The sequence below is a fragment of the Nocardioides alkalitolerans DSM 16699 genome (assembly GCF_000426525.1).
GTDB classification, from domain to species: Bacteria; Actinomycetota; Actinomycetes; order Propionibacteriales; family Nocardioidaceae; genus Nocardioides; species Nocardioides alkalitolerans.
In genome coordinates, this window is record NZ_AUFN01000013.1 from 228,905 (window position 1) to 284,018 (window position 55,114).

60 protein-coding genes and 1 riboswitch (2 of these 61 cut by a window edge) are annotated in these 55,114 nt (G+C 73.4%); of the genes, 30 read left to right on the top strand and 30 right to left on the bottom strand.

Annotated elements, in window-relative coordinates; all coding sequences use genetic code 11:
- From glpX to K329_RS0113040, 6 genes are all read left to right on the top strand, one after another.
- Window positions 1-787 carry the 3' portion of a class II fructose-bisphosphatase gene (glpX, locus tag K329_RS0113015; RefSeq protein WP_211225848.1) on the top strand. The gene continues 260 nt to the left of window position 1, outside the view, so only the last 787 of its 1,047 coding nucleotides appear in the window; its start codon lies beyond the left edge, outside the window; the stop codon is at window positions 785-787.
- Window positions 788-842: 55 nt separating this feature from the next.
- Complete coding sequence (locus K329_RS0113020) at window positions 843-1,856, top strand: alpha/beta hydrolase (RefSeq protein ID WP_245596549.1); 1,014 nt, start codon at window positions 843-845, stop codon at window positions 1,854-1,856.
- Window positions 1,857-2,136: 280 nt separating this feature from the next.
- Window positions 2,137-3,396, top strand: a complete 1,260-nt coding sequence (locus tag K329_RS0113025) for an extracellular solute-binding protein (protein WP_052336838.1) — start codon at window positions 2,137-2,139, stop codon at window positions 3,394-3,396.
- Window positions 3,393-4,340 carry a carbohydrate ABC transporter permease gene (locus K329_RS0113030; protein ID WP_028473386.1) on the top strand — a complete coding sequence of 316 codons (948 nt, stop codon included), beginning with the start codon at window positions 3,393-3,395 and terminating at the stop codon, window positions 4,338-4,340. The genes K329_RS0113025 and K329_RS0113030 overlap by 4 nt, the downstream gene beginning before the upstream one ends.
- A 3-nt stretch (window positions 4,341-4,343) precedes the next feature.
- Window positions 4,344-5,189, top strand: coding sequence for a carbohydrate ABC transporter permease (locus tag K329_RS0113035; protein WP_052336839.1), 846 nt, complete (start codon window positions 4,344-4,346; stop codon window positions 5,187-5,189).
- 4 nt (window positions 5,190-5,193) lie between these two features.
- Complete coding sequence (locus K329_RS0113040) at window positions 5,194-6,387, top strand: ABC transporter ATP-binding protein (RefSeq protein WP_028473388.1); 1,194 nt, start codon at window positions 5,194-5,196, stop codon at window positions 6,385-6,387.
- Between the two features lie 91 nt (window positions 6,388-6,478).
- Here K329_RS0113040 and K329_RS0113045 read toward each other — a convergent pair whose 3' ends face one another.
- Entirely contained in the window at window positions 6,479-7,150 is a 672-nt protein-coding gene (locus K329_RS0113045) for a DUF1707 SHOCT-like domain-containing protein (protein WP_028473389.1), read from the bottom strand.
- 145 nt (window positions 7,151-7,295) lie between these two features.
- Between K329_RS0113045 and K329_RS0113050 the strand changes: the two genes are divergently transcribed.
- A complete protein-coding gene (locus tag K329_RS0113050; RefSeq protein ID WP_028473390.1) occupies window positions 7,296-7,679 on the top strand; it encodes a hypothetical protein in 384 nt (127 codons plus the stop codon).
- A gap of 21 nt (window positions 7,680-7,700) precedes the next feature.
- On the opposite strand, the gene thiC is transcribed toward K329_RS0113050, so the two are convergent.
- The 7 genes from thiC to K329_RS0113085 all read right to left on the bottom strand — a co-directional run bounded on the left by thiC (window position 7,701) and on the right by K329_RS0113085 (window position 13,590).
- The gene (gene thiC, locus K329_RS0113055) at window positions 7,701-9,422 is read right to left on the bottom strand and encodes a phosphomethylpyrimidine synthase ThiC (protein WP_028473391.1); all 1,722 of its coding nucleotides are present in this window, start codon (window positions 9,420-9,422) and stop codon (window positions 7,701-7,703) included.
- A complete protein-coding gene (thiD, locus tag K329_RS0113060) occupies window positions 9,419-10,255 on the bottom strand; it encodes a bifunctional hydroxymethylpyrimidine kinase/phosphomethylpyrimidine kinase (RefSeq protein ID WP_028473392.1) in 837 nt (278 codons plus the stop codon). The genes thiC and thiD overlap by 4 nt, the downstream gene beginning before the upstream one ends.
- Window positions 10,252-10,866 (bottom strand): thiamine phosphate synthase, encoded by a 615-nt coding sequence (locus tag K329_RS26680; protein WP_052336840.1) that lies wholly within the window; start codon window positions 10,864-10,866, stop codon window positions 10,252-10,254. The genes thiD and K329_RS26680 overlap by 4 nt, the downstream gene beginning before the upstream one ends.
- Window positions 10,863-11,642 carry a thiazole synthase gene (locus K329_RS0113070; RefSeq protein ID WP_028473393.1) on the bottom strand — a complete coding sequence of 260 codons (780 nt, stop codon included), beginning with the start codon at window positions 11,640-11,642 and terminating at the stop codon, window positions 10,863-10,865. Before K329_RS0113070 ends, K329_RS26680 begins: the two co-directional genes overlap by 4 nt.
- Window positions 11,639-11,872, bottom strand: a complete 234-nt coding sequence (thiS, locus tag K329_RS0113075; protein ID WP_043643419.1) for a sulfur carrier protein ThiS — start codon at window positions 11,870-11,872, stop codon at window positions 11,639-11,641. The genes K329_RS0113070 and thiS overlap by 4 nt, the downstream gene beginning before the upstream one ends.
- Entirely contained in the window at window positions 11,869-12,960 is a 1,092-nt protein-coding gene (locus K329_RS26685; RefSeq protein ID WP_084541268.1) for an FAD-dependent oxidoreductase, read from the bottom strand. The genes thiS and K329_RS26685 overlap by 4 nt, the downstream gene beginning before the upstream one ends.
- 3 nt (window positions 12,961-12,963) lie before the next feature.
- Window positions 12,964-13,590: a thiamine phosphate synthase gene (locus K329_RS0113085; protein ID WP_052336842.1), complete on the bottom strand. Its 627-nt coding sequence runs from the start codon at window positions 13,588-13,590 to the stop codon at window positions 12,964-12,966.
- Window positions 13,589-13,699, bottom strand: a riboswitch (TPP riboswitch). It overlaps the preceding gene by 2 nt.
- Window positions 13,700-13,799: 100 nt before the next feature.
- On the opposite strand from K329_RS0113085, the gene K329_RS0113090 reads away from it, so the two are divergent.
- Window positions 13,800-15,491: a fumarate hydratase gene (locus K329_RS0113090; protein WP_028473396.1), complete on the top strand. Its 1,692-nt coding sequence runs from the start codon at window positions 13,800-13,802 to the stop codon at window positions 15,489-15,491.
- Here the strand turns inward: K329_RS0113090 and K329_RS0113095 are convergent.
- Both K329_RS0113095 and K329_RS0113100 read right to left on the bottom strand, forming a co-directional pair.
- Complete coding sequence (locus K329_RS0113095; protein ID WP_084541269.1) at window positions 15,469-16,056, bottom strand: DUF1990 domain-containing protein; 588 nt, start codon at window positions 16,054-16,056, stop codon at window positions 15,469-15,471. The two genes, K329_RS0113090 and K329_RS0113095, sit on opposite strands and share 23 nt — an antisense overlap.
- A gap of 12 nt (window positions 16,057-16,068) precedes the next feature.
- Complete coding sequence (locus tag K329_RS0113100; protein WP_028473398.1) at window positions 16,069-16,536, bottom strand: DoxX family protein; 468 nt, start codon at window positions 16,534-16,536, stop codon at window positions 16,069-16,071.
- A gap of 192 nt (window positions 16,537-16,728) precedes the next feature.
- On the opposite strand from K329_RS0113100, the gene K329_RS0113105 reads away from it, so the two are divergent.
- From K329_RS0113105 to K329_RS0113125, 5 genes are read left to right on the top strand one after another with little or no spacing between them, the layout of a single operon-like run.
- A complete protein-coding gene (locus tag K329_RS0113105) occupies window positions 16,729-17,409 on the top strand; it encodes a spermine/spermidine synthase domain-containing protein (protein WP_043643425.1) in 681 nt (226 codons plus the stop codon).
- 32 nt (window positions 17,410-17,441) lie between these two features.
- On the top strand, window positions 17,442-17,936 hold the full coding sequence (locus tag K329_RS0113110) for a hypothetical protein (RefSeq protein ID WP_028473400.1): 495 nt from the start codon (window positions 17,442-17,444) through the stop codon (window positions 17,934-17,936).
- Between the two features lie 25 nt (window positions 17,937-17,961).
- Complete coding sequence (locus K329_RS0113115; protein WP_028473401.1) at window positions 17,962-19,353, top strand: class II fumarate hydratase; 1,392 nt, start codon at window positions 17,962-17,964, stop codon at window positions 19,351-19,353.
- Window positions 19,354-19,411: 58 nt separating this feature from the next.
- On the top strand, window positions 19,412-20,857 hold the full coding sequence (locus tag K329_RS0113120; RefSeq protein ID WP_043643430.1) for an AMP-binding protein: 1,446 nt from the start codon (window positions 19,412-19,414) through the stop codon (window positions 20,855-20,857).
- Complete coding sequence (locus K329_RS0113125) at window positions 20,854-21,714, top strand: SDR family oxidoreductase (RefSeq protein WP_028473403.1); 861 nt, start codon at window positions 20,854-20,856, stop codon at window positions 21,712-21,714. Before K329_RS0113120 ends, K329_RS0113125 begins: the two co-directional genes overlap by 4 nt.
- A gap of 10 nt (window positions 21,715-21,724) precedes the next feature.
- Here K329_RS0113125 and K329_RS30920 read toward each other — a convergent pair whose 3' ends face one another.
- Complete coding sequence (locus K329_RS30920) at window positions 21,725-22,450, bottom strand: aggregation-promoting factor C-terminal-like domain-containing protein (protein WP_028473404.1); 726 nt, start codon at window positions 22,448-22,450, stop codon at window positions 21,725-21,727.
- Between the two features lie 173 nt (window positions 22,451-22,623).
- On the opposite strand from K329_RS30920, the gene K329_RS0113135 reads away from it, so the two are divergent.
- From K329_RS0113135 to K329_RS0113145, 3 genes are all read left to right on the top strand, one after another.
- Window positions 22,624-23,631: an alpha/beta hydrolase gene (locus K329_RS0113135; protein WP_211225849.1), complete on the top strand. Its 1,008-nt coding sequence runs from the start codon at window positions 22,624-22,626 to the stop codon at window positions 23,629-23,631.
- A 61-nt stretch (window positions 23,632-23,692) separates the two neighbouring features.
- A complete protein-coding gene (locus tag K329_RS0113140) occupies window positions 23,693-25,336 on the top strand; it encodes a flavin-containing monooxygenase (protein ID WP_052336844.1) in 1,644 nt (547 codons plus the stop codon).
- On the top strand, window positions 25,336-25,641 hold the full coding sequence (locus K329_RS0113145) for an EthD family reductase (protein WP_028473407.1): 306 nt from the start codon (window positions 25,336-25,338) through the stop codon (window positions 25,639-25,641). The genes K329_RS0113140 and K329_RS0113145 overlap by 1 nt, the downstream gene beginning before the upstream one ends.
- Before the next feature lie 77 nt (window positions 25,642-25,718).
- Here the strand turns inward: K329_RS0113145 and phoH2 are convergent, their stop codons facing one another.
- Window positions 25,719-27,044, bottom strand: a complete 1,326-nt coding sequence (gene phoH2, locus K329_RS0113150; protein ID WP_028473408.1) for an RNA 5'-3' helicase PhoH2 — start codon at window positions 27,042-27,044, stop codon at window positions 25,719-25,721.
- Between the two features lie 265 nt (window positions 27,045-27,309).
- Entirely contained in the window at window positions 27,310-28,089 is a 780-nt protein-coding gene (locus tag K329_RS0113155; protein WP_028473409.1) for an isoprenyl transferase, read from the bottom strand.
- Between the two features lie 120 nt (window positions 28,090-28,209).
- On the opposite strand from K329_RS0113155, the gene trhA reads away from it, so the two are divergent.
- The 5 genes from trhA to K329_RS0113180 all read left to right on the top strand — a co-directional run bounded on the left by trhA (window position 28,210) and on the right by K329_RS0113180 (window position 32,671).
- Window positions 28,210-28,974 (top strand): PAQR family membrane homeostasis protein TrhA, encoded by a 765-nt coding sequence (gene trhA, locus K329_RS0113160; protein WP_245596550.1) that lies wholly within the window; start codon window positions 28,210-28,212, stop codon window positions 28,972-28,974.
- Window positions 28,975-29,041: 67 nt separating this feature from the next.
- Window positions 29,042-29,824 (top strand): serine hydrolase, encoded by a 783-nt coding sequence (locus K329_RS0113165; RefSeq protein WP_157571718.1) that lies wholly within the window; start codon window positions 29,042-29,044, stop codon window positions 29,822-29,824.
- A gap of 84 nt (window positions 29,825-29,908) precedes the next feature.
- Complete coding sequence (locus K329_RS0113170; protein ID WP_028473412.1) at window positions 29,909-31,195, top strand: TetR/AcrR family transcriptional regulator; 1,287 nt, start codon at window positions 29,909-29,911, stop codon at window positions 31,193-31,195.
- Between the two features lie 21 nt (window positions 31,196-31,216).
- On the top strand, window positions 31,217-31,672 hold the full coding sequence (locus K329_RS0113175) for a PaaI family thioesterase (protein ID WP_028473413.1): 456 nt from the start codon (window positions 31,217-31,219) through the stop codon (window positions 31,670-31,672).
- Window positions 31,673-31,729: 57 nt separating this feature from the next.
- Window positions 31,730-32,671 carry an NADP-dependent oxidoreductase gene (locus K329_RS0113180; protein WP_028473414.1) on the top strand — a complete coding sequence of 314 codons (942 nt, stop codon included), beginning with the start codon at window positions 31,730-31,732 and terminating at the stop codon, window positions 32,669-32,671.
- 3 nt (window positions 32,672-32,674) lie between these two features.
- On the opposite strand, the gene K329_RS0113185 is transcribed toward K329_RS0113180, so the two are convergent.
- A complete protein-coding gene (locus tag K329_RS0113185; protein ID WP_028473415.1) occupies window positions 32,675-33,877 on the bottom strand; it encodes a homogentisate 1,2-dioxygenase in 1,203 nt (400 codons plus the stop codon).
- Between the two features lie 70 nt (window positions 33,878-33,947).
- Here K329_RS0113185 and K329_RS26690 point away from each other — a divergent pair, with 70 nt between their 5' ends.
- Genes K329_RS26690 through K329_RS0113200 form a run of 3 tightly spaced genes read left to right on the top strand, consistent with a single transcriptional unit; the run spans window position 33,948 to window position 36,771 of the window.
- Entirely contained in the window at window positions 33,948-34,883 is a 936-nt protein-coding gene (locus tag K329_RS26690; RefSeq protein ID WP_211225850.1) for a serine/threonine-protein kinase, read from the top strand.
- The gene (gene fahA, locus K329_RS0113195; RefSeq protein ID WP_028473416.1) at window positions 34,880-36,082 is read left to right on the top strand and encodes a fumarylacetoacetase; all 1,203 of its coding nucleotides are present in this window, start codon (window positions 34,880-34,882) and stop codon (window positions 36,080-36,082) included. Before K329_RS26690 ends, fahA begins: the two co-directional genes overlap by 4 nt.
- Complete coding sequence (locus tag K329_RS0113200; protein ID WP_028473417.1) at window positions 36,079-36,771, top strand: IclR family transcriptional regulator; 693 nt, start codon at window positions 36,079-36,081, stop codon at window positions 36,769-36,771. The genes fahA and K329_RS0113200 overlap by 4 nt, the downstream gene beginning before the upstream one ends.
- A gap of 15 nt (window positions 36,772-36,786) precedes the next feature.
- Here the strand turns inward: K329_RS0113200 and hppD are convergent, their stop codons facing one another.
- From hppD to K329_RS26695, 6 genes are all read right to left on the bottom strand, one after another.
- The gene (hppD, locus tag K329_RS0113205; protein WP_028473418.1) at window positions 36,787-37,992 is read right to left on the bottom strand and encodes a 4-hydroxyphenylpyruvate dioxygenase; all 1,206 of its coding nucleotides are present in this window, start codon (window positions 37,990-37,992) and stop codon (window positions 36,787-36,789) included.
- A gap of 144 nt (window positions 37,993-38,136) precedes the next feature.
- The gene (locus tag K329_RS0113210) at window positions 38,137-39,459 is read right to left on the bottom strand and encodes an MFS transporter (protein ID WP_028473419.1); all 1,323 of its coding nucleotides are present in this window, start codon (window positions 39,457-39,459) and stop codon (window positions 38,137-38,139) included.
- Between the two features lie 48 nt (window positions 39,460-39,507).
- Window positions 39,508-40,965 (bottom strand): FAD-dependent oxidoreductase, encoded by a 1,458-nt coding sequence (locus K329_RS0113215; RefSeq protein WP_028473420.1) that lies wholly within the window; start codon window positions 40,963-40,965, stop codon window positions 39,508-39,510.
- Entirely contained in the window at window positions 40,965-41,744 is a 780-nt protein-coding gene (locus K329_RS0113220; RefSeq protein ID WP_028473421.1) for an SDR family NAD(P)-dependent oxidoreductase, read from the bottom strand. The genes K329_RS0113215 and K329_RS0113220 overlap by 1 nt, the downstream gene beginning before the upstream one ends.
- Entirely contained in the window at window positions 41,737-42,564 is an 828-nt protein-coding gene (locus K329_RS0113225; protein ID WP_028473422.1) for an SDR family NAD(P)-dependent oxidoreductase, read from the bottom strand. The genes K329_RS0113220 and K329_RS0113225 overlap by 8 nt, the downstream gene beginning before the upstream one ends.
- Window positions 42,561-43,031: a nuclear transport factor 2 family protein gene (locus K329_RS26695; protein ID WP_052336845.1), complete on the bottom strand. Its 471-nt coding sequence runs from the start codon at window positions 43,029-43,031 to the stop codon at window positions 42,561-42,563. Before K329_RS26695 ends, K329_RS0113225 begins: the two co-directional genes overlap by 4 nt.
- 141 nt (window positions 43,032-43,172) lie before the next feature.
- Between K329_RS26695 and K329_RS0113235 the strand changes: the two genes are divergently transcribed.
- Complete coding sequence (locus K329_RS0113235; RefSeq protein ID WP_028473423.1) at window positions 43,173-43,865, top strand: IclR family transcriptional regulator; 693 nt, start codon at window positions 43,173-43,175, stop codon at window positions 43,863-43,865.
- Here the strand turns inward: K329_RS0113235 and K329_RS26700 are convergent.
- Window positions 43,825-44,670: an IclR family transcriptional regulator gene (locus K329_RS26700; RefSeq protein WP_245596551.1), complete on the bottom strand. Its 846-nt coding sequence runs from the start codon at window positions 44,668-44,670 to the stop codon at window positions 43,825-43,827. The two genes, K329_RS0113235 and K329_RS26700, sit on opposite strands and share 41 nt — an antisense overlap.
- Window positions 44,671-44,809: 139 nt before the next feature.
- On the opposite strand from K329_RS26700, the gene K329_RS0113245 reads away from it, so the two are divergent.
- Both K329_RS0113245 and K329_RS0113250 read left to right on the top strand, forming a co-directional pair.
- Window positions 44,810-45,616 carry a CoA transferase subunit A gene (locus K329_RS0113245; protein ID WP_028473424.1) on the top strand — a complete coding sequence of 269 codons (807 nt, stop codon included), beginning with the start codon at window positions 44,810-44,812 and terminating at the stop codon, window positions 45,614-45,616.
- 1 nt (window position 45,617) lies between these two features.
- A complete protein-coding gene (locus K329_RS0113250) occupies window positions 45,618-46,250 on the top strand; it encodes a 3-oxoacid CoA-transferase subunit B (RefSeq protein WP_028473425.1) in 633 nt (210 codons plus the stop codon).
- Here the strand turns inward: K329_RS0113250 and K329_RS29615 are convergent.
- A complete protein-coding gene (locus K329_RS29615; protein WP_157571719.1) occupies window positions 46,198-46,908 on the bottom strand; it encodes a helix-hairpin-helix domain-containing protein in 711 nt (236 codons plus the stop codon). The two genes, K329_RS0113250 and K329_RS29615, sit on opposite strands and share 53 nt — an antisense overlap.
- A gap of 65 nt (window positions 46,909-46,973) precedes the next feature.
- On the opposite strand from K329_RS29615, the gene arr reads away from it, so the two are divergent.
- Window positions 46,974-47,396 carry an NAD(+)--rifampin ADP-ribosyltransferase gene (gene arr, locus K329_RS0113260; protein ID WP_028473426.1) on the top strand — a complete coding sequence of 141 codons (423 nt, stop codon included), beginning with the start codon at window positions 46,974-46,976 and terminating at the stop codon, window positions 47,394-47,396.
- Here the strand turns inward: arr and K329_RS0113265 are convergent.
- Both K329_RS0113265 and K329_RS0113270 read right to left on the bottom strand, forming a co-directional pair.
- Window positions 47,389-48,777, bottom strand: coding sequence for an HNH endonuclease signature motif containing protein (locus tag K329_RS0113265; protein ID WP_028473427.1), 1,389 nt, complete (start codon window positions 48,775-48,777; stop codon window positions 47,389-47,391). The two genes, arr and K329_RS0113265, sit on opposite strands and share 8 nt — an antisense overlap.
- A 72-nt stretch (window positions 48,778-48,849) precedes the next feature.
- Window positions 48,850-49,347 (bottom strand): VOC family protein, encoded by a 498-nt coding sequence (locus tag K329_RS0113270; RefSeq protein WP_245596553.1) that lies wholly within the window; start codon window positions 49,345-49,347, stop codon window positions 48,850-48,852.
- 35 nt (window positions 49,348-49,382) lie between these two features.
- Here K329_RS0113270 and K329_RS0113275 point away from each other — a divergent pair, with 35 nt between their 5' ends.
- Window positions 49,383-50,174, top strand: coding sequence for a hypothetical protein (locus K329_RS0113275; RefSeq protein WP_028473429.1), 792 nt, complete (start codon window positions 49,383-49,385; stop codon window positions 50,172-50,174).
- Between the two features lie 19 nt (window positions 50,175-50,193).
- Here K329_RS0113275 and K329_RS0113280 read toward each other — a convergent pair whose 3' ends face one another.
- Both K329_RS0113280 and K329_RS0113285 read right to left on the bottom strand, forming a co-directional pair.
- Window positions 50,194-50,715 (bottom strand): hypothetical protein, encoded by a 522-nt coding sequence (locus K329_RS0113280; RefSeq protein WP_028473430.1) that lies wholly within the window; start codon window positions 50,713-50,715, stop codon window positions 50,194-50,196.
- A 39-nt stretch (window positions 50,716-50,754) separates the two neighbouring features.
- Window positions 50,755-51,978, bottom strand: coding sequence for an MFS transporter (locus K329_RS0113285; RefSeq protein ID WP_028473431.1), 1,224 nt, complete (start codon window positions 51,976-51,978; stop codon window positions 50,755-50,757).
- 29 nt (window positions 51,979-52,007) lie between these two features.
- On the opposite strand from K329_RS0113285, the gene K329_RS0113290 reads away from it, so the two are divergent.
- Window positions 52,008-52,784, top strand: coding sequence for a DeoR/GlpR family DNA-binding transcription regulator (locus K329_RS0113290; RefSeq protein ID WP_028473432.1), 777 nt, complete (start codon window positions 52,008-52,010; stop codon window positions 52,782-52,784).
- A gap of 27 nt (window positions 52,785-52,811) precedes the next feature.
- On the opposite strand, the gene K329_RS0113295 is transcribed toward K329_RS0113290, so the two are convergent.
- The 4 genes from K329_RS0113295 to K329_RS0113310 form a co-directional block, all read right to left on the bottom strand.
- Complete coding sequence (locus K329_RS0113295) at window positions 52,812-53,258, bottom strand: hypothetical protein (protein WP_028473433.1); 447 nt, start codon at window positions 53,256-53,258, stop codon at window positions 52,812-52,814.
- Window positions 53,255-53,704, bottom strand: coding sequence for a hypothetical protein (locus tag K329_RS0113300; RefSeq protein WP_028473434.1), 450 nt, complete (start codon window positions 53,702-53,704; stop codon window positions 53,255-53,257). The genes K329_RS0113295 and K329_RS0113300 overlap by 4 nt, the downstream gene beginning before the upstream one ends.
- A gap of 86 nt (window positions 53,705-53,790) precedes the next feature.
- Window positions 53,791-54,702 (bottom strand): serine hydrolase, encoded by a 912-nt coding sequence (locus K329_RS0113305; RefSeq protein WP_028473435.1) that lies wholly within the window; start codon window positions 54,700-54,702, stop codon window positions 53,791-53,793.
- Window positions 54,699-55,114, bottom strand: partial view of a LysR family transcriptional regulator gene (locus K329_RS0113310; RefSeq protein WP_028473436.1) — the final stretch only. It continues 457 nt past the right edge of the window; the window shows 416 of its 873 coding nt (coding positions 458-873); its start codon lies beyond the right edge, outside the window; it ends in the stop codon at window positions 54,699-54,701. Before K329_RS0113310 ends, K329_RS0113305 begins: the two co-directional genes overlap by 4 nt.

The following is a 55,114-nucleotide window of genomic DNA, read 5'->3' on the forward strand; positions in this document are numbered from 1 at the left end:
CTACAACGGCGAGCGCGTCGGCAACGGCACCGGACCCGAGTGCGACGTCGCGGTCGACCCGATCGACGGCACGACGCTGACCGCCAAGGGCATGTCGAACGCGGTCGCCGTGCTCGCCGTCTCCCCGCGCGGCTCGATGTACGACCCCTCGGCCGTCTTCTACATGGACAAGCTCGTCACCGGTCCCGAGGCCGCCGACGTCGTCGACATCCGCCTCCCGGTCGCCGAGAACATCGCGCGGGTCGCCAAGGCGAAGGGCTCCGCGGCCGAGGACGTCACCGTCGTGCTGCTCGACCGTCCGCGCCACGAGAAGCTCGCCGACGAGATCCGCGCCGCCGGCGCCCGCATCAAGTTCATCGTCGACGGCGACGTGGCCGGCGCGATCGCCGCCGCGCGACCCGGTTCCGGGGTCGACCTGCTCCTCGGCGTCGGCGGCACGCCGGAGGGCATCATCACCGCCTGCGCGATGAAGTGCCTCGGCGGCACCATCCAGGGCCGCCTGTGGCCGACGGACGACGAGGAGCGCCAGCGGGCCCTCGACGCGGGCCACAACCTGGACCCCGACTTCGTGCTGCACACCGATGACCTCGTCACCGGCGACGACTGCTTCTTCGTGGCCACCGGCATCACCGACGGCGACCTGATGAAGGGCGTCCGCTACCGCGCCGGCGGCGCCACGACCGACTCGCTGGTCATGCGCTCGCGCAGCGGCACGATCCGCCAGGTGACCTCCGAGCACCAGCTCGGCAAGCTGCGGGCCTACTCCGCCGTCGACTTCGAGCACTGAGGCGGCGGACCAGACCGCGCTGCGGGGCTTCCGGCCGGTAGGCATACTGGCCGGTATGTCCACGTCTGACGACGCCCTCCCGCCCACTGCGACCGGGCCCGAGGCCTCCCTCGGCATGGACGCCGGCCTCGCCCCGAGCGGGCCCCCACCCGACCTCGAGCCCGAGCTGGCCGCCGTGCCCCGCAGCGAGGAGCTCTTCGCGCCGGTGCGCGGCGACATCGAGCTCTGCTACCAGACGTACGGCGACCCCGGCGACCCACCGCTGCTGCTCGTCATGGGCCTCGGCGGCCACATGACGTGGTGGCCCGACGAGCTGTGCCGGATGCTGGCGCTCGAGGGCCTCCGCGTCATCCGCTACGACAACCGCGACGTCGGCCGCTCCTCCCGGGTGCCGGAGCGCGTCTCGAAGGCCACGGTCGCGCAGGCGTTCCTCGGCCGGAAGGTGCGCACGCCGTACACGATGAGCGACCTGGCCGGCGACGCCGTCCTCCTGCTCGACCACCTCGGGATACCCGCGGCCCACCTCGCCGGGGTGTCGATGGGCGGCATGATCGTGCAGACCGTGGCCGTCGAGCACCCGGACCGGGTGCTGTCGATGACCTCGATCATGTCGACCACGGGCCGCCGTCGCGTCGGCTGGCAGCACCCGCGCCTCCTGCCCACGCTGGTGGCGCCCAACAAGCCCGACCTCGAGTCGTACGTCGCGGGCACCCAGGTGATGTCCGGCCTCATCGGGTCGCCGGAGTACCGAGAGGCCGAGGACGCCCTGCGCTCCCGGGCCGAGGAGACGCACGGCCGGGGCGTGAGCCGCTCGGGCATCCTGCGTCAGATGGCCGCGATCCTCACCCAGCCCGACCGCACCCGTGCCCTGGGCGAGGTCACCGTCCCCGTGACGGTGCTGCACGGCAAGGCCGACCGGATGGTGCACGTCTCGGGCGGTCGCGCGACCGCGGCCGCCGTGCCGGGGGCCGAGCTGGTGCTCGTCGACGGCATGGGCCACGACCTGCCGCGGGCGCTGTTCGACCGGTTCGTCGGCGCCATCACGGGCTCCGTGCGCCGCGCCGGCTGACCCGCTCCGACCCCCTCCCCGACACCGGTCCCGCACCGGTCCCGCACCGGTCGCGCACCGGCCTGCGTGGCACTCCCCATCCGGTCCGCCGTACACGGTGTCCACCACGCCGGACCTCACCCCAAAGTGCCCCCGACCTGCGGGTTTAACTTTCCTCGACCGGCGCGATGCTGGACAAACGAGCCTCGCGGGGTCTAGACCTGTCGAGCACACAACTCAATGGAGAGGGAGGTGGCACATGCGCGGGCCTGGGCGAAGAATCGGCGTCGCCGCCACACTCGTGCTTGCCGCGAGCACGCTGTCGGCGTGCAGCAGCTCCGACAAGCCGACACTGAACTGGTACATCAACCCCGACGGGCAGGACACCCTCAACGCACTGGCTGAGCGCTGCAGCACGGACGAGTACGACATCGCGATCCAGCTGCTGCCCACGGGCGCCACCGACCAGCGCACCCAGCTGGCACGACGGCTCGCCGCGAACGACTCGACGACGGACCTCATGAGCCTCGACCCCGTCTTCGTGCCCGAGTTCGCCAACGCGGGGTGGCTCCTGGAGCTGCCCGAGGAGGTCGCGAGCGCGGTCGTCGACGACGACGTGCTCGCCGGCCCGACCGACACGGTCACCTGGGACGACAAGATCTACGCGGCGCCGCAGTGGGCGAACACGCAGGTGCTCTGGTACCGCACGTCGCTCGCCGAGGCCGCCGGCATCGACGACGCCCTCCAGGAGGGCACCGCCACCTGGGAGCAGGTCATCGACGCGGCCGCGCAGAACGACGCGACCGTCGGCGTGCAGGCCGACCGCTACGAGGCCTACATGGTCTGGATCAACGCGCTCATCCAGGGCGCGGGCGGCGACATCGTGAGCGACACCGAAGCCGGCGTCGACGCACAGGTCGACATCGACTCCGAGGCCGGTCGCGCCGCCGCCGCCGTCATCCAGCAGCTCGCCGACTCCGGCGCCGCCCAGTCCGACCTCTCGGTCTCCCGCGAGGGCACCTCGCTGGGCGCGATGTTCGGACCGGGCAGCCCGGGCGAGTTCATGACGAACTGGACGTTCGTCTACAAGAACTACGAGCCGAGCGACACCAACACGGTCGTCGACGCCGAGCAGTTCGAGGACCTGTCGTGGGCGCGCTACCCGCGCACCGTGGCCGACGAGGAGTCGAAGCCCCCGGTCGGTGGCATCAACATCGGCGTCGGCGCCTACACGGAGAACCCCGAGTTCGCGCTCGAGGCCGCCCAGTGCGTGACGGACGAGGACGCCCAGCGCGACCTCGCCGTCAACGAGGGCCTCATGCCGGCCCGGGCCTCGGTGTACGACGACCCCGCGCTCACGGAGGCGTACGACGCCTCCCTGCTCGAGCTCTTCCGTGAGAGCGTCGAGGAGGGCGGTCCCCGCCCGAAGAGCGCGTTCTACAACCAGATCTCGGGCGCCGTCCAGAGCGTCTGGCACTCGCCGTTCGACGTGAACCAGGACACTCCCGCGGAGTCGGCCCAGTTCCTCGAGGACGTCCTGCAGGGGAGGGCACTGCTGTGAGCACCGCCACCGCACCGGCCCCCGCGCCGGCCGAGAAGAAGAAGGACAAGCCGCACCAGAGCGACCGGGCGGTCGCCGAGAACAAGCTCGGCATGAAGCTCGTGGCCCCGGCGCTCATCGTCATGCTCTTCGTGACGGCGTTCCCGATGCTGCAGGCCCTCTGGCTGTCGCTGTCGAACTACGCGCTCACGGCACCGGACGACCGGTCGTTCGTCGGGGCGCAGAACTACGTGACGGCGCTCAGCGACCCGCTGTTCTGGCGCACGATGCTCGTGACGGTCGGGATCATGGTCGTCACCGTGTTCTTCGAGCTCGTCATCGGCTTCGTGTTCGCGATCGTGATGCACCGCGTGGTCTTCGCGCGCGGCATCATCCGCACCTCGATCCTCATCCCGTACGGCATCATCACCGTCGTCTCGGGCTTCGCCTGGCAGTTCGCCTTCAGCGGCACGAACGGCTTCGTCAACTACTGGCTGCCGTTCGTCGAGGACAACTTCAACTGGTTCGGCGAGCAGTTCCCGGCCCTCTTCGCGATCTGCGTCTCGGAGATCTGGAAGACGACCCCGTTCATGTCGCTGCTCCTGCTCGCCGGTCTGGCGCAGGTGTCGGAGGACATGGTCGAGGCCGCGAAGGTCGACGGCGCCACGTGGTGGCAGCGGCTGTGGAAGGTGATCCTGCCGAACATGCGGGCCGCCATCATGGTCGCGATCCTCTTCCGCGCCCTCGACGCCTTCCGCATCTTCGACAACATCTTCGTGATGACGGCGGGCGCCGTGAACACCGAGTCGGTCTCGTTCCTGACCTACCGGCAGGTCATCGAGCAGTTCCAGATCGGCATGGGCTCGGCGCTGTCGGTGCTCCTGTTCCTCTCGGTGCTGGTCATCGCCTTCCTCATCGTCAAGCTCTTCCGCGTCGATCTCGCCGCGGCACGGCAGGAGGGTTGATCCATGGGTAACTCCCCGCTCCGCAAGGCAGGCATCGCCGTCGGTGCCCTGCTGATCCTCACCTGGTGCCTGCTGCCGGTCGCCTGGATCATCTCGCTCTCCTTCAAGTCGCAGGAGTCGATCACCAACGGCAACCCCGGGTTCCTCCCGGGCGACGGCACGTTCGCCGGCTGGGACAACTACGTCGCGGCCTGGGACAACGAGCAGTTCCGTCGGGCGATCTTCAACTCGATCGGCATCTCGCTCATCGCGACGGTGCTGTCGGTGATCATCGCGACGCTCGCGGCGTACGCGATCGCCCGGCTCGAGTTCAAGGGCAAGAAGCTCGTGCTCACCACGGCACTGGCGATCGCCATGTTCCCCGTGGTCTCGCTCGTCGGTCCGCTCTTCGACATGTGGCGGGCCATCGGCCTCTACGACACGTGGGCCGGCCTCGTGATCCCGTACATGTCCTTCACGCTCCCCCTCGCGATCTGGACGCTCTCGGCGTTCTTCCGCGAGATCCCGTGGGAGATGGAGCAGGCGGCCCAGGTGGACGGCGCCACGTCGTGGCAGGCGTTCCGCAAGGTGATCGTGCCGCTGGCCGCACCGGGTGTGTTCACCGCCGCGATCCTCACGTTCTTCTTCGCCTGGAACGACTTCGTGTTCGGCATCTCGCTGACCTCCACCGAGGCAGCGCGACCGATCCCGGCGTCGCTCTCGTTCTTCGTCGGAGCAGATCCGTTCAACCGGCCGGCATCGCTGCTGGCCGCGGGAGCCGTCATCGCGACGATCCCGATCATCGTCATCGTGCTGGTCTTCCAGCGCAAGATCGTCGCCGGACTGACCTCCGGCGCAGTGAAGGGATGATTCCGTGGCCGCCATCGAGATGAAGAACATCGTCAAGAAGTACGGCGACGGGTTCCCGGCCGTGAACGACGTGTCGATCGACATCGCGGACGGTGAGTTCGTGATCCTGGTCGGCCCGTCGGGCTGCGGGAAGTCGACGCTGCTGCGCATGATCGTGGGGCTGGAGGACATCACCTCCGGCGACATGATGATCGGCGGCAAGCGCGTGAACGACCTGGCGCCCCGTGACCGCAACCTGGCCATGGTGTTCCAGAACTACGCGCTCTACCCCCACCTCACCGTCTTCGAGAACATCGCGTTCCCGCTGCGGCTGGCGGGCGCCTCCGACGCCGAGATCCAGGAGAAGGTGCGCGCGGCGTCGAAGACGCTCGAGCTCGACGAGCACCTGGAGCGCAAGCCGGGCAACCTCTCCGGTGGTCAGCGCCAGCGGGTCGCGATGGGCCGCGCCATCGTGCGCGACGCCGACGCGTTCCTCTTCGACGAGCCGCTGTCGAACCTCGACGCCAAGCTCCGTGGCCAGATGCGCACGGAGATCGCCCGCCTGCAGAAGAAGCTGGGCATCACCACGGTCTATGTCACCCACGACCAGACCGAGGCGATGACGCTGGGCGACCGCGTCGCCGTGCTGAAGCGGGGGCTGCTCCAGCAGCTCGCGTCGCCGCGCGAGCTGTACGAGAACCCGGGCAACCTCTTCGTCGCGGGCTTCATCGGCTCCCCGCCGATGAACTTCCTGCCGGCGAAGGTCGACGGCACGAAGGTCGAGCTGCCCTTCGGCACGGTCGAGATCCCGGCCGACAAGGCGGAGCGCGTCGCCGGCAAGGGCCTGCTCATCGCGGGCATCCGCCCGGGGGCGTTCGAGGACGCGTCGCTCATCGACACGTCCCACGCGAACCTCGGCTCGACCTTCCGCGCGAAGGTCGACGTGGTGGAGTGGCTCGGCAACGAGACCTACGCCTACCTGCCGTTCGAGGCGCCGCCGGAGGTCCAGGAGCAGCTGCTGCAGCTCGAGAAGGACCTCGACGGCGACTCGCTGCGCACGCAGCTGGTCATCAGCCTCGACGGGGCGAGCCGCGTGAAGGAGGGCGACGAGGCCGAGATCTGGGTCGACACGACGCAGATGCACCTCTTCGACCCGGCGTCGGGCGACAACCTGACGGTCGACCACGAGAACGCCGGCCAGATCCCGGTCTACGCCTGACCGCACCACCCGCGTACGACGACCGCCCGGCCCCCGCGAGGGGTGCCGGGCGGTCGTGCGTCGTCATGAGGACCTCCGTGGGAGGGGCGGGTCAGCCGCCGAGCAGCTTCCGCTTCTTGCGCTCCCCCGGCATCGGCTTGCGCGTCACGGTCACGCCGCCCATCAGCGCGACGCCCTTGACCCGGACGACGGGCGAGCTGGCGTCGTACTGCGGGTCGACCTTGTCGCGGCTCTGCTCGAAGCCGCCCATGATGCCCATGCCCTCGACGACGACGTGCGTCCACGCGTTCACCGTGATGTCGACGCCGCCCATGATCGCGCTGGCGTTGATGACGACCTCGTGGGTGGTGAACTGCGCCTCGCGGAGGTCGATCTCGACGCCGCCCATCATCGCGAAGGCGTTGTGGGTCGGACCGACCTGCCAGACGCCCTTGCGCTGGACGCCGCTCATGACGGCGTAGCTCGACTCGTACGGCGTGGCGGGCACGACGTGGCCCGACGCCGGCTTGTGGAGCGGCACCCGGGGCGCCGACGCCATGCCGGACGGGCCGGGCACGGCCAGACCGCCCGGGGTCGGCGCCTCGCCGGGGATGTCGGCCACGAGCGGCACGAGGTCGGCGTAGATCTTGGCGGAGTAGGTGGCCTCGATGCGCTCGTCGAGCTCGTCCATGTCGAGCCGGCCCTCGCCGGCGGCGTCGCGGAGCAGCTCGGTGACCCGGTGGCGGTCGGCGTCGGAGATGCGCAGCTGCGACGGATCGGTCATGGCCCCCAGCCTAGAGCGCCCGACCGACCCGCCCCACCGACGAAAGTCGCGAACGACGCCCGATGGTGGCCCCGCGTCGCCGGCTCCGGCCCTAGGCTGGCCGCTCGACGACCACCGCGGCGCGCGGGCGGCGGAAGGGGCACGCATGGCACCGGACACCTCGACCGCGCCCCCGGCGCCCCCGGGGCGGGCACGCGCCGTGCCGGTCCGGCTCGCCGGCCTCGGCGTCGCGGCCGCGGTGAACGTGGTCGCGGGCGTGGCGTGCGCCGTTCCCGTCTCCCTCGGCCTCGGCACGGCGGTCGACCACCTCACCGGCCGGACGGCGGGGTCGACGAGCCCGGGCGACGAGATCCTCGCCGGCTACGTCGTCGGTCTCCTCGCCCTCGTCGTGGGCGCCGTCGTCAACGGCGCCCTCGCCCTGGCGCTCTGGGACGCCCGGCTCGGCCGCTGGTGGCTCGTCGCCGCCGCCGTCTTCCTGGCCCCGGGCACGCTCCTCGTCCTGGCGTACCCGGGGCCGGTCGACTGGTGACGGCGTCGGCGTCGGCGGGCCTCAGCCGGCTCGCCGGTCCTCACCCGTGACGTCGGCCGGGTCGACGTACACCGTGCCGCCCAGCTCGAGGAACTCCGCCGACTTCTCCTCCATCCCCCGAGAGACGTCCCGCTCGACCTCCAGGTCGGCGCCGAAGCGGTCCCGCACGTCCTGGCTGATGCGCATCGAGCAGAACTTCGGCCCGCACATCGAGCAGAAGTGCGCGGTCTTGGCGCCCTCGGCGGGCAGCGTCTCGTCGTGGAACGACTCCGCGGTGTGGGGGTCCAGCGAGAGGGCGAACTGGTCGCGCCACCGGAACTCGAAGCGCGCCCGCGAGAGCGCGTCGTCCCACTCGCGGGCGAACGGGTGGCCCTTGGCGACGTCGGCGGCGTGCGCCGAGAGCTTGTAGGTGATGACGCCGGTCTTGACGTCGTCGCGGTCCGGCAGCCCGAGGTGCTCCTTGGGCGTGACGTAGCAGAGCATCGCCGTGCCGTGCATCGCGATCGTGGCGGCACCGATCGCCGAGGTGATGTGGTCGTAGCCGGGCGCCACGTCGGTGGCGAGCGGGCCGAGCGTGTAGAACGGCGCACCGTGGCACCAGTCCTGCTGGAGCCGCACGTTCTCCTCGACCAGGTCCAGCGGCACGTGGCCGGGCCCCTCCACCATCACCTGTACGTCGTGCTCCCACGCGCGGGTGGTCAGCTCGGCCAGCGTGCGCAGCTCGGCGAGCTGCGCCTCGTCGTTCGCGTCGGCGACCGAGCCGGGCCGCAGGCCGTCGCCCAGGCTGACGCTGACGTCGTACGCCGCGAAGATCTCGCACAGCTCGTCGAAGTGCGTGTAGAGGAAGTTCTCCTCGTGGTGGGCCAGGCACCAGCCTGCCATGATCGAGCCGCCCCGCGAGACGATGCCGGTCACCCGGCGGGCGGTGAGCGGCACGTGGCGCAGCAGCACACCGGCGTGCACCGTCATGTAGTCGACGCCCTGCTCGCACTGCTCGACGACGGTGTCGCGGTAGACCTCCCAGGTCAGCCGGTCGGCCTGGCCGTCGACCTTCTCCAGCGCCTGGTAGATCGGCACGGTGCCGATGGGCACGGGCGAGTTGCGCACGATCCACTCGCGGGTGGTGTGGATGTCGTCGCCCGTCGAGAGGTCCATGACCGTGTCGGCGCCCCACGTGACGGCCCACGTCAGCTTGTCGACCTCCTCGGCGATCGACGACGTCACGGCGGAGTTGCCGATGTTGGCGTTGACCTTCACGAGGAAGCGGCGGCCGATGATCATCGGCTCGACCTCCGGGTGGTTCACGTTGACCGGGATGATCGCGCGGCCGGCGGCGACCTCGCTGCGCACCAGCTCGACGTCGCACCGCTCCCGCGCGGCGACGAACCGCATCTCGGGCGTCACGACGCCCTGGCGCGCGTAGTGCAGCTGCGTCACCGTGCGTCCCTCGACCGCCCGGCGCGGCGGTCGCTGCTCCCCGCGCCACTCCCCCGCGGCGGCGCCGCGCCGGACGGCCGAGCGGCCGTTGTCGAGCAGCTGGACCTCGCGGCCGTCGTACGTCGTCGTGTCGCCCCGCTCGGCCACCCACCCCGCGCGCAGCGGCGGCAGGCCGACCTCGGGGTCGCTGCCGGGACCCTCGGTGCAGTAGCGGTCGAAGGTCTCGCCGTTGGTGAGCGCGACGCGGGTGACCGGCACGTCGTGGGGCGCGAGCAGCACCCGGGAGTGGGCGGGGTGGACGGTCATGGGGTTCCTCCGGTGGTGGCTGGCGTGGATGCGGTGGGGATCGTGTGGGCGACGGGGCCCCGGCCGCGGCCGAGGGTCCAGGAGCGGGAACGGCGGAGCTGGCCCGTGGTCCAGCACGCCGCGTCGGCTGCGGCCCGCTCGAGGTCGACGCCGTGGGCGAGGCGCGCGGCGAGGGCGGCGGCGTGGGTGCAGCCGGTGCCGTGGTCGTTGGCGGTGTCGACGGCCGGGTGCGGCAGGGCGACCGGCTCCTCACCGGGCCGGGCGAGCCAGTCGACGCAGGTGCGGGGGCTCTCCCCCGGCGCGGGTCCCCCGGTCAGGAGCACCGCGCACCCGTACGACGCGAGCCTCCCCGCGAGCTCCCGGGCCGGCGTCGGGTCGTCGGCCGCGCGGTGCAGCAGCGCGCGGGCCTCGTCACCGTTGGGCGTGACGACGGTGGCCCGCGGCAGCAGGCACTCGACGTACGCCGCCACGACGTCGGCGCCGCCGAGCACCGAGCCGCTCGTGGCGACGAGCACGGGGTCGACCACGAGCGGGCGACCCGGCCGGGCGGCGAGACGCTCGGCGACCAGCTCGGCGGCGGCGCGCGACCCGAGCATGCCGGTCTTCACCGCGGCGAGCGGCAGGTCGTCGAGCACCGCGTCGACCTGGGCGGCGAGCACGTCGGGCGGCACGGCGTGCACGAGGCGCACGCCCGTCGTGTCCTGGGCGGTGACCGCGGTGACGACGCAGGCACCGTGCACGTCGTGGGCCGCGAGGGTGGTGAGGTCGGCGGCGACGCCGGCCGCTCCCCCGGAGTCCGTGCCCGCGACGGTGAGCACGACCGGCGGGTTCACGCGGCACCACCGGTGGCGCACGGGCCGGCGGCGAGGGCGTCCAGCAGGCGTCGTACTACGTCGGCCGGGTCGGCCGCACGCATGACGGCACCCATGACGGCCACGCCGTGCGCACCCGCCGCGAGGGCGGGGCCGACCTCGGTCGGCCCGACGCCGCCGAGGGCCAGGACGCGCGTGCCGGAGCCGGCGGTGGCCCTGCGGGCGGCGGCGTACGTCGCGGGCGGCAGGGCCGGCCCGTGGCCGGGCTTGCTCGCGGTGGCGGCGAAGGGCGACAGCGTCACGTACGACGCACGCTCGGCCACGGCGGCCACCACCTCGGCGACGTCGTGGCACGACCGTCCCGCCGGCGGTCGACCCTCGGGGGCCGGCTGGTGGGCCGCCAGGTGCACGCCGTGCGCGGCGAGGGACGGGAGCCGCGAGGAGAGCACCGTGAGCCCGTCGACCCGGGCCAGCCGAGCGACCAGCGCCTCCCGGGCGACGGGCCCGAGGTCGTGCTCGCGCACCACCACCGTCGTCAGGCCCGCCGCGGCGCACTCGGCCACGGTGCGCACCAGCCCCCGGCCCAGCCGCAGCTGCGACCGGTCGGTCAGCAGCACCAGCGGCCCGCTCACGGGACCCGCACCCGTCCGGCGAGCGGGCTGGACGCGCGCGCCGTCGTGCGGCGCGGGATCCGACCCGCGTGCCGGGCGGCGTGCCCGGCCTCGACGCCCAGACGCAGGGCCGTCGCCATCGCGACCGGGTCCGCGGCGCGGGTGACGGCGGTCGCGGCCAGCACGGCGTCGCAGCCGAGCTCGAGCGCCAGCGCGGCGTCGCTCGCCGTACCGACCCCGGCGTCGAGCACCACCGGCACCACGCCGTCGACCGCGGCGACGAGCTGCTCGACCGCGTGCGGGTCGAGCACCCCGAGACCCGAGCCGATGGGCGACCCCAGCGGCATCACGGCGGCGCAGCCGACGTCGACGAGCCGCCGGGCGACGACGGGGTCCGCCGTCGTGTAGGGCAGCACGACGAAGCCCCGCCCCACCAGCCGCTCGGCCGCCTCGACCAGCTCGACGACGTCGGGCAGCAGCGAGCTCTCGTCGCCGACCACCTCGAGCTTCACCCAGTCGGTGGCGAGCGCCTCCCGGGCGAGCTCGGCGGTGAGCACCGCCTCCCGCGCCGAGAGGCAGCCGGCCGTGTTGGGCAGGACCCGCTCGCCGCGGCGCCGCAGGGTGGCGAGCAGCCCGCTCGCGCCGCTGCCCGACGTACGGCGCACGCTCACCGTCACCAGGCCGGGTCGCGCCGCGTCGAGCACCGGCTCGAGCAGGGCGGGGCTGGGCAGCCCGCCGGTGCCGAGCAGCAGCCGCGAGGCGAGAGCGGTGCCGGCGATCGTGAGAGGAGTGCTCATCCGCCCTGCACCGCCGTCACGATCTCGACCTCGTCGCCGTCGGCGAGCGGGGTGGTGGCGAGCGCGGAACGGCGCACGACGGTGCCGTTCAGCGCCACCGCATGGCCCTCGACCGCGCCCACGCGCGCGGAGACGAGGTCGGCCAGGGTCGGCGGGCCGGTGCGGGCGTCGGCGTCGACCCGGGCGGGCTCGCCGTTCACGGTCAGCCGCAGGACGGGCGGTGCGCTCATCGGTGGGTCTCCTCGTCGGTCGGGTCGGGGGTCGGGTCGGGGGTCGGGGCGGGGCCGCGCAGGGCGGCACGTCGGGGGTCGAGTGCCGGGTCGACCGCGCCGGAGGCGAGGTGCGCGACGACGAGCGCCGCGGTGAGCGGCGCGAGCAGGACGCCGTGGCGGAAGTGGCCGGCGGCGAGCACGACCGGCCGGGTGTTGTCGTCAACGGGTGCGGGGCCGACGATCGGCAGGTGGTCGGCGGTCGCCGGGCGGTCCCGGGCGGTCACCTCGACGAGCTCGGCGCGGTCGAGGCCGGGCAGGAGCGTGCGGGCCGCCTCGAGCAGCCGGGCGACGCCGCCGACGGTCGCCACGGGCGGGCCGTCGTGCTCCTCGCTGGTCGCCCCGACGACGACCTCGACGGGGCCGCCCCCACCGGGCGTGCGGGGCACGACGTACGCCGGGTCGCCCCGCACCCAGCCCCGCACCACGTGCGCCGGCGGGTCGTCGGTGCGCACGCGCAGGATCTCGCCGCGCACGCCACGCACGAGGTGGGCCCACGGCGCGGGCAGCCGCGACCCGGTCGCGACGACCTCGACGTCGGCGGGTCCGTCCAGCACCCGTGGGACCACCCGGCTGCCGAGGCGCTCGCGCAGCGCGGACACGACGGCCCGGGGGTCGACCGCCTGGTCGTCGGGCAGCACGGCGCCGCCGGACACCCGGCCGAGCGTGGGCTCGCACCGGCGCACCTCGTGCGACGTCAGGAGGTCCACCGCGCGACCGCGGCCGGCCAGCAGCTCCACCTGCCGCTCGACCTGCTGGAGGTCACCCCGGTCGTGCCCGACGAGCAGCGTGCCGCGGGTGTGCAGCGGCACGCCGAGCCCGGCGGCGAACGCGGGCCACAGCGCCAGGCTCCGCAGGCCGAGGTCGAGGAGGGCCTCCTCGCCGTACCAGACCTCGCTGCTCGGGCTCAGCATCCCGGCGGCGGCGTACGACGCCCCGCTCCCCGGCGCGCGGTCGACGACGGTGACGTCGTGGCCGGCCGACACGAGGGCGTCGGCGACGGCGAGCCCGACGATCCCGGCGCCGCGGACGAGCACCCGTGCTCCCACGGCTCACACCGCCCGGACGAGCGCCTCCGCTGCGGCCAGGGGGTCCGGTGGTCGCCAGATGGCGCCGATCACCGCGACCCCGTGCGCCCCGGCGGCGCGCACCGCGGGCACCGTCGTCACGTCGAGGCCACCGATCGCCACGAGGGGCAGCACCCCGGCGGCGCGGGCGACCGCCTCGACGCCGAGGGGGTCCGGTAGCCCCGTCTTCGAGGTCGTCGCGCGCACGGGGCCGAACCCGACGTAGTCGGCGCCGGCGTCGCGGGCGGCCTCCACCTGGGCGCGGTCGCGGCAGGTGCCACCGACGAGGAACCGGGTGCCGTCGGCCGCCGAGGCCCCGGACGCGTCGGCCAGGGCGCGCGCGTCGTGAACGGGCAGGTCGTCGGCCCCGAGGTGGACGCCGTCGGCCCCCGCCGCCAGCGCGACGTCGAGCCGGTCGTCCACCACGACCCGGGCGCCGCACGGACGCACGGACGCGAGCACGACGCGGGTGAGCCGCAGCAGCTCGGCGGTGGTGGCGCGCTTGGCGCGCACCTGGAAGCCGCCGACGCCGACCTCGGCGAGGCGGGTCAGCAGGGTGAGGTCGTCGGTGGCGTCGACCAGGCACCAGAGCCGTGGGACAACAGCAGACATGAAGCACGCTCCTCGCTTCCTGCGCCGGCATGATCCGGATCAGGTTCGACGGTCGGGGCGGCTACAGCCCCATCTCAGCCCATTGCCATGGACTCCCGTGGTGGATGCGGGGACCGTAGCGCGGCCGGGCCGACGAGGACAACCCGCCCCGCGAGGAAGGCTTGCCTAAGCGAGTCGTGCGTCACAGCGGGGGTCTAGCGTGCGTGGTCGTGAGCACGCCAGCCGACGACTTCCGCTACTCCGACCTGCTCCCGATCGGGCCCGACACCACGCCGTACCGCATGGTGACGACCGAGGGCGTCTCGACCTTCGAGGTCGACGGGCAGCAGTTCCTCAAGGTCACGCCCGAGGCCATCCGGACCCTCACGGCGGAGGCGATGCACGACATCGCCCACTACCTGCGGCCCGCCCACCTCGCGCAGCTGCGCAAGATCATCGACGACCCCGAGGCCAGCGGCAACGACCGCTTCGTGGCGCTCGACCTGCTGAAGAACGTCAACATCTCGGCCGGCGGCGTGCTGCCGATGTGCCAGGACACGGGCACGGCGATCGTCATGGGCAAGAAGTCCGAGGGCGTCCTGACCGGCATCGACGACGGCGAGGCGATCAGTGCGGGCGTGTACGACGCCTACGCCAGGCTCAACCTGCGCTACAGCCAGCTGGCGCCGCTCACGACGTACGAGGAGAAGAACACCGGCACCAACCTGCCGGCGCAGATCGAGCTCTACTCGACGCCGCAGACGTCGGGGAAGCCGGAGTACAAGTTCCTCTTCATGGCCAAGGGCGGCGGCTCGGCCAACAAGTCCTTCCTCTTCCAGGAGACGAAGGCGATCCTCAACCCGAAGCGCCTGCTCGAGTTCCTCGACGAGAAGATCCGCTCGCTCGGCACGGCGGCCTGCCCGCCGTACCACCTCGCGGTCGTCATCGGCGGCACGAGCGCGGAGTTCGCTCTCAAGACGGCCAAGTACGCGAGCGCGCACTACCTCGACGACCTGCCCACCGAGGGCTCGATGAGCGCGCACGGCTTCCGCGACCTCGAGCTCGAGGAGGACGTCTTCAAGCTGACGCAGGAGTTCGGCATCGGCGCGCAGTTCGGCGGCAAGTACTTCTGCCACGACGTGCGCGTCGTGCGCCTGCCGCGCCACGGTGCCTCCTGCCCCGTGGCGATCGCGGTCTCGTGCTCCGCCGACCGCCAGGCGCTCGGCAAGATCACGCCCGAGGGTGTCTTCCTCGAGCAGCTCGAGACGGACCCCGCCCGCTACCTGCCCGACACCGAGGTCGAGCACCTCATCCAGGGCGGCGAGGTCGTGAACGTCGACCTCAACCAGCCGATGGCCGACATCCTCGCCGAGCTGCGCCAGCACCCCGTGAAGACGCGGCTCTCGCTCACCGGCCCGCTCGTGGTCGCGCGCGACATCGCGCACGCGAAGATCCAGGAGCGGCTCGACGCCGGCGAGGAGATGCCGGACTACCTGAAGAACCACCCGGTCTACTACGCCGGCCCCGCCAAGACGCCCGAGGGCATGGCGTCGGGCTCGTTCGGGCCCACCACGGCCGGGCGGATGGACTCCTACGTCAAGGCGTTCCAGGCCGCCGGCGGCTCGATGGTGATGCTCGCGAAGGGCAACCGCAGCAAGCAGGTGACCGAGGCGTGCCAGACGTACGGCGGGTTCTACCTCGGCTCGATCGGCGGCCCCGCGGCCCGGCTGGCGCAGGACTGCATCAAGAGCCAGGAGGTGCTCGAGTACGCCGAGCTCGGCATGGAGGCGGTCTGGAAGATCGAGGTCGAGGACTTCCCCGCGTTCATCGTGGTCGACGACCAGGGCAACGACTTCTTCACCGACCCCTCGGGCACCGTCACGGTGCCGCTGACCGGGATCAGGGTGCGGTCGAAGGAGTGACCGGCGTGACCAGCGCCGCCAGGTAGCGGTCGGTGGTGCGCTTCTGCACGTACGACGCGACCGGCGCCCCGAGGCGCGCCCACCAGGGTCCGCCGCGGGAGAAGGCGGTGACGGTGAGGCGCACGGCGCCCGCGTCGTCGATCGAGACCACGAACGACTCCTCGCCACGCTCCGGGTGGCCGGGCAGCGTGCCGTAGGAGAACCCCGCGCGGGTCGGCTCGGCGAGCACGTCGACGACCCGTACCGGCGCCCGGACGACGAACGGCCACGGGCCGATGGTCAGGAGCGCGACCGCCCCCGGCTCGTCGGCCCGGGCGTCCGCGCGGACGTCGAGCCCCGCGCGGCGCTGCACCTGCCAGGTGAAGAGGTCCTCGACGGCCCGCCCGTACGTCGCCGCGCCGTACCCGAGCGGGCGGCTGCGGTCGAGCTGGTGGTGCCGCTCCGGGAGCGGTGCGCCGTCGCGCAGGTGGGCCAGGGTGAGGCCCACCTGCGCGTAGGTCCACGGCGCCGCGCGGAGGGCGGCGGCGCGGGCGGCGGGAAGTGGAGCGGGGAGCGACGGGGGCACTCCCCGATCGTGTCAGACGCCCGTGGAGGCGGGCGTCCGCGCGGCGGTGCGCGAGCGCGACCCGAGGGCCGCGTCGGCGGAGAGGCGGCCGGGGCCGACGGCCGTGAGCGCGAGGGCCAGGAGCCCGATGACGCCCACCAGCTCCCAGCCGCCCTCGGCGGCGAAGAGACCGGCCCCGCGGTGCGTGAACCAGTAGGCGCCGAGCATCACGAGGGCGACGAGCACGCCGACCACCGGGGTGAGCAGACCGACCACGAGGAGCGCGCCGCCGACGAGCTCGATACCGGCGGTGAGGGGGGCCGCGACGTCGGCGAACGGCACGCCCATGCCGTCGAAGCCGGCGCGCGTGGCCTCGAGACCGTTGGTGTGGACCTTCTGCCAGCCGTGGGCGACGAGCACGACGCCGAGACCGACACGGACGACGAGCAGCACGACGTCGGTGACGGCGGCGGGGAGCGGGGAGACGAGACGGTGGAGCACGGGAACCTCCGAGATAGGTTGACGTTTCAACCGCCGAGCGTAGCGGGGCTCGGGCTGGAGCCAAGGTGAGCCGCCCCACGTGTGACGCGGTGTCCGAGCTGCTGCACACGGGTCAGGACACGCACCCGGACGCAACAGCACCGCAGGAGTCGTCGCGAGGGACACGACGGGCGATGCCCTAGCCTCCTGCGGGTGGACATCCCCGTCGAGGTCGCCCGCGCCGTCTCCCCCCGCGGCGAGGTGGTGCTCCAGTCCCGGCCGGCCGCCGACCCGACACGGGCGCCGAGCCTCGAGCTCCGCGTCAACGGCGTCTTCGTGATGGACACCGTCGAGACCACCAGCGAGCGGCTCCTGGCGCAGGCCGCGCTCGAGGTGGTCGACACCCCCGGACGCGTGCTGGTCGGCGGATTGGGTCTCGGCTTCACCGCCCGGGAGGTCCTGGCCGACCCCCGGGTCGAGCGGCTCGACGTCGTCGAGATCGAGCCCGCCCTCGTCGCCTGGATGGGCGACGGCACCGTCCCGCACGGTCCGGCGCTCCTCGCCGATCCGCGCCTGGCCGTGGTCGAGGCCGACGTGGCCGTGGCGCTCGCCGAGGCGCCCGACGCGTCGTACGACCTCGTGCTCCTCGACGTCGACAACGGCCCCGACAACCTCGTGCTCGACATCAACGCGCCGCTCTACGCGGCGCCGGCCCTGAGCGACGTACGACGGACGCTCGCCCCCGGCGGCGTCGTGGTCGTCTGGTCGGCCACCCGCTCCCCCGCGCTGGAGGACGCCCTGCGCTCGGTCTTCGGCGACGCCGAGGCCCGCGCGGTGGCGGCGCCCGGGCACGGGCGCGTCGGCGACTACTGGCTGCACCTGGCCCACCGATGAGCCCACCGATGAGCCCACCGGTGAGTCCGCCGGTGAGCGAGCCACCGGCGACGACCCCACCGATCCGGCTGCGCCACCTGCTCACGGACTTCGTGCTGTTCGCCGCCGGCACCCTCGTGCTCGTCGTGCTGATCGGGCTCCTCGGCCTGGCCGTCAACGCCGACAACCGCGCCCACACCCTCGGAGGCTCCGAGCGCGTCACGGCGACGGTCGTCGAGCGCACGGACGCCCCGACGCGCCGCTGCGGGCGACGCCAACCGGCCCCGCGGTGGGAGTACCTCGTGACCTGGCAGGAGGACGGCGAGCCCCGTGACGGCCTGCTGCGCGCCTGCGAGGTCTACCTCCCCGAGCGTGTCATCGACGTCTGGGTCGCCGAGGGCGCCTCGACGGTCGACGGGCTCCCGCTCGTCCGGGGCAGCGCACCCGGCCAGCCGCTGCCGTGGGCCCTCGGCCTCGTCGTAGCCGTCGGTCTCCTGGGCGCCGGCGCCCGCGCCCTGCCCGACCACCGGAGGCTCCGGGGCGCCTGACCGAGGTGAGGGTAGCCTCACCAGCATGGTCAACGAGGACGACTTCCGCATCGAGCACGACTCCATGGGCGAGGTCCAGGTGCCTCGCGAGGCACTCTGGCGGGCGCAGACGCAGCGCGCGATCGAGAACTTCCCGATCTCCGGCGGCACGCTCGAGCGCCGTCACATCCAGGCGCTGGCGCTCGTGAAGTCGGCCGCCGCCACCGTGAACGCCGACCTCGAGGTGCTGAGCGCCGAGCGCGCCGACGCGATCCGCGCCGCGTGCGCCACGATCGCCGCCGGCGAGGTCGACGAGCACTTCCCGCTCGACGTCTTCCAGACGGGGTCGGGCACCAGCTCGAACATGAACACCAACGAGGTCGTCGCCTCGCTGGCCGCCGCGGCCGGCACCGAGGTGCACCCCAACGACCACGTCAACGCCAGCCAGTCGAGCAACGACGTCTTCCCCACGTCGATCCACGTCGCCGCCACCCTCGCAGTCGTCGACGACCTGCTCCCCGCGCTCGACGTGCTCGCCACCTCGCTCGAGGGCAAGGCCGAGGAGTTCGCCGGCCTCGTGAAGTCGGGCCGCACGCACCTCATGGACGCCACCCCCGTGATGCTCGGCCAGGAGTTCGGCGGCTACGCCGCGACGATCCGGTACGGCGCGGAGCGCCTCGAGGCCGTGCTGCCCCGCGTCCGGGAGCTGCCGCTCGGCGGCACCGCCGTCGGCACCGGTATCAACACCCCGCCCGGGTTCGCGGCCGCGGCGATCGAGGTGCTGGCCGAGACCACCGGCCAGCCGTTCACCGAGGCCCGCAACCACTTCGAGGCACAGGGCTCGCGCGACTCCCTCGTCGAGCTGTCGGGCGTGCTCCGCACGATCGCCGTCGGCCTCACGAAGATCTGCAACGACCTGCGCTGGATGAGCTCGGGCCCCACGACCGGCCTCGCCGAGATCCACCTCCCCGACCTGCAGCCGGGCAGCTCGATCATGCCGGGCAAGGTGAACCCCGTGCTCCCCGAGGCCACCCTCATGGTGAGCGCCCAGGTGATCGGCAACGACGCCGCGATGACGGTGGCCGGGCTCTCCGGCAACTTCGAGCTCAACGTGATGCTGCCGGTGATGGCGCGCAACGTGCTGGAGTCGATCCGTCTGCTCTCGACCTCCACGGTCCTGCTCGCGCAGCGCTGCGTCGACGGCATCACCGCCGACGCCGACCGCATGCGCCGCTACGCCGAGTCGTCGCCGTCGGTGGTCACCCCGCTCAACAAGTACGTCGGCTACGAGGCCGCCGCGAAGATCGCGAAGAAGGCGCTCGCCGAGGGCGCGACCATCCGCGAGACGGTGGTGGCGCTGGGGTACGTCGAGCGCGGCGAGGTCACCGAGGAGCAGCTCGACGCCGCCCTCGACGTGGAGTCGATGACCCACCCGTGAGCAGTTCGTCAGGATCTGGGGTGCCGCGGTCCGGCACGGGACCGATAGCGTCTCCCGGGTGACTGAGCTGCTTCTCGGCCTGACCCGCGGTGGACCGACCCGCGTCACCGTCGCCGGCACCACCTGGACGTACGACGACCTGCTGGGCGCCGCGAGCGCCGCGGCGGCCGACCTCGCGCCGTACCGGCGGGTGGCCGTGCACGCGACCCCCGAGCCCTCGACGGTGCTCGCGGTTGTCGCCGCGCTGCTGGCCGGTGTGGTCGTCGTGCCCGTGCCGCCCGACTCGGGGGCGCGGGAGCGCGCCCACGTGCTCGGCGACTCCGCCGTCGAGGCATGGGTGGGCACGGCGCCGCCCGACCAGTCCGGCGGTCTGCCCGTCGTGCCCCTCGACCTCGGGGCCCGGGCTCCGTACACGCCCCCGACGGACCCGCTGCCCGACGACGCGACGGCCTTCCTGCTCTACACCTCGGGCACCACGGGCCTGCCGAAGGGGGTCCTGCTCTCGCGGGCTGCCGTCGCCGCGGGGCTCGACGGCCTCGCCGACGCCTGGGGGTGGACGGACGCCGACGTCCTGGCCCACGGCCTCCCGCTCTTCCACGTGCACGGCCTGCTGCTCGGCGTGCTCGGTCCGCTGCGGCTCGGCGGCGGCGTCGTGCACGTCGGCCGCCCGACCCCCGAGGCGTACGCCGCGGCCGCCCGCGACGGCGCCACCATGTTCTTCGGCGTGCCGACCATCTGGTCGCGCATCGCGGAGGCCCCCGAGCACGCGAAGGACCTCGCGAGCGCCCGGCTGCTGGTCTCCGGCAGCGCCGCGCTCCCCGTGCCCGTCTTCGAGCGCCTCCGGGCGCTGACGGGGCACGACGCCGTCGAGCGCTACGGCATGTCGGAGACCCTCATCACCGTCGCCACCCGCGCCGACGCCGCCCCCCGGGCCGGCTGGGTGGGCGTGCCCGTCGCCGGCGTCGAGACGCGCCTGCAGGACGAGCACGGCGCCGCCGTGCCGCACGACGGCGAGTCGGTCGGCAACCTCCAGGTGCGGGGGGCCACGCTCTTCGGCGGCTACCTCAACCGCCCCGACGCCGACGCCGAGGTGTGGACCGACGACGGCTGGTTCCGCACCGGCGACGTCGCCGTGGTCGACCCCGCGGGCTGGCACCGCATCGTGGGCCGCGAGTCGATCGACCTCATCAAGTCGGGCGGCTACCGCGTCGGCGCCGGCGAGATCGAGACCGTGCTGCTCGGGCACCCGGCCGTGGCCGAGACGGCGGTCGTGGGCGAGCCCGACGCCGACCTGGGCCAGCGCATCGTGGCGCACGTGGTGCTCCGCCCCGAGGCCGTGCCCGGGCCCGACGACCTCGGCGGGGCCGCCCTGGCGACCGCGCTGACGGCGTACGTCGGGGAGCAGCTCAACGCCCACAAGCGGCCCCGCGAGGTCCGCTTCACCACCGCGCTGCCCCGCAACGCCATGGGCAAGGTCCAGAAGAAGCAGCTGGTCCAGGGATGACGACGCAGGCGCCGACCCTCGCCGTCACCGGCTCCACGGGCGCCCTCGGCGGCCTCGTCGCCCGCGGGCTCGCCGCGCAGGGCGTGGAGCAGCGCCTGCTCGTGCGGTCGGCAGGCCGGGCCCCGGACCTCGCCGGCGCCCACGTCGTCGAGTTCCCCGGGTACGGCGACCGCGCCGCCGCCGTGGCCGCCCTCGCCGGCGTGCGCACGCTGCTCATGGTGTCGGGGGCCGAGTCGGCCGAGCGGCTGGAGCAGCACCGCACCTTCGTGGACGCCGCGGCCGAGGCCGGGGTCGGCCACGTCGTCTACACCTCGTTCCAGGGCGCGGCGCCCGACTGCACCTTCACGCTGGGCCGCGACCACCACGCGACCGAGGCCCACCTGCGCGCCTCGGGCCTCACCACGACGTTCCTGCGCGACAGCTTCTACCTCGACTTCCTGCCCGACATGGCCGGGGAGGACGGCGTGATCCGCGGGCCGGCCGGCGACGGTCGCGTCGCCGCCGTGGCGCGGGCGGACGTCGCCCGGTCGGCGGTCGAGGTGCTGCTCGACCCGGCGGCGCACGCGGGCGCCACCTACGACCTGACCGGTCCCGAGGCGCTCACGATGACGGAGGTCGCCGAGACGATCACGAACGCCACGGGGCGGACGGTGACGTTCCACGACGAGACGCTCGAGGAGGCCTACGCCTCACGACGTCGGTGGGAGGCACCTCAGTGGCAGTACGACGCGTGGGTCTCCACGTACGTCGCCATGGCGCGCGGCGAGGTGGCGGCGGTCAGCGGCGACGTCGCCCGGCTGACCGGGCGGGAGCCGACGAGCCTCGCGGGGCTGCTCGCGGAGCGGGCGGCGGGCTGAGCCGACCGGCTCAGTACCAGTTGTTCGCCTGGCTGTGCGCCCAGGCGGAGCAGGGCGTGCCGTAGCGGTCCTCGATGTAGCCGAGGCCCCAGCGGATCTGCGTCGCGGGGTTGGTCTCCCAGTCGTCGCCGGCCGAGGCCATCTTGCTGCCGGGCAGCGACTGCGGGATGCCGTAGGCCGACGACGTCGGGTTGTCGGCGTCGACCTGCCAGCCGGACTCCTTGGTCCACAGCGAGTCGAGGCAGCTCCACTGGCCCTCGCCGAAGCCCTGCTCGGCGAGCAGCAGACGGCCCACCTCGCGCGGGTCGCGGTCGGAGGCGTCCTCCGCCTGCGTCATGGCGGGGCCGGCCTCGGCCGAGAGCGCCACGAGCTTGGTGGGGTCGGCGGCGCTGCGCGTGTCGGAGCGCGAGACGCCCTCCGCGGCACGGTCGGCGAGGAGCTCGTCGGCGTCGGGCGCGGCGGCGTCGGAGGCCTGGTCCGCTGCGCCCGGGGCGGTCTCGGCGGTCTCGAGCACCGAGCTCAGGGAGGCCGAGGCGAGCTGGCCGTCGGCGGCGTCGGCCGGGCCGTTCGTCGTCAGGACTCCCCCGCCGACCGCGACTCCGGTGGCGGCCGCGGCGACCGAGGTGAGGACCAGGGACGAGCGCAGGGCCTTGACCGGGGAGACGGGGAGCACGGCGCGCCCGGGGGCGCGGTGCGTGGCCTGGCGGTGCTTCGGTGTGTGCTTCTGCTTCGACAAGATTCAGGGGCTCACGGGTAGACGGCAGCGGATCCGAGACGGCCCGGTACACCCAGGCCAGCGGCCACCATGCCCGAGGGGCAGGCCCCACGCAAACCGTCGTCCCCATGGGTGGGACAGCCCACACCGCTGACGTCAAACCTTGCGCATCATTGCCATCAAATGTCAGTGTGATGGGCGTCACCTACTCGGAGGTCGACGCCGACCTCCCACCCCAGGGAGCCCCGATGCCGCTCGACGCTGCCACCAGCGCCTTCCTCGCCCAGGCCGCCGCGGCCGGCGGACCCGCCCTCCACGAGATCTCGCCGGACGAGGCCCGCGCCCTCAGCAAGGGATTCGTCGACCTCTACGGCCCCGGCCCGGACGTCGCGGCGGTGGAGGAGATCACCCTCACCGCCGAGGACGGGGCCGAGCGGCGCGGCCGCCTGCTGACGCCCCACGGCGACGTGCGCGGCGTGGTCGTCTACCTCCACGGCGGCGGGTGGGTCGTCGACGACATCGACGGCTACGACTGCCTCGGTCGCACCCTCGCCACCCGCTCGCAGCACGCGGTGCTGCTCGTCGACTACCGCAAGGCGCCGGAGGACCCCTTCCCAGCCGCGACCCACGACGCCTGGGCCGGCGTGCTGGAGGGGGCCCGTCGCCGGGACGCGCTCGGCGCCGACCTGCCGCTCGTCGTCGCCGGCGACAGCGCCGGCGGCAACCTCGCCGCCGTCGTCGCCCAGCGCAGCGCCCGCGACGGCGGCCCCGCGATCGACCTCCAGGTGCTCGTCTACCCGGTCACCGACCACGACACGGCCACCGCGTCGTACCGCGACCCGGCCAACGCCCTGATGCTCACCCGCGAGGCCATGGAGCACTTCTGGGGCCTGTACGCGCCCGACGCCGCCGACCGTGCCCGACCCGACGCCTCGCCGCTGCGCGCCGGGGACCTGGCCGCGCTCGGCGCCGGCGGCCGGTTGGCCCCCGCACTGGTGCTGCTCCCGGAGCACGACGTGCTCCGCGACGAGGGCGCCGCGTACGCCGCGGCCCTGCGCGAGGCCGGCGTGCGCGTCGACGAGCACGTCGCCCCCGGCCAGATGCACGGCTTCTTCCAGTTCGTGAACGTGCTGCCCGGCGCCGAGGCCGGCATGACCGTCGTGGTGGAGGCGCTCGGCCGTCCCTCCGACGGCACCGCCTGAACCGCCTCGTCCCGCGCCACCCCGACCGACCGCATCCCACCCGCCCACCAGGAGGCGACGCATGCCCGACACCACCGCACCCACCCACACCGACGCCACCCACACCGACGCCACCCACACCGACGCCGTCGTCATCGGCGCCGGGTTCTCCGGCATCTACATGGTCCGCCAGCTCGCCCGGCTCGGCCTCGACGTCCGGGCGTTCGAGGCCGCCGAGACCGTCGGCGGCACGTGGTACTGGAACACCTATCCCGGTGCCCGCTGCGACTGCCTCAGCATGGAGTACTCGTTCAGCTTCGACCGCGAGCTCGTCGAGGCCTGGGACTGGACCGAGCGCTACCCCGCGCAGCCGGAGATCCTCCGCTACCTCGAGTTCGCGGCGGACAAGCTCGACGTGAGGCGTCACTTCACCTTCTCGACGCGGGTCGAGTCGGCGGTCTGGGACGACGAGACCTCGCTGTGGACCGTCGTCACCGACGCCGGCGAGCAGGTCACCGCGCGGTACGTCGTGACCGCGGTCGGCTGCCTCTCGACCGGCCAGACGCCCGACTTCGCCGGGCTCGACGCCTTCACCGGCGAGACCTACCACACCAGCACCTGGCCGAAGGAGGGCGTGGACTTCACCGGCAAGCGCGTCGGGGTCATCGGCACGGGCTCGTCGGGCATCCAGGTGATCCCCCTCGTCGCGGAGGAGGCGGAGCACCTCACCGTCTTCCAGCGGACGCCGGCGTTCAGCCTCGACTGCGGCAACCGCGCCCTGACGGAGGAGGAGAAGGCCGACTTCAAGGCGAACCTGGAGGAGTACCGCAAGGAGACGCGCAAGTTCCCCGCCGGGCTCATCACGGACATCCTCGAGGTGAACGCGATGGACATCAGCGAGGAGGAGCGCACCGCGATCTACGAGGAGCGCTGGCAGCGCCACCGCGCACCCGACCTGCTCATGTCGTTCCCCGACCTGTTCGTCGACCGGGCCGCCAACGAGACGATCGCCGAGTTCTTCCGCGGCAAGATCCGCGCCGCGGTCGACGACCCCGAGACGGCCGAGACCCTGACCCCGCGCACCTACCCCCTCGGGGCGAAGCGCATCACCCTCGACACCGACTACTTCGCGACCTACAACCGCGACGACGTGACGCTCGTGAGCGTCAAGGACGACCCGATCGTCGGCCTGACGCCGACCGGGCTGGCGACGCAGGACAACGAGTACGAGCTCGACGCGGTCGTGTTCGCGACCGGCTTCGACGCCGTCACCGGCCCCCTGCTGGGCATCGACATCCGCGGCCGGGAGGGCCAGACGCTCCGCGACCGCTGGGCGGACGGGCCCACGACGTACCTCGGGATCGGCGTCGACGGCTTCCCGAACCTGTTCATGCTGACCGGCCCCCAGAGCCCCAACGTGCTCACCAACGTCGTGGTCGCCATCGAGCAGCACGTGGAGTGGACCACCGACCTCATCGCCCACATGGAGAAGGAGGGCGTGCGCACCACGGAGCCGACCCCGACGGCCGTGAAGGAGTGGACCAGCGAGGCGCTCGCGCTCGCCGACCAGACGCTCTACCCGGAGGGCGACTCCTGGTACACGGGGGCCAACATCCCCGGCAAGCCGCGCGCGATCCTCTCGTACGTCGGCGGCCTCCACACCTACACCGACATCTGCGACGACGTCGCGGCCGACGGCTACCGCGGCTTCGAGCTGGTGCGCTGATGTACCGGCTCACCGCGTCCTACCGCCACCCGGCCGACCCCGAGGCGTTCCTCCGCCACTACCGCACCGTGCACGACCCGCTGACGCGCTCGATGCCCGGGCTCGACGCGTTCGAGTGGGGCATCTGCGAGACCCCGGACGGCAGCACCCCGCCGTACTTCGTGGTCGCCGTGCTCACCTTCGCCGACCGCGAGGCCGCGTTCGGGTCGCTCGGCTCGGAGGCCGGGCAGCGCGGCGCCGCCGACATGGCGAACTTCGCCATGGCCGGCGTCGAGGTGACCCAGTGGGAGGCGCAGACCTCCTGACGCGTACGACGACGCCCCCGGCCGCAGTGGGCCGGGGGCGTCGTCGCGTCGATGGACTGCTCAGAGCGTCACGGGACTCAGAGCGTGACGTTCTCCAGCATCTCGGTCACGAGCGCCGCGATGGGCGAGCGCTCGGACCGGGTGAGCGTGACGTGCGCGAAGAGCGGGTGGCCCTTGAGCTTGTCGATGACGGCGACGACCCCGTCGTGGCGACCGACCCGGAGGTTGTCGCGCTGGGCGACGTCGTGGGTGAGCACGACCTTCGAGTTGGCACCGATGCGCGACAGCACGGTGAGCAGCACGTTGCGCTCCAGCGACTGCGCCTCGTCGACGATCACGAACGCGTCGTGCAGCGACCGACCACGGATGTGGGTGAGCGGCAGGACCTCGAGCATGCCGCGGTCGAGCACCTCGTCGATCACGTCGCGCGACGTCATCGCGCCGAGGGTGTCGAAGACGGCCTGCGCCCAGGGCGACATCTTCTCGGACTCCGAGCCCGGCAGGTAGCCGAGCTCCTGCCCGCCGACCGCGAAGAGCGGACGGAAGACGACGACCTTCTTGTGCTGACGACGCTCGAGCACGGCCTCGAGACCGGCGCAGAGCGCCATGGCCGACTTGCCCGTGCCGGCCCGGCCGCCGAGCGAGACGATGCCGACCTCCGGGTCGAGCAGCATCTCCAGCGCGATCCGCTGCTCCGCCGAGCGGCCGTGGATGCCGAAGGCCTCCCGGTCGCCGCGCACCAGGTGGACCTGCTTGTCGGGCCCGACGCGGCCGAGCGCCGTACCGCGGTCGGAGAGCAGCACGAGGCCCTGGTGGCAGGGCAGGTCGCGGGCCTCGTCGAGGGCCACGGTGCCGTCGTCGTACAGCTCGTCGAGCACGTCGGCGCCGACCTCGAGCTCGGCCATGCCCGAGTAGCCGGTGTCGGACTCGCTCACGGACTCGGCGCGGTACTCCTGCGCGTCGAGACCGACGGCCGACGCCTTGATGCGCATCGGCAGGTCCTTGGACACCAGCGTGACGTCACGCCCCTCGTTGGCCAGGTTGCGGGCCACGGCGAGGATCCGGGTGTCGTTGTCGCCCAGCCGGAAGCCGGACGGAAGCGACGTCGGATCGGTGTGGTTGAGCTCCACCCGCAACGTGCCGCCGAGGTCGCCGACGGGCACGGGCTGGTCGAGACGACCGTTGACGATGCGCAGCTCGTCGAGCGTGCGCAGCGCGGTGCGCGCGAAGAAGCCCAGCTCCGGGTGGTGCCGCTTGCCCTCGAGCTCGGTGATGACCACCACCGGGAGGACGACCTCGTGCTCCTCGAACCGGCGCAGCGCGCCGGGATCCGCCAGCAGGACGCTGGTGTCGAGGACGTAGGTGCGGACGGACTGGTGCTCGCGCGTCGGGATCGAGGCCACGATCTACCCCTCACGGACCGGCACGCGCACTCGTCGCCCCGGACCTAGCTCCAGCGGTTGGACCGGGAGGGCAGCCGAAGACGGGAGTGCCCGCCTCCTCCCGCACAGCGGCAGACGTGCTGCCGGTGCTGTGCGGTGCAGTCGTGAGTCATCACGAACGGGCCTCCTGGTACGGCGGGCTTCCCCACTCGCCGATGAGCCCGAAAGTACTCCTGGCGCCCCCGCCGCAAGCGCGACACGCGAGAAAGCGCAGATGAATGTCGTGTTACCGACCGTGGCGCCGCTCGCGCTGCGCGTAGGCGCGGACGGCGCGCAGGAAGTCGACGCGGCGGAAGTCGGGCCAGAACGCCTCGCAGAAGTAGAACTCCGACCCCGCGCTCTGCCACAGCAGGAAACCGCCGAGCCGCTGCTCCCCCGAGGTGCGGATGACGAGGTCGGGGTCGGGCTGGCCCTTCGTGTAGAGGTGCTCGCCGATCGCGTCGACGTCGACCTGCGCGGCGAGGTCCTCCAGCGAGGTGCCCTTCTCCGCGTGCTCGAGCAGCAGCGACCGCACGGCGTCCGCGATCTCGCGGCGCCCGCCGTACCCGACCGCGATGTTGACGAGGATGCCGTCGACGTCGGCGGTGGCGGCCTCGGCGGCCTTGAGGCGCGCCGCCGTCGCGGGCGGGAGGAGGTCGAGGGCGCCGACCGGGTGGAGGCGCCAGCGACGTTCGTCGACCAGGCTGTCGACCGCCTCGGCGATGATCTCGAGCAGGGGCTCCAGCTCGCTGGCGGGCCGGTTGAGGTTGTCGGTGGAGAGCAGCCACAGCGTCACGACGGAGACGCCGACCTCCTCGCACCAGCCCAGCATCGGCTCGATGTTGGCGGCGCCGGCGCGGTGCCCGTGGGCGGTGTCGGCGCCCACGGCCTTCGCCCAGCGACGGTTGCCGTCGAGCATCACGCCGATGTGGGCGGGCATGCGGTCAGCGGGCAGACGCCGCACCATCCGCGCCTCGTACGCCGGGTAGAGGACGCGGCGCACGCCTGACTTCCAGTCTCGGGCCACCGGAGGATGCTAGCGGCACGGCCGCCCGTGGTGCGACACCGTCGGCAGCCCGCACGACGCTGTCGGCATCACATCCAGCAGGCGTAGGTGGGCGTCGACGGAGGACGTACATTGGCCGCCATGAACGCACCCGGGCAGCGCATCTCCGAGAACCTGTCGGACCTCCGCGACGCCGCCGGGAACCGGATGGAGAACGCGAGCAAGCACGTCCGCGACGCGTTGGGCGAGGTCAAGCCCAAGCTGCGCGGCTGGCTCCACCTCGGCACCGCACCGCTCGCCCTCGCCGCCGGGATCGTGCTGGTCGTCCTCTCGCCGGACGCGCTCACCCGCATCGGCTCCGCCGTCTTCACGCTCACCGCGCTGCTGCTCTTCACGGTCTCCGCGATCTACCACCGCGGCACCTGGTCACCCGGCGTGTGGGCGTTCCTGCGCCGCTTCGACCACTCGAACATCTACCTGCTCATCGCCGGCTCCTACACCCCGTTCACGCTGCTGCTCCTGGAGGGCACGCAGCGCGTCACGCTGCTGACGGTGGTGTGGACGGGCGCCGTCGTCGGGGTCGGCCTCAAGGTCTTCTGGTCGGGCGCGCCCCGCTGGCTCAGCGCCCCCGTCTACCTCGCGCTCGGGTGGGCCGCGGTCTTCTTCATCCCCGACTTCTACCGCGGCGCGGTCGACGTCTACGGCACCGGCGTCGGCGTCGCCGTATTCGTACTGATCTGCGCCGGCGGCGCGCTCTACACCTTCGGCGGGCTCGTGTACGGCGTGAAGCGACCCAACCCGTCGCCGCGGTGGTTCGGCTTCCACGAGGTGTTCCACACCTTCACGATCCTCGCGTTCGCGACGCACTACGTCGGGGTCTCGCTCGCGACGTACGCCCTGCGTTGAGGACGCCGCCGCCGCGGGAGTCGACGATTCGGCAGCACGGCCCCACCTCCGCGTGTTGTGATCTGCTGTGACCACTTCGTCGGACCGGCTCGGGACGGCGCAGGTGATGCTCGACCTCTGGAGGTCCGAGCTGTCCGGCCACGTCTCGACGTGGTCGTTGCTGCTCTCCGCCCCGGGCGTCGAGGTCGCGCACGACGAGATGGTCGCCTACGAGGGCGCCGGGACGGCCACCACCTTCCTGCTGCTGCAGGCCTCCGAGCAGGTCGCCTCGCGGCGGATCGGCTGGGACTCCCCCGGGCTCCCGTCCGACGACGGCTCCTCGACCACGCTGCGTGAGGTCTGCCGGGCGGCGGCCCGGGCCGGCCGCACCCCGGGCCCCGACGAGCCCGCCGCGGTGACGGCACTGGTCGAGGCGCTCGGCGGCGCCGACGCCGTCAACGAGCGGCTGCAGCGCATCGGCCACCTCACCCGGGTGCGGCCCGACGGCAGCAGCCGGGTGCTGCCCTCCGAGCACGCGGAGGCCATGGCGGCGCTGACCGGCAACCCCGCGTACGTCGAGGCCCGCGACCTGCTCTCCCCGGCGCTGCCGTGGGGGCTCGGCGCCCACCTCGCCCCCGGTGCACCGTTCCGTCACCGTCACGCCGTCGCGGCCGGGCTCCGCCACGACGGGGGCACCCTGCTGCTGCCCGAGGACACGGACCTGACCGTGCACTGCTTCACCGACGGCGCCGCCCCGGCCGCGGACGGCTCGACGGCCGCCGCCGACCCCGTGCTGGCGGCGATGGGCCGGGCCATGGCCGGGTCGCTGCGGCTGCTCGGGCACGACCACCTCGTGGTCGACCCGGTCTGACCCGCGCGCAGGGGGCCGTCATGACACGGGCTCGCGGGGCAGGCAATGCGGCGAACAGCGTTCGCCTCTGGCTACGATTGCGCCGTGCCTGCCCCGCGTCGTCGTCGCCCGCGTCGGCACGACGGCACCAGCCAGGCCGAGCACGCGGTCTTCGACGCCACCGAGAAGCTGATGGTCTCGAAGACGTTCGCCGACATCACCGTGGCCGACATCCTCACCCAGGCCGGCATGTCGCGCGCGAACTTCTACCACTACTTCGCCTCCAAGTACGACGTGCTGGCGGCGCTGCTGCTGAGGCTGGGCAACGAGGCGGCCGAGTTGGCGCGCACGCGCATCGTCTCGCCGGACCGCATCTCGACCCAGCTGGTCGAGACCGTGATGACGCAGTCGCTCGAGCTCTGGCGGGCGCACGGCACCGTGCTCTGCGCCGCCTCGGAGTGGGCGCACGAGATCGAGGAGATCGGCGCCGCCTGGGCCGACATGCGTCGACGTTTCGTCGAGCCGATGACCGAGCACCTCCGGCGCGACCGCGCCGCGGCCGGCCTCCCCGACCACGGCGACGACGCGACGGTCGCCACCCTGCTGGCGTGCGGCATCGAGCGCACCCTCTACGTGACCCTGCGGGGCATCGAGCCGCGGCTGCCGTCGTCCGAGGACGCCTTCGCCACCATCCGCCGGCTCGCCGAGGTCGCGTCCGACACGGACTTCCACGCCCACCTCCCCGCGCGGCCCGCCGCGGAGCCGGCGCCCCCGGCGGTGCGCCGGGATCCGTCCGCCGCCGCGGCGGCCGCGACCGACCAGGTCATCCTCGACGCGCTCGCCGAGCTCCTGCTCGACCTCCCGATCCAGGACGTCAGCGTCGCGCGCATCCTCGAGCAGGCCCGCGTCTCACGCGCCACCTTCTACTTCTACTTCGCGAGCAAGGACGACGCGTTCCTCGCCCTCTACCAGCAGATGTCGGAGCGGCTGGTCGGTGACTTCGTCACCGTCGCGGACCCCGCCGCGGGCCGTCCGGCCTCCTCGACCGACCTCGTGCGCCCCTGGCTGACGCTGGACGCCGCGGCGCTCGCCGTCTTCCGCAACGCCGTGCACGAGTGGACCCGGCACCCCGTCCTCCGCGACGCCTACCTGGAGCACGCCCGCACCATGACGCAGACCATCGAGGACGCGCTCCGGGCGGGTCGCGAGTCCGGCGTCGTGCCCGAGGGCCCGGCCGCCGAGCAGGTCGCGGCCACGATCCTGTGGACCGTCGAGCGGGGCATCGCCGGCGCGCTCGTGGGCGAGGAGCACCTGGAGGACCTCACCCGGGTGGCCGACGTGGTCGGCTCCCTCGTCGGCGCCGCGGTCCTGCAGGACCCGCCCGGGCACTGACCGACCTGGCAGGGTGCAGCCATGTCGACCAGCCTCCAGCAGCGCTACTTCCCCGACCTGCCGTGCTTCGGGTGCGGCCCGGCCAACGTCAAGGGCCTGCAGCTGCAGAGCCACCTCGACGACGAGGGCACGGTCGTCGCTGCCTTCACCCCTCGCCCCGAGCACGACAACGGGCTCGGGTTCCTCAACGGCGGCATCATCGCCACGGTCCTCGACTGCCACTCCGCGGCGGCCGTGACGCACACGGCGTACACGCGCGGCTGGCCGGCCGACGACGGCATCCCGCTCCCCTACGTGACCGCGGGGCTCGACGTCCGCTACCTGCGACCGACGCCGCTCGACGCGACCCTCACCCTGCGGGCGGAGATCCTCGAGGCCTCCGAGGCCCGGATGACCGCGCGGGTGCACGTCGAGCACGGCGGCAAGGTGCGCGCCGAGGCGGAGGCGGTCTGGAAGCGCTGGCGGAAGCGGGCCTGATCCGACGAGGTGCTGTCGCGCCCCGGCCGCCTTGGTCCCCGAGATAGACAAGACGCCATGCGAGCCATCGGAGTGCAGACCTACGGCGGACCCGACCAGCTGACGCAGGTCGACCTCCCCGACGAGCCCCTCGGCCCGGGCCAGGTGCGCGTGCGCGTCCGGGCGGCGGCCGTCAGCCCGACCGACACCCTGGTGCGCTCGGGGGCGCGGGCGGAGGGCACGACGGCACCGGACGTCGCCGACGTGCCCGGCATGGACGTGGCGGGCACGCTCCTCGAGGTCGGTCCCGGGACCGGCACGGCCCTGGCCCCCGGCGACCGCGTCATGGGGATCGTCGTGCCGTCCGGCCAGCACGGCGCCTACCGCGACGAGGTCGTGCTGCCGGTCGGGTCGGTGGCGGCCGCACCCGCCGGCAGCTCCGACGCCGAGGCGTCGACGCTCCCCATGAACGGGCTGACCGCCCGCCTCGCGCTCGACCGCCTCGCCCTGGCACCGGGACAGGTGCTCGCCGTGACGGGAGCCGCGGGCGCGTTCGGCGGGTACGTCGTGCAGCTCGCCAAGGCCGACGGGCTCGTCGTCGTCGCGGACGCCTCCGAGGCCGACGAGCAGCTCGTGCGCGACCTGGGGGCCGACGACGTCGTACGTCGGGGCGAGGGCTTCGCGGACGCGGTGCGCGCCCTGCACCCCGGGGGCGTGGACGGCCTGGCCGACGGCGCCCTGCTGGCGGAGGCCGCCGTGCCGGCCGTCAGGGACGGCGGCGCGGTCGCCACCATCCGGGGGTGGACCGGCGACGGCGACGACCGCCTGCGCTACCACCCGGTGATGGTGCGCGACGTGGCCGAGGACCAGGCGGCCCTCGACCGGTTGCGCCAGCAGGCCGAGGACGGTGTCGTCACGCTCCGGGTGGCCGACGTGCTCCCGGCGACCGAGGCCGCCGAGGCGCACCGCCGCCTCGAGGCCGGCGGGGTGCGCGGGCGCCTGGTGCTCGACCTCAGCTGAGGCTCAGACCGAGCGGCCCGCCCACGTCCAGGCGTAGGTGCCGTCGTCGGACGCCGTGCCGGCCTCGCCGAGCTCGAGCGGGCGGAAGGTGTCGACCATGACGGCGGACTCCTCGAAGTACTCGGCGCCCAGCGACGCCTCGATCGCGGCGGGCTGCGGGCCGTGGGCGTGGCCGCCCGGGTGCAGCGAGACAGAGCCGATCCCGATGCCCGATCCCTTGCGCGCCTCGTAGTCGCCGCCGACGTAGAACATGACCTCGTCGCTGTCGACGTTGGAGTGGTAGTACGGCACCGGTACCGCGAGCGGGTGGTAGTCGACCTTGCGGGGCAGGAAGTTGCAGATCACGAAGTTCTGGGCCTCGAAGACCTGGTGCACCGGCGGCGGCTGGTGGATCTTGCCCGTGATCGGCATGTAGTCGTCGATGTTGAACGTGTAGGGGTAGAGGCAGCCGTCCCAGCCCACCACGTCGAACGGGTGGGTGTCGTAGACCATCCGGGTGCCGACGACGCCGCCGGGACCGTTGCCCCGGTGCTTCACGAGCACCTCGACGTCGGTGCCCTCGGCGACGTGCACCTCGCTCGGCCCGTGGAGGTCGCGCTCGCAGTACGGCGCGTGCTCGAGCAGCTGGCCGTACTTCGAGAGGTAGCGCTTCGGCGGCGCCACGTGGCTGTTGGCCTCGATCGGGTAGAGCCGGCTCGGCCCGTCGGTCGTGTCGGGCACCCACCGGTGGGTGGTCGCGCGCGGGACGACCACGTAGTCGCCCGTGCGGTAGGGCAGCACCCCGAAGACCGTCTCGACCACGCCGGCGCCGGACTCGACGTACACGCACTCGTCGCCGATCGCGTTGCGGTAGTACGGCGACACCGCGGCCGTCACGACGTACGAGAGGCGCACGTCGGCGTTGCCGAGCACGAGGCGGCGTCCGGTGACGGCGTCCACGGCCGGTGCGTCCTCGACCGAGAAGAGGTCGTGCAGCTTCAGGTGGCGCGGCTTGAGGGGGTGGTTGGCGACGGTGCCCTGGTCGGGCAGGTCCCAGATCTCGCTCGCGACGATCGCCGACGGCACGCCCCGGTGGTAGAGCAGCGAGGAGTCGGACGAGAAGCCCTCCTCCCCCATCAGCTCCTCGTAGAAGAGCCGACCGTCCGCGTCGCGGAACTGCGTGTGCCGCTTCTGGGGGACGGTGCCGACCTGCCGGTAGTACGCCATGGACCTGCCTTTGTTCGATATCAGAACGACCGTGTTCTTATTTCGAAGATACTGCGCTAGCCTGCGGGGCGTGTCAATCCCCGCCACGCTCCCGCCCGCGATCCCCCCCGCGTTCCGCGCCCTCGTCGACGACGCCGCGGTCTTCCCCCCGGGCGAGGCACCGCTGCCCGTCGCCGTCGCCGCCCACGCCGACCACCTCCGCTCCGCGCACCGCGACCTCGTCGGCCCCTTCGTCATCGGCGCGGCGGCGCTCCCCGAGGTGGCCCGGCTGGCCACCGCCGACCTGTATCCGGACGCCCCGCTGCGGGTGAGCGTGGTCGTGCCCGCGCCGTCCGCTCTGCCCGACGTGGTCGGCGCCGTGCGTGCCGCCGACCGCCTCGAGCTGGCGGGCCTCGAGGTCAAGCTGGTCGTGGGCACGCCGTACGCCGCGCAGGTCACCGAGGTCGCGCACGCGGTCGGCGACCTGCCGGGCGTGCTGACGTACGTCGAGGTCCCGCGCCCCGGCGACCCCGGCTGGCCGGAGGTCGCCGACGCCGTCGCCGCGCACGGCCTGCGGCTCAAGCTCCGCACGGGCGGCGTCAGCGCCGACCTCTTCCCCACCGAGTGGGAGGTGGCCACCTGGATCAGCGGCGCCGCGGCCCGCCGTACCCCCTTCAAGTGCACGGCCGGCCTCCACCACGCCGTGCGGCACACCGCCGCGGGCACCGGCTTCGAGCACCACGGCTACCTCAACGTGCTGCTCGCCGCCGTGCGGGCGGGCGAGGGCGCCGGGGCCGACGCCGTCGAGGCCGCGCTCGGCGAGCGCGACGCCGCCGCGCTGGCGGCCGAGGTGGCGACCACGCCGCCCGACCGGCTGGTGCGCGCCCGGGCCGCCTTCGCCTCCTACGGCTCCTGCTCGGTCACCGAGCCCTACGACGACCTGGCCGCGCTCGGCCTGCTGACCCCCGTCCCCGCCCGTCCCGCTTCCGCCCGTCCCGCCCCCGTTCGTCCCGAGGAGATCCGATGACCCCCACCACCTGGGTGCCGCACGCCGCCGGAAGCGGCCACGACGTCGACCACCTGCCCTACGGCGTCTTCACCACCAGCGACGAGCCGCCGCGGGTCGGCACCCGGATCGGCGACCACGTGCTCGACCTGGCCGCGGCCGCACGGGCGACCGCGCCGTCGTACGTCGCGCTGCTCGACGCCGCGTCGCTCAACCCCCTCATGGCGGCCGGCCCGGAGACCTGGTCCGCGGTGCGCGCCTGGGTGACCGACCTGCTGCTCGACCCCGCGCAGGAGGCGGCGCTGAGCCTGCTGCCGGTCGACGACGTGACGCTGCGCCTGCCGTTCGAGGTGGGTGACTACGTGGACTACTACGCCTCCGAGCACCACGCCACGAACGTCGGGCGCATCTTCCGGCCCGACGGCGACGCGCTGCTGCCGAACTGGAAGCACCTGCCCGTCGGCTACCACGGTCGCAGCGGTTCGGTCGTCGTCTCCGGCACCGCGATCCACCGCCCCGCGGGCCAGCGCAAGGCCCCCACCGAGGACGCCCCCACCTTCGGGCCGTGCCTGCGCCTCGACATCGAGGCCGAGCTCGGGTTCGTCGTGGGCCGCGCGCTCCCGTTCGGGGAGCGCGCCTCGACCGCCGACTTCGCGACCACCGTCTTCGGCGTCACGGGCGTCAACGACTGGTCGGCGCGCGACATCCAGGCGTGGGAGTACGTGCCGCTGGGGCCCAACCTGGCGAAGTCGTTCGCGACCACGGTCGGGGCCTGGGTGACGCCGCTGGCGGCGCTCGAGGCCGCGCGCGTGCCGCTGCCCGGCCAGGAGCCGGCCGTGCTGCCCTACCTGCAGGAGGAGGGTCCGGGCGGGTACGACGTGGAGGTCGAGGTCGAGCTGAACGGCACCGTCGTCGCGCGCCCGCCGTACCGGACCATGTACTGGTCGCCCGCCCAGATGCTGGCGCACCTCACCGTCAACGGCGCGTCGCTGCGGGTCGGCGACCTCTACGCCTCGGGCACGATCTCCGGGCCCGAGAAGGACCAGCGGGGGTCGTTCCTCGAGCTGTCGTGGGGCGGCCGCGAGCCGTTCGCCGTCGGTGACGCCGAGCGCACGTTCCTCGAGGACGGCGACGAGGTCGTGCTGCGCTACTCGGCGCCGACCGCGACCGGCCGGCTCACGCTCGGCGAGGTGCGAGGCACTATCCTGCCGACCCGATGACACCCGCGGACCCCGAGCAGCCCGGTGACGGCTCCCAGACGCTCGAGCGCGGCCTCGCGGTGCTCGTCGAGCTGGGCCGCCACGCCGAGGGACTGACCATCAGCCAGGTGGCCGCCGCGTGCGGCCTGCACCGGTCGATCACCCGCCGGCTCCTGGTCTCGCTGGACCGCACGGGGTTCGCCGCGAAGGACGGGACCGGTCGCTACCGCGTGGGCCCCACGGCCGCGGAGCTCGGGGCGCTGGCCCAGCCGCGGCTGCGGGAGGCCGCCGAGCCCGTCCTGCACGCGCTCGCGCGCGAGGTGGGCGCGACGGCCTGCCTCGTGGAGGCGTCCGGGGACGCGGCGGTGACGACGCTGGTCGCCGAGCCCCCCGTCGACGGGCCGCGGTTCTCCTACCGGCTCGGCAACCGGGACCCCCTCGACCGTGGGGCCGGGGGGCTCGCGGTGCTGGCCTCCGGCGCTCCGGTGGCCGGCGAGCCCGAGCGCATCGCGACGATCCGCGCGGCGGGGTACGTCGCGACGTACGCCGAGCTCAACCCCGGTGCCTACGGCCTCGCCGCTCCCCTGCCCGGCTGGGGCGTGCGGGCGGCGGTCTACGTCGTGACCTCCGAGCCCGACCTGGTGACGACCGCGGTCGAGCCGCTGCTGCGCGCGGCGGGCGAGATCGCCGCCGGCCGCGGCCGTCCCTGAGGCTCCGCTCGGCGCTCAGAAGTTGCCGCGCCGCTCCTGCTCGCGCTCGATGGCCTGGAAGAGCGCCTTGAAGTTGCCCTTGCCGAACCCGAGCGAGCCGTGGCGCTCGATCAGCTCGAAGAACACGGTCGGCCGGTCGCCGACGGGCTTCGTGAAGATCTGCAGCAGGTAGCCGTCCTCGTCGCGGTCGACGAGGATGCCGCGCGACTGCAGCTCCTCGATCGGCACCCGCACCTCCCCGATCCGCTCCCGCAGCTCGGGGTCCTCGTAGTAGGAGTCGGGGGTCATGAGGAACTCGATGCCCTCCGCACGCAGCGCGTCGACCGAGGCGAGGATGTCGCTCGTGGCGAGCGCGAGGTGCTGCGCGCCGGGGCCGCCGTAGAAGTCGAGGTACTCGTCGATCTGCGACCGCTTCCTGCCCGCCGCCGGCTCGTTGAGCGGGAACTTGACCCGGTGGTTGCCGTTGGCGACGACCTTGCTCATCAGCGCGGAGTAGTCGGTGGCGATGTCGTCGCCGATGAACTCGGCCATGTTCGTGAAGCCCATGACGCGGCGGTAGAAGTCGACCCACTCGTCCATGCGCCCCAGCTCGACGTTGCCGACCACGTGGTCGAGGGCCTCGAAGACGCGCCGCGGCGCGCCGGGGCGCCGCTCGTACGACGACGTCCGCGCGACGTACCCCGGCAGGTAGGGCCCGGAGTAGCGGGAGCGGTCGACCAGGGTGTGGCGGGTCTCGCCGTACGTCGCGATGGCCGAGACCCGGACGGTGCCGTGCTCGTCGGAGACGTCGTGCGGCTCGTCGAGCACGGTCGCGCCCTGGGTGCGGGCGTGGGCGACGCACCTGTCGACGTCGGGCACCTCGAGGGCGATGTCGACGATGCCGTCGCCGTGCCGCGCGTGGTGGGCGGCGACGGGGCTCTCGGCGTGCACGGCGCCGGTGATCACGAAGCGCACCGCGCCGCTGCGCAGCACGAACGCCACGTGGTCGCGGTTGCCGGTCTCCGGACCGGAGTAGGCCTCGAGCTCCATGCCGTAGGCGGAGCGGAAGAAGTGGGCGCTCTGGGTGGCGTTGCCGACGGCCCAGACGACGGCGTCCCAGCCGGTGACGGGGAAAGGGTCGGTGTCGGGGTCGTGCTCCACGAGGCCGACGAGCCGACGGAGGGTGTCGAGGTCGAGCTCGGCGAGGCGTTCGTCCTGGGTGAGGGTGTCCTGGAGGGTCATACGGGTGTCCTTTCGACGCGTGGGGTGGGTGCGTGACTCCACGGCCGAGACTATGACGCACGTCACATCGACGCGAGCCGGGGTACGACGACGGCGCCGCCCCCGAGGTGGGGACGGCGCCGCGGCGGGCCGAGCGTGACCGGCTCAGAGCGTGTCGGTCACCGCGGCGGGCGACTGCTTCGCCGGCTTCACGAAGATGAGCAGCACGATGGCGAGGCTCATGCAGACGGCCGGGAAGATCATGCTGAAGATGACGTCGCCGGCGACCGAGGTCTTGCCGATCACGAACGGGCCGAAGAAGCCACCGGCGGCCGCGATCGAGTTGATGACGGCGAGGCCGACGGCGGTCTGCGCACGGGTGAGCGCCTCGCTGGCCAGGGCCCAGAACGGGCCGAGGTAGGAGAAGACGCCGATCGCGAGCAGGCAGAGGCCGATCAGTCCCATGGCCGGGGTCTCGCGGAAGACCATGGTGACGACGAGGCCGAGCACGGCGACGGCGAGCGTCGTCATGACGATCGGCTTGCGGTTGCCGAGCACGTCGGAGTAGCGGGCCACCAGCAGCATGGCGATCGCGCCGCAGACGTACGGGATCGCGCCGACGAGACCGATGTTCGTCGAGGAGTAGCCCGGGTTGAGCTGGGCGACGATCTGCGGCAGGAAGAAGGTCATGCCGTAGAGGCCGACGGCGTACAGCAGGTTGATGAAGGCCAGGTAGAGGATGCGCGGGTTCTTCATCGCGTCGAGCTCGACCGACATGTGCCCGTCGTCCTCGGCCTGGTACTCGCTGCTGATCTCGTTCTCGAGCCAGGCGGCCTCCTCCTTCGTGAGCCAGCGCGCCTTGTTGGGGCGGTCGGCCAGGTAGAAGAGCACCCACACGCCGAGCAGCACGGGCGGCAGGCCCTGCAGGATGAACACCCACTGCCAGGAGTTGAGCCCGAACCACTCGACGTGGTCGAGGATCAGGCCGGCCGAGACGCTGCCGACGAGGAGCGCGATCGGCTGCGCCAGCGAGAAGCCGGCGATGCCGCGGCTGCGGTCCTGGGTGCGGAACCAGAAGGTCATGTAGAGCAGCAGGCCCGGGAAGAGCCCGGCCTCGGCGACGCCGAGCGCGATGCGCGCGATGTAGAGCTGCGTGACGTTCTGCACGAAGCCCGTGAGGATCGTGATGATGCCCCAGGTGATGGCGATGCGCGCCAGCCAGAGCCGCGCCCCAACCTTCTTCATGATGATGTTGCTGGGCACCTCGAGCACCGTGTAGGCCACGAAGAAGATCGCGGCGACGGTGCCGTACGTCGCGAGGCTGATGCCGAGGTCGGTCGACATCTCGAGCTGCGCGTAGCCGATGGCGGCCCGGTCCATGTAGTTGAACATGTAGAGCAGGAACGCGGCCGGCAGGATCGAGCGCTTGACCTTCGACAGGACGCTCTCGGCGTCGACGGTGGAGGCCGACGGCTGGGTGGTGGACATGGATGTGCTCCCGATGCGTGACGTGGGACGGAGAGGAGTGTGCCGGGGTCAGGCGCGGATCGCCGCAGCGGCGGCGTTCTGTCCGGCCAGGCGCCCGATGGTGAGCGCGTTGGCGATGGCGTTGCCGCCGCCGACGTAGCGGTTCCCGAGGACCCCGCCGCCCGCTTCACCGGCGGCGAAGAGGCCCGGGATCGGCCGGGCCCCGTGGTCGAGCACCGACGCCGAGGTGTCGATCTCGAGGCCCGCGTGGGTGCACACCAGCTCGGCGGGCAGCACGCAGGTCGCGTAGAAGGGCGCCGCGGCGATCGGCGCCAGGGGCGCGGTGACGCCCTTGGCCGCCAGCGTCCGGTCACGCTGGAAGTCGATGTCGCTGCCGTGCGGCAGCTGGTCGTTCCACCGCTCGACGGTGGCGACGAGGTGGTCGGCGGGTACGCCGATCGCGGCCGCCAGCGACACGAGGTCGTCGGCGCGCGTCACCTGGCCGGTGTCGACGAGCGCGGTGACCCGCTCGGCGTCCCAGTCGGCGTAGCCGTCGGGCAGGGCCACGCGCGCGGCCTCGTCGAAGACCATCCAGGTGGGTCCGCCCTGGGCGTCGATGAGCCCGCCGGACACGGCGTAGCTGGCGTCCTCGTCCATGAACCGGAGTCCCTGGCCGTTGACGTGCACGCGCGACGGCGGCGGGAAGCCGGCCTGCCAGTGGTGGTGGCGCACGAACTCGGCGGTCGGGAGCATGAGGCCCCACCCGTCGCCCGCGATGCCGGCGCCGACCTGCGCGCCGTACGCGATGTGGTCGCCGCGCGAGCCCTCCGCCGCTACGACGAAGAGCGACTCCCCCGCCCGCAGCGCGTCGGGGAACCAGCGCTCGACGAGCTCGGGGTTCTGCGCGAGCCCGCCGGTGGCGACGACGACCGCGCCCGCGGTGAGCTCGACCCCGTCGGCGACGACGCCGGCGACCCGGCTGACGCCGCCGTCGTCGACGACCAGCAGCCGCTCGACCCGGGTGTGGAGCACCGCGTCGATGCCGTGCGCCTTGCGGGCGCGGTCGAGCACCTGCACGAGGCCGTAGCCCTGGTCCTTCGGCACGTGGCCGCGCCAGACGTCCTCGACGCCGGCCCGGCTCAGTCCGGGCTGGTGGGCGTTGCCGGAGATCTGCGCGGGCACCTCGAGACCGAGCTCGAGCATCCACTCGAAGGTCGGGCCCGCGAGCTCGCAGAACCGGCGCACGAGACCCGGCTTGAGCAGCCACTGGTTGAGGTCCATGTAGTGCTGGAAGTAGCGGTCGACGGAGTCCTCGACCCCGAGCTCCTTCTGCACGCTCGTGCCGGCGGCGGTGAAGAGGCCGGCCGAGAGCGCGGTGGAGCCGCCGAGCTCCCCCTCCGACTCGAAGAGGATCACGGACGCGCCCCGCTCGGCCGCCGAGACGGCGGCGGCCAGGCCGGCGCCCCCGCCGCCGATGACGACGACGTCGTAGTCGTGCTCGCCCCGGGTGTGGTTGTCGGTGGCCATCAGAGGTCGCCCTCCATCTCGGTGAGGATGCGGTGGTAGGTGCCGTTGGAGACGAGCGCGCCGTCGACGTTGAGCTCGCCGCCCGACATGTACGACGAGCCCTCGCCCAGCAGGAACGCCACGACGGCGGTGACCTCGTCGGGCCGGCCCATGCGGCCGAACGGGATGCTCGCGACGGCGCTCGTCACGAAGCCGTCGGAGCCGGAGAGCAGCGGCGTCCCCACGAGGCCGGGGTGCACCGAGTTGACCCGGATGCCCCACCCCGCGAGCTCGCCCGCCGCGCTCTTCGTGAGCCCGCGCAGGGCCCACTTCGACGTCGAGTACGACGGGGAGAAGTAGCCGATCTGCCCCGCGATCGAGGAGATGTTCACGATCGAGCCGCCACCCGAGTCGCGCATCAGGGGGGCGCACGCCTGGATGCCGAAGAAGGGGCCGTCGAGGTTGATCGCCATGACCTGGCGCCACACGTCGTGCGTGGTGTCCATGAAGCGGAGGCGCCGCGAGACCCCGGCGTTGTTGACGAGACCGTGGAGCGCGCCGTACGTCGTGCGCACCCCGGCGACGACCGACTCCCACCGCGCGGGGTCGGTGACGTCGAGCTCGACCGCGCTCGCACGCCCGCCGTCGGCGAGGATCTGCTCGACCACGGGGGTGGCGTCGGCGACGTCGGCGAGCACGACGCTCCAGCCGTCGGCCGCGAGGGTGCGCGCGTGCTGCGCACCCATCCCGCCGGCGGCGCCGGTGACGAGGACGACCCGGTCGGTCGGGTGGTCAGACATGCCGCGAGCCGCCGTCGACGGCCAGGATGTGGCCGGTCACGTAGCGGGCGGAGTCGGAGAGCAGGAAGAGCATCGGTCCGACGATCTCCTCGGGCGAGCCGAGGCGGTGGAGCGGGATCGCGTCGAGCGCCTTCGCGAGCGCCGGCGGGTCGTCCTGCACCCAGCGGGTCATCTCGGTGTCGACGAAGCCGGGGGCGATCGCGTTCACGCGGATGCCCTGGTCGCCGAGCTCGACCGCGAGGCATTCGGTGAGGTGGGCGACGGCGGCCTTCGACGAGCAGTACGCCGCACGCCCGCGCCGCACGCGCACCGCCGCCACGCTGGCCATGTTGACGATCGACCCGCCGGGGGCCATCACCGACGCCGCGGCCTGGGCGCCGTACAGGACACCCTCGACGTTGATCGACAGCGTGGCCTGCATCTGCGCGGGCGAGATGTCGGCGACGGGGGCCTCGGGGAAGATGCCGGCGTTGTTGATCCAGAGGTCGACCCGGCCGAAGCGGTCGACGGCGGTCTGGGCGACCGCCTGCTGGGCGTCGCGGTCGCGCACGTCGACGACGGTGCCGACGACCTCGCCCGCGCCGGTGACGTCGCCGTTCTCGAGGCGGAGCGCGGAGGCGGCCTCGTCCATGAGGGTGCCGTCGATGTCGGCGCCGACGACGTGGACGCCGCGGCGGGCGAGGGCGGCGGCGAAGCGCGCGCCCATGCCGCGGCCGGCGCCGGTGACGACGGCGACCTTGTCGCGCAGGTCGGGGTGGTCGACGGCCATGAGGGCGCCCTGGACGCGTCCGGGGTGGTCGGTGGGCTCGACGAGGGTCATGCGTCACTTCCTTCTGCGGGGGCTGCGGGGGCTGCGGGGGTGGCGGGCTGGTCGTCCCGGACGACGTCGCGGCGGGCGACCCGCCACGTTCCGTCCGCGCGGACGAGCTGGTCGGTGAGCGTGGTGAGCCGCACGAGGCGGCTCTCGCCGGCGGCCGGGGTGGCCACGATCTGGAGGTAGGCGTGCGCGACCAGGTGGTCGACGTCGGCCCCGGGAAGCACGTCGACGTTCGTCACGACGTGGCGCGAGACCGTCGCGGTGGCCTCGCCCTGGGCGGCGTACCGCTGCGCGAAGGCGACGAGCTCGTCGGTGCCGACCGCGGGGGCCGGGTAGGACGGCGAGGCGAAGACGCCGTCCGGCGTGAACGTCGCGGCCCACCCCCGGGCGTCGCCGGTGTCGATGAGACGCGACTGCCGGGCGTAGAGCCGCAGGGCCTGGAACGCCGCGAGGTCGGGGACCTCCTGCATCGCTGCTCCTTCTCATTCGTGATGACCGTGTGTGCGTTATTCGCACGCTCCGTGCGAATAAAGCACGCATAGTTAGCCACGTCACGTGACGCACGTCAACCCGTCGCTCCCACCACGTCGGCCGCCCGCGACAATCGGCGGATGAGCGAACGCAGCGGGGAGACCGCGGGCCTGAGCAAGACCCTCGACGCCGGGCTCCGCGTGCTGGAGCTGCTCGCGACGCACCCCGACGGGCTGACCATCACCGAGGTCGCGGACGGCATCGGGGTGCACCGCACCGTGGCCCACCGCTTCGTGCGCACCCTCGAGGCCCACCGGCTCGTCCGGCGCGACAAGGACCGCCGCTACCACCTCGGCGCCGGGCTCGTGCCGCTCGCCGAGCCCGTGGAGCGCGACCTGCGGGCGCTCGCGCTGCCCCTGCTCGAGGAGCTGGCCGACGAGGTCGCGGCCACCGCGCACCTGGTCGTGCAGGAGGGGGCGGAGCACGTGCGCGCCCTGCTGGTCGTCGAGCCGCGCCGGGCCGACGTGCACGTGGCCTTCCGGGCGGGCCAGCTGGACTCGATCGACCGCGGCTCGGCCGGGATGGCGATCCTCGCCGCCCTGCCGGAGCAGGACGGGGAGCGACCGGAGGTGACCCGTGCCCGCGCGCAGGGCTACGCGGTGAGCTTCTCCGAGGTCGTGCCGTCGGTGCACGGGGTCTCCGCGCCGGTGCCCGCGCTGCGCGACGGGGCGGCGATGAGCGTCGGCGTCTCGGTGTTCGACCTCGCAGCCGAGGTCGAGCTCGGCCGGGCCGTCACGTCGGCGGCGGAGCGGCTCGCCCGGGCCCTGCGCTGACGGGCCCTGCGCTGACGGGCCCTGCGCTGACGGGCCCTGCGCTGACGGGCGCTCCCCCCAGCCTGGCCCCCAGCGCGTGGGCCTCGCGCAGCAGGAGCGGCCCGAGCTCGGCGCGCCGGGCCGGCTCGAAGCGCGTCGCGATGCCGGTGATCGTGAGGGCCCACTCGGGGCGGCCGCGGGTGTCGAAGACCGCGGCGGCCATGCCCCAGCTGCCCTCGACGATGAGGCCGGGGTTGGTGGCGTAGCCGTCGGCCCGCGTGGCCGCGATCCGCTCGCGCAGGCGGTCCGGGGCGTGGCTGGCGCCGTACGCCGGGACGAGGTCGGCGCGCGCGAGGTAGTCGTCCACCTCGCGGTCGGGCAGGTGGGCCAGCACGACGAGCCCGGCCGAGACGACGCCGAGCGGGAAGCGGACGCCCTCGGCGAGCACGAAGGAGCGGATCGGGAAGGCGCCGTCCTCGCGCAGCAGGCAGACGGTCTCCTCACCGCGGCGGGCCGAGAAGAACGCGCTCTCGCCCGTGGCCTCGGCGAGCCGTCGCAGGTGGGGGTGGGCCAGCTCGGTCACGTCGTACCGGCGGGCCGCCGCCGTGCCGAGCACGAACAGCTCGGGGCCGAGGAACCAGCGGCCGGACTCGGTGTCGCGGTCGACGAAGCCCTCGTCGTGGAGAGCCGCCAGCAGGCGGTGGACCGTGGGCCGGGGCAGGTCGACGGAGCGGGCCAGGTCGGCGGTGCGCACGCCGAGGTCGTGCTGGGAGAGCGCGCGCAGGACGGTCGCCGTACGCCCCACCATGCCGCTCTGCTCGCTCACGCCCGTCATCGTAGACGTTCACCCAGCGGACGCCCTGACCGCTCACCGATCGCCGGGTGAGCACTCTCCGCGGGCTCCTTGACCCCTCGGGGAGGCGGGCGTCGAATCGGTCGCGGACGTCGTCGAACGAGGGAGAGACATGGACAAGGTGGTCCTTTCGGCCGCGGACGCGGTCGCCGACATCGGGTCGGGGTCGAGCATCGCGGTCGGTGGTTTCGGGCTGTGCGGCATCCCGACCGTGCTCATCGAGGCGCTGCTCGCGACGGGCGTCGACGACCTGGAGGCGTTCAGCAACAACGCCGGCGTCGACGACGCGGGCCTCGGCCTGCTGCTCGGCGCGCACCGCCTGCGGCGGATGGTCGCGTCGTACGTCGGTGAGAACAAGGAGTTCGCGCGGCAGTACCTCTCCGGCGAGCTCGAGGTCGAGCTGACGCCGCAGGGCACGCTCGCGGAGCGGATGCGGGCCGGCGGCTCGGGCATCCCCGCGTTCTTCACCGCCACCGGGGTCGGCACGCAGGTCGCGGACGGCGGGCTGCCCTGGCGCTACGACGCCGACGGCAACGTCGTGAAGGCCTCCCCCGCCAAGCAGACGCAGGTGTTCGAGACGCGCGACGGCGAGCGCGAGTTCGTGCTCGAGGAGGCGATCGTCGCCGACTTCGGCCTCGTGCGCGCCCGCAAGGGCGACCGCCACGGCAACCTCGTCTTCCAGCGCTCGGCCCGCAACTTCAACCCCCTCGCTGCGATGTGCGGACGCATCACCATCGCGGAGGTCGAGGAGCTCGTCGAGCCCGGCGAGCTGGACCCCGACGAGATCCACACGCCCGGCGTCTTCGTGCACCGCGTCGTGCCGCTCACCCCCGAGCAGGCCGCGACCAAGCGCATCGAGAAGCGCACCGTGCGGCCCGCCGCCCCGACCACCACCGCGACCAGCGACCAGGAGGCCTGACATGAGCTGGACCCACGACGAGATGGCCGCCCGCGCCGCCCGGGAGCTCAGCGACGGCTCCTACGTGAACCTGGGCATCGGCCTGCCGACGCGCGTGCCGAGCTTCGTGCCGGACGACGTCGAGCTGGTGCTGCAGTCGGAGAACGGGGTGCTCGGCGTCGGCGCCTACCCGGTCGACGGCGAGGAGGACCCGGACCTCATCAACGCCGGCAAGGAGACCGTGACCGTGCGGCGCGGGGCGTCGTACTTCGACTCGGCGACCAGCTTCGGCATGATCCGCGGCGGCAAGGTCGACGCGGCCATCCTCGGGGCCATGCAGGTCTCGGCCGGCGGTGACATCGCCAACTGGATGATCCCCGGCAAGATGGTGAAGGGCATGGGCGGCGCCATGGACCTCGTGCACGGGGCCGCGAAGGTGGTCGTGCTGATGGAGCACGTGGCGCGCGACGGGTCCTACAAGATCGTCGACGAGTGCTCGCTGCCCTACACGGGCCGCGGCGTCGTGCAGCGGATCATCACCGACCTGGGCGTCATCGACGTCACCCCCGACGGGCTCGTGCTCGTCGAGCTGGCGCCGGACGTCACCGAGGCCGAGATCCGCGAGAAGACGGAGCCCCCGCTGCGCGTGGGATGAACACCAGCCAGTCGCGCACGCGGTCGGTGACGTAGGGGTCGAGGTCGGCGGTGACGAGCAGGTCGTCGTACGACGCGAACTCACCGACCTGCGTGCGCACCTCGACGATCCGGCGGCTGACCTCGTCGGGCAGCCCGGCGAAGTGGCAGAGCATCCCGACCGTCGCCTGGTTGACGTCCACGACGCCGCCGTCGGGGAACTCGCGGTAGGGCAGGTCGGGGCGTCCGATGACGAGCCCGCGCGCCAGCTGCGGGTCGGTCGCGACGATGCGGTGCGCCTCGGCGCGGGCCGCGGAGTGGTCCTGGTGGGCGGCGATGGCGAGCGCCTGGCGGTGGCGGAGCTCGACGCCGCGGGGGTCGGGGGCCGGGTTGCCGGAGAAGACCCAGTGGCGGATCGCGAGAGCGTGGGCGGCGCCGACGATGAACTGGATCGCGATCCCCGAGCTGAAGAGAGTCGCCTGGAGCCCACCGGCGTCCCGGTCCACCACGACCATCGTCACCAGGACGGCAACGTACGCGGTGGCGGCCAGGGCCTGCAGCAGGCTGCGCTTCTTGACGGCCGCGTGGACCATCACCATCGGGGTGCCGATCCCGAGGGTGTACAGCGGGGCGAGGGCCCAGAACCAGCTGGCGACGGGACGTTCGACGGGAGCGCGCACGGAGGCCAGCGTGCCCAGCCCGGCGGTTCCGCACACTCCCCCGGCCGGTTCCCTACGCTGTGACGATGACCGAGGCGCTGGACGCGGGACCGTTCTTCCACGGCACGACGGCCGACCTGCGGGCGGGCGACCTCCTCACCGCCGGGTTCCGGTCGAACTACCGGCCCGAGGTCGTCATGAACCACGTCTACTTCACCGCGCTGCGCGACGGCGCGGGCCTGGCGGCGGAGCTCGCGGCGGAGCTCGCGGCCGGCGTCGGCACGCCCCGGGTGTACGCCGTCGAGCCGACCGGCCCCTTCGAGAACGATCCGAACGTCACCGACAAGAAGTTCCCCGGCAACCCCACGCGCTCCTACCGCAGCACGGAGCCCCTCCGGGTCGTCGCCGAGGTGACGGACTGGACGCGCCTGACCCCCGAGGCGCTGCAGGCCTGGCGCGACCGGCTCGCCGTGCTGCGCGCCGATCCGCGGGCCGAGATCATCAACTGACGAACGGCGTCACGTCCGTCGTGCCGTCGGGCGACACGACGAACCGCTGGTCGTGGGGATCGGTCCAGGCGTAGGTGGCCGCCTCGATGCGACGGTAGGACCACCCGGCATGGGTCTTGAGCCGGTGGTGGTGTCGGCACAGCGGCGCGAGGTGCTCGGTGGAGGTCTGGCCGGGCGGACCGCCCGAACCCGGGTCGAGCCAGGGTTCGATGTGGTCGAGGTCGCCGGTGTCGGCGCGACGCTCGCAGTACGGGAAGACGCAGGTCGTGTGGTGGGCCAGCACCTGGCGCCGGACCCGCTCGGGGATCTCGTAGGCGTCGACCGCCACTCGGTCCGTCGGGTCGACGACCGGCAGCACGGTCAGGTGGGTGTCGGTGCGTCCGCACCACTCCCGGACCTGCTCGGCCAGCACGGGCACACCCGACCCGGAGCCCGCCGAGGCGTTGCGAGCCACCGGGTCGCACCCGGCCAGGGCCCGTTCGGAGAGGTGCAGGTGCAGCACGGCGCGCTTGCGCGGTCGTCGTACGGCGTCCGTCGTCCCCGCCAGCAGGGCGAGGGCCTGGGCGGGGTCGGCCAGCACGCCCATCGCGATGGACCGGCGGACGTCGAGGGAGGTGCCGGCGTGGGGTGCACCCTCCTCCCCCAGCCGCTCGGCGACGGCGGTGAGGGTCTCGTCGAAGTCGGCGAGATCCTTCCAGTCGCCGCGCGCCTCGAGCTCGGCGATGCCGGTGTGGCCCATCCCCGCCTCGTCGAGCCGCACCCAGCGCGCGTCGAGGGCCTCGAGCTGCTCGAGCTCGCGGTCCTCGGCGTGGAGCCGGAGCATCGCCTCGTCGAGCAGCTTGTCGAGCGTGGCGACGCCGACCTTCTCGGCCACGGCCGCGACGTGCTCGTCGACGTACGCGGCGACGTCGTCGGGCTGCCCGGCCACCGTGGCGGCGACCCGACGCGCACGCCAGGCGGGCACCTGCCCGGCGGTGACGCGCTCCCAGACCCGCGGCAGACGGTGGCTCAGGATCAGGGCATCCCGGATCAGCAGCCGCCCGGCCACCGTGGCCATCCCGTTGGCGGCCGCGAACGAGGCCGCTGCGTCCCACGCGAGGGCGGGCACGCCGTACCAACCACCGGCCGCCACCAGCTCGTCGACGGACAGCGACCGGTCGTCGGGCGGCGCGGCGTACGCGTGCTCCCCGACCAGGCACGGCGCAGCGGGGGCGTGCGGGTCGGGGTGGGCGTAGGCCCACTCGATCGCCGTCCAGAGGATCTCGACCTCCGCCGCGTCGGCGAGCGAGCGCGCGTCGCGCACCCGCGCCAGCAGGTCGCCGGGCGTGACCGCGGGCAGCACGGGAGCGACCCGGGGGCTCTCGGTGGCGGGCGGCGACATACCCTGATTCTATTCGAACAAGCATTCGATGGCCAGCCTCGTCCAGCGATCTGTGGAGAACCTGCGGGAGCCTCAGACCACGCAGAACTCGTTGCCCTCGGGATCGGACATGACCACGTGGTCGAGTGCGTCGTCCACGTGGTGCTCGGCGACGACCGCGCCGCCGGCCCGTACCAGTCGCGCGACCGTCGCGCGGATGGCCTCACGCCGAGACCCCGCCGGCTGCGCCCGGCCACCCGACACCTGCAGATCGAGATGGAGCCGGTTCTTCACGCTCTTCTCCTCCCGCACGCGAGGCAACGAGAGCGGCGGCGCGACGCCGAGTGGGTCGACGAGTGCGGCGCCGTCGTCCCACTCGTCCTCGGGAACGCCGCTCGCGACGAACCACGCCTCCCAGCTCGCGAAGCCCGCGGGCGGCAGGGCATCGACGTACCCGAGCGCCTCCTTCCAGAAAGCGGCCACGACGGCCGGCGACGTGCAATCGATCGTGAGCGTCCAGCGGGTCGTCATGTCGACCAGTCTGGTGCTCCTGACCCGCCCGGACCACCGCTCATGAGCACCGGGGCTCACGCCCCGAGGGCCGCCCTCCGCGCAGGCTCGACCCCATGGTCGCCACCCACGCCAGCCCCGATTCGTACGTCGACTCCCGCCGCCGCTTCTGGACCTGCCACCTGACCGCCATGGTCCTCGCGCCGACGGTCTACGTGCTGGTCGAGATGCTGCTGCTGGGCGGGATGGAACCAGAGCCGCTCGGGATCGGCGGAACGGCTGGACTGCTGGAGCTCGCCGCGACGTTCTTCGCCCTGTCGCCGGTGCTCGGCGGCCTGAGCCTCGCGTCGGCCGCCGCCGGCACCGCATGCGCCACCTCCATCGGACGCAGTGCCGCGGCGGCTGCGTCGGGCCGGGTGCTCGCGGTCGTCTGGGCGGCCGTCATGTCGGTCGTCGTCTTCTTCTTCCCGATCACGGTGCTGCACCGACTGTTCGGCGTCACGTCGCCGCTGGAGCCGGCGGCGATCCTCGTCGGCGCGCTGCCCTACCTGCTCTTCATGATCGTCTTCACCGGCACGGCCGCCGTCACGGACCTCAGCCAAGCCCGACTCCATGCCAGGACGACATCCACGGACGACAACCCGGGCACCGTCCACCACGACCGCCCGCGCCCCTCCGACATCGCGCTCGCGCTCGCCACCGCCGTCACGGCCTGCGCGTTCGCACTCCTGGTCGCCGGACTGACGACGATGACGTACCTCGTCCCGGTCGCGACCTTCGCCGCCGTGAGCGGGCTCTGGCTGCTGGCGACGCCGGGCACCCGCACGGTCCACCACACCCTCGGCTGGGGGGCGGCGGTGCTGGGGACGACGGCGTTGCTGCTCTCGCTGGCCGGCGGTGGGGGCTAGGCCTGCGTCGCCTCACGGGTCAGCGGCGACCGCCGACCTCACGATGCCACCGGGCGGCATTCTCACTGGCGGTGCGGATGATCGCGTCCGGCGCGGACGGTGACGGCCAGAGCTCCAGCAGGTAGAAGTCGACGACGCCCTCGGCGAACTCGCCCTCATTCCCCGCATCGCGGCCTCGTGCGCTGACCCGGAGGCGGTACGTCGCGGGCGGCAGGTCCAGCCGCCCGGACTCCTCGACGGCCCAGGTCTGCCACCGCACAGGGACGTTCTCCGGCACGGTGGTCGAGATCTCCACGACGTCCTCCCAGATCGGGTCGCCGGCTGGCTCCCCGTCGAGCAGGACAGCGCGCACCTGCGACCCGCCGGAGCGGCGCGCGAGACTGATGTAGACCCCGTCGTCGGCCGCGCCGCCGACCAGCCCGTTCACCTGGCCGGCAAAGAAGGGATCCCAGTCGCCCGCGAAGCCCTCGCCCTCACCCCAGATGAGGTCGAACTGGCCGTAGTCGGTGTCGATGACCTGGTCGAGGAGGACGTGTGGCATGAAGGGAGGCTAAGCCAGCCGCATCGACAGCGCTCGGGCCTAGACGCCCACCCGGTCCCCCCGCCGCGTCCGCTCCGCGAGCACGGCCGCGACGACCCCCGCCCCCAGCGGCACGACCATCGCCACCTGCAGGCTCGTGGAGTCCGACAGCAGCCCGATCACGGGTGACGTCGCGAGGAACCCGAGACGCATCAGCCAGCCCAGCAGCGCCACTCCCGTGCCGACCGGCAGGCCCGGCACCCGGTCGGCCGCAGCGAACGCCGCCGGCACGAGGGTCGCGCTGCCGAACCCCATCAGCGCGAACCCGAGGAACGCGAACGGGTGGGGCAGCCCGACCACCACGAGCACCATCCCGAGCGCGGCGAGCAGCCCGCCGTTGCGGGCCACCGCCCCCCGGCCCCAGCGGTCCGTCATCGGGTCGCCGAGCAGCCGCCCGACGAACTGGCTGACCAGCACCACCGTCAGCCCGAGGCCCGCGAACACCGCCGGCGCCGACGTCTCGCGACCGAGGAACAGCACCACCCAGTTGTTCGCGACGTCCTCCATCAGCGTGCCGCAGATCGCGAGCAGCACCAGGGGCAGCAGCAGCCGGTGGGCGACGCGCCGTACCCGGGGTGCGGGCGCCGCCACGGACCCCGCCGCCGACTCGTCGGCGACCTGCCCCGCGACCTGCCCCGCGACCTGCCCCGCCACCTGCTCCGACGACGCTCCCCGCGGCAGGACCGCCAGCCACGCCGCGAGCACCGCGACCGCGCTCCACACGAGGCCGTTGACGGTCATCTGCACGCCGATCGGTACGTCGGTCGCGGCCGCCGCCGCGCCGATCACCCCGCCGGAGGCCGCCCCCAGGCTCCAGATCGCGTGGAGCGAGTTGATGATCGAGCGCCCGCGCAGCCGCTCGACCGCGATGCCGTGCACGTTCTGCGCGGCGTCGACGACCGCGTCGAGCACCCCGCCCAGCATGAGCGCGACGAACAGCAGCGCGACCGTGCCGCTGACCCCGGCCACGCCCATCGCGATCGCCAGGAGCACCGAGCCGACCGCCGTGAGCAGCGGCGCGCCGAAGCGCCGGATCAGGGGACCGCCGGCCCCGGCGGCCAGGATCGCGCCGGCCGGGAACGCGACGACCGTCAGGCCGAACGCGGTGTTGGAGAGGTCGAGGGCGTCCTTGATCTCGGGGTAGCGCGGCAGGAGCGCGCTGTAGAGCACACCGTTGGTGAAGAACATGAGCGAGACGCCGAGACGGGCGCGGGTGGCGGGCACCGCGCGACCGTAGGCGGTTGAATGATCACGTGCAACGATCGAATCGCCACAAGACGATCATCCAGGCCGTGGCCGGCGGCGAGACCGTCACCATCGCCTCCCTGAGCCGCCTGACGGGCGCCTCGGCGGTCACGATCCGTCGCGACCTCACCGAGCTCGCCGCCATCGGCGCCGTCACCCGCACCCACGGCGGGGCCCGGCGGGCGCAGCAGCGCGGCGTGCCGATGCCGTTCGCGGCCCGCTCCGAGGCCGATCATGACCTCAAGGCCGCGCTCGCGGCGGTCGCCTCGACGCTGGTCGCCGACGACGACGCCGTGGTGGTCGACAACGGCACCACGTGCCTCGCTGTGGCCCGCGTCCTGGCGGGCCGCCCCGTCACCGCCCTGGCCCTCTCGCTCCACGCCGCCGCGGCCCTCGCCGCGCGACCCGGCGCCACCGTCGTCGTACCGGGCGGGGTCGTGGAGACCGACACCTACGCCTTCGGGGGCGCCTCGGCCGTCGAGGCCGTCCGCGACTTCCGCGCCGACGTCGCCGTGCTCGGCGCGTGCTCCGCGTCGGTCACCCAGGGGCTCACCTCCACGACGTACGACGACGCGGCGCTCAAGCGGGCCGTGCTCGCGAGCGCGACCCGGCGAGTACTGGTGACGTCACCGGAGAAGCTGGCCCGCAGCTCGGCGTTCCGGTTCGGCGACGCGGGCGACCTCACCCACCTCGTCACCGGCGTCGACGCACCCCCGGACGTGCTCGACGCGTTCCGCGCGGAGGGCGTCGAGGTGCACCTCGCCGAGGTCCGGGCCGGCGGGTAGGCCGGCGGGTGGACCGACGGGCGCCCGTCAGCCGAGGTCGGCGCAGGCCCGCTCGAGCTCGGCGAAGGCGTCGCGGATGCCGTCCTCGTCGAACTGCCGGTAGGACTGCACGATGAGCTCGCCGGACTCCCCGAGGTCGGCGTAGGCCTCGTCCTCGGCCCCAGCCGCCTGGGCGAGCCCGTAGACGGCGGTCATCTCGCCGTACTCGGGGCTCTCGAGGACCGACTCCTCGCTGTCGAAGCCCAGCGGGTCGTCCGGATCCATCCGCGCGGCGATCGCGCACGCCGTCTCGGCGTTCGCCCGGGCACCGCCTCCGTCACCCTCGTCGGTGGGCGCGAAGGCCAGGTAGCCGACGAGCACGCCGAGCCCGGCGGACACGAGGGCCACGACGGCGACGAGCGCGATCCACCGGCCGATCCCGCGGCGCGCCGGGGTCGAGGGGTGCGGAGGATGCGGGAGGTGCGGCGAGGTCATCGGTCGACCTCCGCGCAGAGGTCGGTGAGCTCGTCGACGGCGTCCTCGATCGTCGCTGCGTCGGCGCGCTGGAACCCCGTGAAGATGAGCTCGCCCTGCTCGGCGAGGTCGTCGTAGGCACTGTCGTCGGCCCCGGCCGCCTGCGCGTGGCCGTAGATCGCGATGAGCTCGCCGTAGGCCGAGGTCTCGACGACGGACTCCTCGCTGTCCTCGCCCAGCGGGTCGTCGGTGTCCACCCGCTCCACGAGCACGCACGCGTCCCGCGCGTTCGCGGCGGCCCGCTCGTCGGCCGAGCCGGGGTCGCCAGCGTCGTCGCCACCGAAGAGCAGGAAGCCGAGGGCCACCCCCAGCCCGACCGCCACCAGGGCCACGAAGGAGAAGAGCACCAGCCCGCGACCGAAGCCGCGACGAGGGGACGAGGTCTGCGGAGCGTGCGGCGAGGTCATCGCCCCACCCTCCCTCGGGTCGGTCGCCGCCAAACCCCCCGGCGGCCTCGTCGTGGCGGCCGACGACCGAGGCGGCTCGGACCGCCTCAGCCCGCCCGCAGCAGGTCGTGCAGTGCACGGGCGACCGCGCCCATCGTGGCCTCGGCGTGGGGCTGGACCGAGGCGGCCACCCGCGACTCGGTGAGCGCGGCCACGGCGTACACCCCGCCGTCCGCGTGCTCGACCACCCCGCACTCGTGGCGCTGGTGGAGCAGCGTTCCGGTCTTCGACGACCATCGGGCGGCGTCGCTGGCGAAGTCCGGAGCCAGCCGCTGCCGGAGCACGTTGAGCCCCATCAGGGCCCGCACCCGCTCGGCGACGTCCGGGTCGACGCGCGACGGGGTCCAGAGCGCGGCCAGCAGGTCGACGAGCGCCGTGGCGGTCGCCGTGCTGGCCCGTGAGGTGTCGAGCTGGGCGATCGCGTGGCCGCCGCCCGCCGTGCCCTCCTCGATCGCGAGGCGCAGCGCCAGGTGGGCCTCGTCGGTGTTCAACCGCTCCGCCGGCGTGCCGGTCAGCTCCGCCACCGGGTGGCGCACCGTGATGCCGTCGAGCCCGGTCTCCCGCAGGTACGACGCGACGTCCGCCGGCGGCACGAGCCGGAACAGGGCGTCGGCGGCGGTCGAGTCGCTGAGCGCGACGGCGAGGTAGAGGAGGTCGTCGACCGCGACGAGCGCCGGGTGGCGGAACCGCCCCAGCCCCGGTGGGCCGGGCCGCTCCTGCAGCTCGGGCACCCCCGGCCCGACCTCGAGCCGCTCCGCCGGGTCGAGCTCGCCGCGCCGCACCCGGTCGAGCACCGCCATCGCGAGCGGCACCTTCGCGATCGAGGCCACGGCGTACGGCGTGCCCGGCTCGATACCGACCTGCTCGCCGGTCGCGAGGTCGCGCACGAGGAACGACCCGCGCAGCCCGGCCTCGTCGAGCTGCTCGCGCAGCGCCCGCAGGCGTCGGTCCTCGCTCATGCCGGCTCCGCCCCGAGGTAGGCCGCCAGCGGGTCGCGCAGGCGCTGCCGGAGGCGTCGTACCTCGGCCACGTTGCCGCCCACCAGGTCGTGGCCGCGCACGAGGTCGAGCTCGCCGAGCGGGCGCCAGTGCAGCTCGAGGTCGCGCGCCTCCGCGGGCGTGCAGAGCAGCAGGTCGCCGTCGAGCACCGCGGCCACCGCCGCCGACGGCGAGGCCGCCGTCACCACCTGGCCCGGCCGCAGCCCGACCGCGTCGCGCAGCCGCAGCAGCGGGTCGCGCACCCCGGGCACGTCGTCCTCGGGCAGCAGCCACACCCGCGTCGCCGGCCGGCCCCGGCTCGCCCGCGCGACCCTCAGCGACCCCAGGTGCAGCGCCGCGCCCCGGCCCACGGTCGCCGCCGCCAGCCCGAGCG

What these genes read in the sequence shown, in the direction of transcription:
- K329_RS0113020 (WP_245596549.1), top strand. Translation starts at nt 843, where the DNA reads ATGTCCACGTCTGACGACGCCCTCCCGCCCACTGCGACCGGGCCCGAG.
- K329_RS0113300 (WP_028473434.1), bottom strand. Translation starts at nt 53,704, where the DNA reads ATGACCTCGCCGCACGCTCCGCAGACCTCGTCCCCTCGTCGCGGCTTC.
- K329_RS0113235 (WP_028473423.1), top strand. Translation starts at nt 43,173, where the DNA reads ATGAGCGAACGCAGCGGGGAGACCGCGGGCCTGAGCAAGACCCTCGAC.
- K329_RS0113115 (WP_028473401.1), top strand. Translation starts at nt 17,962, where the DNA reads ATGGTCAACGAGGACGACTTCCGCATCGAGCACGACTCCATGGGCGAG.
- K329_RS0113210 (WP_028473419.1), bottom strand. Translation starts at nt 39,459, where the DNA reads ATGTCCACCACCCAGCCGTCGGCCTCCACCGTCGACGCCGAGAGCGTC.
- K329_RS0113220 (WP_028473421.1), bottom strand. Translation starts at nt 41,744, where the DNA reads ATGTCTGACCACCCGACCGACCGGGTCGTCCTCGTCACCGGCGCCGCC.
- hppD (WP_028473418.1), bottom strand. Translation starts at nt 37,992, where the DNA reads ATGACCCTCCAGGACACCCTCACCCAGGACGAACGCCTCGCCGAGCTC.
- K329_RS0113215 (WP_028473420.1), bottom strand. Translation starts at nt 40,965, where the DNA reads ATGGCCACCGACAACCACACCCGGGGCGAGCACGACTACGACGTCGTC.
- K329_RS0113145 (WP_028473407.1), top strand. Translation starts at nt 25,336, where the DNA reads ATGTACCGGCTCACCGCGTCCTACCGCCACCCGGCCGACCCCGAGGCG.
- K329_RS0113265 (WP_028473427.1), bottom strand. Translation starts at nt 48,777, where the DNA reads ATGTCGCCGCCCGCCACCGAGAGCCCCCGGGTCGCTCCCGTGCTGCCC.
- K329_RS26695 (WP_052336845.1), bottom strand. Translation starts at nt 43,031, where the DNA reads ATGCAGGAGGTCCCCGACCTCGCGGCGTTCCAGGCCCTGCGGCTCTAC.
- K329_RS0113275 (WP_028473429.1), top strand. Translation starts at nt 49,383, where the DNA reads ATGGTCGCCACCCACGCCAGCCCCGATTCGTACGTCGACTCCCGCCGC.
- K329_RS0113135 (WP_211225849.1), top strand. Translation starts at nt 22,624, where the DNA reads ATGGGCGTCACCTACTCGGAGGTCGACGCCGACCTCCCACCCCAGGGA.
- K329_RS0113175 (WP_028473413.1), top strand. Translation starts at nt 31,217, where the DNA reads ATGTCGACCAGCCTCCAGCAGCGCTACTTCCCCGACCTGCCGTGCTTC.
- arr (WP_028473426.1), top strand. Translation starts at nt 46,974, where the DNA reads ATGACCGAGGCGCTGGACGCGGGACCGTTCTTCCACGGCACGACGGCC.
- thiS (WP_043643419.1), bottom strand. Translation starts at nt 11,872, where the DNA reads ATGAGCGCACCGCCCGTCCTGCGGCTGACCGTGAACGGCGAGCCCGCC.
- K329_RS0113180 (WP_028473414.1), top strand. Translation starts at nt 31,730, where the DNA reads ATGCGAGCCATCGGAGTGCAGACCTACGGCGGACCCGACCAGCTGACG.
- K329_RS0113280 (WP_028473430.1), bottom strand. Translation starts at nt 50,715, where the DNA reads ATGCCACACGTCCTCCTCGACCAGGTCATCGACACCGACTACGGCCAG.
- K329_RS0113070 (WP_028473393.1), bottom strand. Translation starts at nt 11,642, where the DNA reads ATGAGCACTCCTCTCACGATCGCCGGCACCGCTCTCGCCTCGCGGCTG.
- fahA (WP_028473416.1), top strand. Translation starts at nt 34,880, where the DNA reads ATGACCCCCACCACCTGGGTGCCGCACGCCGCCGGAAGCGGCCACGAC.
- K329_RS0113035 (WP_052336839.1), top strand. Translation starts at nt 4,344, where the DNA reads ATGGGTAACTCCCCGCTCCGCAAGGCAGGCATCGCCGTCGGTGCCCTG.
- trhA (WP_245596550.1), top strand. Translation starts at nt 28,210, where the DNA reads ATGAACGCACCCGGGCAGCGCATCTCCGAGAACCTGTCGGACCTCCGC.
- thiC (WP_028473391.1), bottom strand. Translation starts at nt 9,422, where the DNA reads ATGACCGTCCACCCCGCCCACTCCCGGGTGCTGCTCGCGCCCCACGAC.
- K329_RS0113045 (WP_028473389.1), bottom strand. Translation starts at nt 7,150, where the DNA reads ATGACCGATCCGTCGCAGCTGCGCATCTCCGACGCCGACCGCCACCGG.
- K329_RS0113295 (WP_028473433.1), bottom strand. Translation starts at nt 53,258, where the DNA reads ATGACCTCGCCGCACCTCCCGCATCCTCCGCACCCCTCGACCCCGGCG.
- K329_RS0113085 (WP_052336842.1), bottom strand. Translation starts at nt 13,590, where the DNA reads ATGTCTGCTGTTGTCCCACGGCTCTGGTGCCTGGTCGACGCCACCGAC.
- K329_RS0113305 (WP_028473435.1), bottom strand. Translation starts at nt 54,702, where the DNA reads ATGAGCGAGGACCGACGCCTGCGGGCGCTGCGCGAGCAGCTCGACGAG.
- K329_RS0113185 (WP_028473415.1), bottom strand. Translation starts at nt 33,877, where the DNA reads ATGGCGTACTACCGGCAGGTCGGCACCGTCCCCCAGAAGCGGCACACG.
- K329_RS0113140 (WP_052336844.1), top strand. Translation starts at nt 23,693, where the DNA reads ATGCCCGACACCACCGCACCCACCCACACCGACGCCACCCACACCGAC.
- K329_RS0113125 (WP_028473403.1), top strand. Translation starts at nt 20,854, where the DNA reads ATGACGACGCAGGCGCCGACCCTCGCCGTCACCGGCTCCACGGGCGCC.
- K329_RS0113250 (WP_028473425.1), top strand. Translation starts at nt 45,618, where the DNA reads ATGAGCTGGACCCACGACGAGATGGCCGCCCGCGCCGCCCGGGAGCTC.
- K329_RS0113050 (WP_028473390.1), top strand. Translation starts at nt 7,296, where the DNA reads ATGGCACCGGACACCTCGACCGCGCCCCCGGCGCCCCCGGGGCGGGCA.
- K329_RS0113245 (WP_028473424.1), top strand. Translation starts at nt 44,810, where the DNA reads ATGGACAAGGTGGTCCTTTCGGCCGCGGACGCGGTCGCCGACATCGGG.
- K329_RS0113225 (WP_028473422.1), bottom strand. Translation starts at nt 42,564, where the DNA reads ATGACCCTCGTCGAGCCCACCGACCACCCCGGACGCGTCCAGGGCGCC.
- K329_RS0113200 (WP_028473417.1), top strand. Translation starts at nt 36,079, where the DNA reads ATGACACCCGCGGACCCCGAGCAGCCCGGTGACGGCTCCCAGACGCTC.